The 55,243-nt window shown below is 63.0% G+C and carries 61 protein-coding genes (2 of these 61 only partly in view); 20 read left to right on the forward strand and 41 right to left on the reverse strand.

The window, feature by feature from the left end:
• The 5 genes from ATN37_RS30295 to mftA all read right to left on the reverse strand — a co-directional run.
• Positions 1–565: the 5' portion of a mycofactocin system FadH/OYE family oxidoreductase 1 gene (locus ATN37_RS30295; RefSeq protein ID WP_218696042.1), read on the reverse strand. Its footprint begins 1,367 nt before the window's first position; the window shows 565 of its 1,932 coding nt (coding positions 1–565); the start codon lies at positions 563–565; its stop codon lies off the left edge, out of view.
• Between the two features lie 26 nt (positions 566–591).
• Entirely contained in the window at positions 592–1,770 is a 1,179-nt protein-coding gene (mftD, locus tag ATN37_RS30300; RefSeq protein WP_218696043.1) for a pre-mycofactocin synthase MftD, read from the reverse strand.
• Between the two features lie 55 nt (positions 1,771–1,825).
• The gene (mftC, locus tag ATN37_RS30305; protein WP_003942089.1) at positions 1,826–3,043 is read right to left on the reverse strand and encodes a mycofactocin radical SAM maturase; all 1,218 of its coding nucleotides are present in this window, start codon (positions 3,041–3,043) and stop codon (positions 1,826–1,828) included.
• 76 nt (positions 3,044–3,119) lie between these two features.
• Complete coding sequence (mftB, locus tag ATN37_RS30310) at positions 3,120–3,407, reverse strand: mycofactocin biosynthesis chaperone MftB (RefSeq protein WP_007728309.1); 288 nt, start codon at positions 3,405–3,407, stop codon at positions 3,120–3,122.
• Positions 3,392–3,487 (reverse strand): mycofactocin precursor MftA, encoded by a 96-nt coding sequence (gene mftA / locus ATN37_RS30315; protein WP_063836238.1) that lies wholly within the window; start codon positions 3,485–3,487, stop codon positions 3,392–3,394. The genes mftB and mftA overlap by 16 nt, the downstream gene beginning before the upstream one ends.
• Before the next feature lie 150 nt (positions 3,488–3,637).
• Here mftA and mftR point away from each other — a divergent pair, with 150 nt between their 5' ends.
• Together mftR and mftM are read left to right on the forward strand one after the other, a co-directional pair.
• A complete protein-coding gene (gene mftR, locus ATN37_RS30320) occupies positions 3,638–4,237 on the forward strand; it encodes a mycofactocin system transcriptional regulator (protein ID WP_007728311.1) in 600 nt (199 codons plus the stop codon).
• Between the two features lie 29 nt (positions 4,238–4,266).
• Positions 4,267–5,100: a mycofactocin oligosaccharide methyltransferase MftM gene (gene mftM / locus ATN37_RS30325; protein WP_218696044.1), complete on the forward strand. Its 834-nt coding sequence runs from the start codon at positions 4,267–4,269 to the stop codon at positions 5,098–5,100.
• 6 nt (positions 5,101–5,106) lie between these two features.
• Here the strand turns inward: mftM and ATN37_RS30330 are convergent, their stop codons facing one another.
• The gene (locus ATN37_RS30330; protein ID WP_007728313.1) at positions 5,107–5,310 is read right to left on the reverse strand and encodes a DUF4287 domain-containing protein; all 204 of its coding nucleotides are present in this window, start codon (positions 5,308–5,310) and stop codon (positions 5,107–5,109) included.
• 141 nt (positions 5,311–5,451) lie between these two features.
• Between ATN37_RS30330 and ATN37_RS30335 the strand changes: the two genes are divergently transcribed.
• The gene (locus ATN37_RS30335; protein WP_003942061.1) at positions 5,452–5,664 is read left to right on the forward strand and encodes a molybdopterin-binding protein; all 213 of its coding nucleotides are present in this window, start codon (positions 5,452–5,454) and stop codon (positions 5,662–5,664) included.
• A 16-nt stretch (positions 5,665–5,680) separates the two neighbouring features.
• Here the strand turns inward: ATN37_RS30335 and ATN37_RS30340 are convergent, their stop codons facing one another.
• A complete protein-coding gene (locus tag ATN37_RS30340; RefSeq protein WP_042920992.1) occupies positions 5,681–6,106 on the reverse strand; it encodes a DUF6314 family protein in 426 nt (141 codons plus the stop codon).
• Between the two features lie 110 nt (positions 6,107–6,216).
• Here ATN37_RS30340 and ATN37_RS30345 point away from each other — a divergent pair, with 110 nt between their 5' ends.
• Together ATN37_RS30345 and ATN37_RS30350 are read left to right on the forward strand one after the other, a co-directional pair.
• On the forward strand, positions 6,217–6,693 hold the full coding sequence (locus ATN37_RS30345) for a MaoC/PaaZ C-terminal domain-containing protein (RefSeq protein WP_007728315.1): 477 nt from the start codon (positions 6,217–6,219) through the stop codon (positions 6,691–6,693).
• Between the two features lie 233 nt (positions 6,694–6,926).
• Positions 6,927–7,715 carry a thioesterase family protein gene (locus tag ATN37_RS30350; RefSeq protein WP_218696045.1) on the forward strand — a complete coding sequence of 263 codons (789 nt, stop codon included), beginning with the start codon at positions 6,927–6,929 and terminating at the stop codon, positions 7,713–7,715.
• 12 nt (positions 7,716–7,727) lie between these two features.
• Here the strand turns inward: ATN37_RS30350 and ATN37_RS30355 are convergent, their stop codons facing one another.
• A complete protein-coding gene (locus ATN37_RS30355; RefSeq protein WP_214927355.1) occupies positions 7,728–9,398 on the reverse strand; it encodes an ABC transporter permease in 1,671 nt (556 codons plus the stop codon).
• Positions 9,395–10,330, reverse strand: coding sequence for an ABC transporter ATP-binding protein (locus ATN37_RS30360; RefSeq protein WP_003942009.1), 936 nt, complete (start codon positions 10,328–10,330; stop codon positions 9,395–9,397). Before ATN37_RS30360 ends, ATN37_RS30355 begins: the two co-directional genes overlap by 4 nt.
• Before the next feature lie 68 nt (positions 10,331–10,398).
• Here ATN37_RS30360 and ATN37_RS30365 point away from each other — a divergent pair, with 68 nt between their 5' ends.
• Both ATN37_RS30365 and ATN37_RS30370 read left to right on the forward strand, forming a co-directional pair.
• Complete coding sequence (locus ATN37_RS30365; protein ID WP_007728322.1) at positions 10,399–10,893, forward strand: GbsR/MarR family transcriptional regulator; 495 nt, start codon at positions 10,399–10,401, stop codon at positions 10,891–10,893.
• Positions 10,894–10,976: 83 nt separating this feature from the next.
• Positions 10,977–11,516 (forward strand): hypothetical protein, encoded by a 540-nt coding sequence (locus tag ATN37_RS30370; RefSeq protein WP_007728324.1) that lies wholly within the window; start codon positions 10,977–10,979, stop codon positions 11,514–11,516.
• Here the strand turns inward: ATN37_RS30370 and ATN37_RS30375 are convergent.
• From ATN37_RS30375 to ATN37_RS30385, 3 genes are read right to left on the reverse strand one after another with little or no spacing between them, the layout of a single operon-like run.
• Positions 11,513–12,196 (reverse strand): response regulator transcription factor, encoded by a 684-nt coding sequence (locus tag ATN37_RS30375; RefSeq protein WP_003942005.1) that lies wholly within the window; start codon positions 12,194–12,196, stop codon positions 11,513–11,515. The genes ATN37_RS30370 and ATN37_RS30375 overlap by 4 nt on opposite strands.
• Positions 12,193–13,566: a GAF domain-containing sensor histidine kinase gene (locus tag ATN37_RS30380; protein WP_003941844.1), complete on the reverse strand. Its 1,374-nt coding sequence runs from the start codon at positions 13,564–13,566 to the stop codon at positions 12,193–12,195. The genes ATN37_RS30375 and ATN37_RS30380 overlap by 4 nt, the downstream gene beginning before the upstream one ends.
• Positions 13,567–13,624: 58 nt before the next feature.
• Positions 13,625–14,830, reverse strand: a complete 1,206-nt coding sequence (locus ATN37_RS30385) for an iron-containing alcohol dehydrogenase (RefSeq protein WP_218696046.1) — start codon at positions 14,828–14,830, stop codon at positions 13,625–13,627.
• A 435-nt stretch (positions 14,831–15,265) separates the two neighbouring features.
• Between ATN37_RS30385 and ATN37_RS30390 the strand changes: the two genes are divergently transcribed.
• Together ATN37_RS30390 and ATN37_RS30395 are read left to right on the forward strand one after the other, a co-directional pair.
• The gene (locus ATN37_RS30390) at positions 15,266–15,628 is read left to right on the forward strand and encodes an RNHCP domain-containing protein (RefSeq protein ID WP_003941922.1); all 363 of its coding nucleotides are present in this window, start codon (positions 15,266–15,268) and stop codon (positions 15,626–15,628) included.
• Between the two features lie 11 nt (positions 15,629–15,639).
• The gene (locus ATN37_RS30395) at positions 15,640–16,059 is read left to right on the forward strand and encodes an RNHCP domain-containing protein (RefSeq protein WP_054187804.1); all 420 of its coding nucleotides are present in this window, start codon (positions 15,640–15,642) and stop codon (positions 16,057–16,059) included.
• Here ATN37_RS30395 and ATN37_RS30400 read toward each other — a convergent pair.
• The 4 genes from ATN37_RS30400 to mdo form a co-directional block, all read right to left on the reverse strand.
• The gene (locus ATN37_RS30400; RefSeq protein WP_054827750.1) at positions 16,048–16,395 is read right to left on the reverse strand and encodes a hypothetical protein; all 348 of its coding nucleotides are present in this window, start codon (positions 16,393–16,395) and stop codon (positions 16,048–16,050) included. The genes ATN37_RS30395 and ATN37_RS30400 overlap by 12 nt on opposite strands.
• A 56-nt stretch (positions 16,396–16,451) precedes the next feature.
• Positions 16,452–17,975 carry a VWA domain-containing protein gene (locus ATN37_RS30405; protein WP_042921003.1) on the reverse strand — a complete coding sequence of 508 codons (1,524 nt, stop codon included), beginning with the start codon at positions 17,973–17,975 and terminating at the stop codon, positions 16,452–16,454.
• The gene (locus ATN37_RS30410; RefSeq protein WP_063314739.1) at positions 17,972–19,054 is read right to left on the reverse strand and encodes a MoxR family ATPase; all 1,083 of its coding nucleotides are present in this window, start codon (positions 19,052–19,054) and stop codon (positions 17,972–17,974) included. The genes ATN37_RS30405 and ATN37_RS30410 overlap by 4 nt, the downstream gene beginning before the upstream one ends.
• A gap of 85 nt (positions 19,055–19,139) precedes the next feature.
• Positions 19,140–20,414 (reverse strand): NDMA-dependent methanol dehydrogenase, encoded by a 1,275-nt coding sequence (gene mdo, locus ATN37_RS30415; RefSeq protein WP_003942095.1) that lies wholly within the window; start codon positions 20,412–20,414, stop codon positions 19,140–19,142.
• Between the two features lie 361 nt (positions 20,415–20,775).
• Between mdo and ATN37_RS30420 the strand changes: the two genes are divergently transcribed.
• Entirely contained in the window at positions 20,776–21,831 is a 1,056-nt protein-coding gene (locus ATN37_RS30420) for a ferredoxin--NADP reductase (protein ID WP_054827751.1), read from the forward strand.
• Here ATN37_RS30420 and ATN37_RS30425 read toward each other — a convergent pair.
• Both ATN37_RS30425 and ATN37_RS30430 read right to left on the reverse strand, forming a co-directional pair.
• Positions 21,803–23,119 (reverse strand): glycosyltransferase 87 family protein, encoded by a 1,317-nt coding sequence (locus ATN37_RS30425; protein ID WP_218696047.1) that lies wholly within the window; start codon positions 23,117–23,119, stop codon positions 21,803–21,805. The two genes, ATN37_RS30420 and ATN37_RS30425, sit on opposite strands and share 29 nt — an antisense overlap.
• A gap of 38 nt (positions 23,120–23,157) precedes the next feature.
• The gene (locus ATN37_RS30430; protein WP_054827752.1) at positions 23,158–23,895 is read right to left on the reverse strand and encodes a DNA alkylation repair protein; all 738 of its coding nucleotides are present in this window, start codon (positions 23,893–23,895) and stop codon (positions 23,158–23,160) included.
• Between the two features lie 361 nt (positions 23,896–24,256).
• Between ATN37_RS30430 and ATN37_RS30435 the strand changes: the two genes are divergently transcribed.
• On the forward strand, positions 24,257–24,625 hold the full coding sequence (locus ATN37_RS30435) for an SPW repeat protein (RefSeq protein WP_003941901.1): 369 nt from the start codon (positions 24,257–24,259) through the stop codon (positions 24,623–24,625).
• Positions 24,626–24,672: 47 nt separating this feature from the next.
• Here ATN37_RS30435 and ATN37_RS30440 read toward each other — a convergent pair whose 3' ends face one another.
• Both ATN37_RS30440 and ATN37_RS30445 read right to left on the reverse strand, forming a co-directional pair.
• The gene (locus tag ATN37_RS30440; protein ID WP_218696048.1) at positions 24,673–25,437 is read right to left on the reverse strand and encodes a glutamate racemase; all 765 of its coding nucleotides are present in this window, start codon (positions 25,435–25,437) and stop codon (positions 24,673–24,675) included.
• A gap of 42 nt (positions 25,438–25,479) precedes the next feature.
• Positions 25,480–26,658: an FAD/NAD(P)-binding oxidoreductase gene (locus tag ATN37_RS30445; protein ID WP_308125245.1), complete on the reverse strand. Its 1,179-nt coding sequence runs from the start codon at positions 26,656–26,658 to the stop codon at positions 25,480–25,482.
• A gap of 184 nt (positions 26,659–26,842) precedes the next feature.
• Here ATN37_RS30445 and ATN37_RS30450 point away from each other — a divergent pair, with 184 nt between their 5' ends.
• Genes ATN37_RS30450 through ATN37_RS30470 form a run of 5 tightly spaced genes read left to right on the forward strand, consistent with a single transcriptional unit; the run spans position 26,843 to position 29,386 of the window.
• Positions 26,843–27,310, forward strand: a complete 468-nt coding sequence (locus ATN37_RS30450) for an Asp23/Gls24 family envelope stress response protein (RefSeq protein ID WP_003941912.1) — start codon at positions 26,843–26,845, stop codon at positions 27,308–27,310.
• Positions 27,307–27,684 (forward strand): hypothetical protein, encoded by a 378-nt coding sequence (locus ATN37_RS30455; protein WP_218696049.1) that lies wholly within the window; start codon positions 27,307–27,309, stop codon positions 27,682–27,684. The genes ATN37_RS30450 and ATN37_RS30455 overlap by 4 nt, the downstream gene beginning before the upstream one ends.
• Position 27,685: 1 nt before the next feature.
• Positions 27,686–27,865 carry a hypothetical protein gene (locus tag ATN37_RS30460; protein ID WP_003942043.1) on the forward strand — a complete coding sequence of 60 codons (180 nt, stop codon included), beginning with the start codon at positions 27,686–27,688 and terminating at the stop codon, positions 27,863–27,865.
• Positions 27,852–28,826, forward strand: a complete 975-nt coding sequence (locus ATN37_RS30465) for a DUF6286 domain-containing Asp23/Gls24 family envelope stress response protein (RefSeq protein ID WP_218696050.1) — start codon at positions 27,852–27,854, stop codon at positions 28,824–28,826. The genes ATN37_RS30460 and ATN37_RS30465 overlap by 14 nt, the downstream gene beginning before the upstream one ends.
• Positions 28,823–29,386, forward strand: a complete 564-nt coding sequence (locus ATN37_RS30470; RefSeq protein ID WP_003942084.1) for a hypothetical protein — start codon at positions 28,823–28,825, stop codon at positions 29,384–29,386. The genes ATN37_RS30465 and ATN37_RS30470 overlap by 4 nt, the downstream gene beginning before the upstream one ends.
• 137 nt (positions 29,387–29,523) lie before the next feature.
• Here the strand turns inward: ATN37_RS30470 and tuf are convergent, their stop codons facing one another.
• The 14 genes from tuf to ATN37_RS30540 all read right to left on the reverse strand — a co-directional run bounded on the left by tuf (position 29,524) and on the right by ATN37_RS30540 (position 45,475).
• Positions 29,524–30,714 (reverse strand): elongation factor Tu, encoded by a 1,191-nt coding sequence (tuf, locus tag ATN37_RS30475; RefSeq protein WP_003941926.1) that lies wholly within the window; start codon positions 30,712–30,714, stop codon positions 29,524–29,526.
• A gap of 125 nt (positions 30,715–30,839) precedes the next feature.
• On the reverse strand, positions 30,840–32,942 hold the full coding sequence (gene fusA / locus ATN37_RS30480) for an elongation factor G (RefSeq protein WP_007728394.1): 2,103 nt from the start codon (positions 32,940–32,942) through the stop codon (positions 30,840–30,842).
• Positions 32,943–33,142: 200 nt separating this feature from the next.
• Entirely contained in the window at positions 33,143–33,613 is a 471-nt protein-coding gene (gene rpsG, locus ATN37_RS30485; RefSeq protein WP_003941856.1) for a 30S ribosomal protein S7, read from the reverse strand.
• A complete protein-coding gene (gene rpsL / locus ATN37_RS30490) occupies positions 33,613–33,987 on the reverse strand; it encodes a 30S ribosomal protein S12 (protein WP_003941908.1) in 375 nt (124 codons plus the stop codon). The genes rpsG and rpsL overlap by 1 nt, the downstream gene beginning before the upstream one ends.
• A gap of 409 nt (positions 33,988–34,396) precedes the next feature.
• Entirely contained in the window at positions 34,397–34,942 is a 546-nt protein-coding gene (locus ATN37_RS30495) for a DUF3558 domain-containing protein (RefSeq protein WP_116057011.1), read from the reverse strand.
• Complete coding sequence (locus tag ATN37_RS30500) at positions 34,939–35,487, reverse strand: DUF3558 domain-containing protein (protein WP_003941874.1); 549 nt, start codon at positions 35,485–35,487, stop codon at positions 34,939–34,941. The genes ATN37_RS30495 and ATN37_RS30500 overlap by 4 nt, the downstream gene beginning before the upstream one ends.
• Before the next feature lie 83 nt (positions 35,488–35,570).
• Positions 35,571–36,182 (reverse strand): TetR/AcrR family transcriptional regulator, encoded by a 612-nt coding sequence (locus ATN37_RS30505; RefSeq protein ID WP_003942008.1) that lies wholly within the window; start codon positions 36,180–36,182, stop codon positions 35,571–35,573.
• A 60-nt stretch (positions 36,183–36,242) separates the two neighbouring features.
• Positions 36,243–37,028, reverse strand: a complete 786-nt coding sequence (locus ATN37_RS30510) for an enoyl-CoA hydratase family protein (RefSeq protein WP_058038134.1) — start codon at positions 37,026–37,028, stop codon at positions 36,243–36,245.
• A 13-nt stretch (positions 37,029–37,041) separates the two neighbouring features.
• Positions 37,042–38,202 carry an acyl-CoA dehydrogenase family protein gene (locus tag ATN37_RS30515; RefSeq protein WP_003942033.1) on the reverse strand — a complete coding sequence of 387 codons (1,161 nt, stop codon included), beginning with the start codon at positions 38,200–38,202 and terminating at the stop codon, positions 37,042–37,044.
• The gene (locus ATN37_RS30520) at positions 38,202–40,187 is read right to left on the reverse strand and encodes a biotin carboxylase N-terminal domain-containing protein (RefSeq protein ID WP_047268947.1); all 1,986 of its coding nucleotides are present in this window, start codon (positions 40,185–40,187) and stop codon (positions 38,202–38,204) included. The genes ATN37_RS30515 and ATN37_RS30520 overlap by 1 nt, the downstream gene beginning before the upstream one ends.
• A gap of 8 nt (positions 40,188–40,195) precedes the next feature.
• Positions 40,196–41,794 (reverse strand): acyl-CoA carboxylase subunit beta, encoded by a 1,599-nt coding sequence (locus ATN37_RS30525; RefSeq protein ID WP_003941989.1) that lies wholly within the window; start codon positions 41,792–41,794, stop codon positions 40,196–40,198.
• The gene (locus ATN37_RS30530; RefSeq protein ID WP_007728404.1) at positions 41,791–42,939 is read right to left on the reverse strand and encodes an acyl-CoA dehydrogenase family protein; all 1,149 of its coding nucleotides are present in this window, start codon (positions 42,937–42,939) and stop codon (positions 41,791–41,793) included. The genes ATN37_RS30525 and ATN37_RS30530 overlap by 4 nt, the downstream gene beginning before the upstream one ends.
• Positions 42,936–44,657, reverse strand: coding sequence for an acyclic terpene utilization AtuA family protein (locus ATN37_RS30535; RefSeq protein WP_165639671.1), 1,722 nt, complete (start codon positions 44,655–44,657; stop codon positions 42,936–42,938). Before ATN37_RS30535 ends, ATN37_RS30530 begins: the two co-directional genes overlap by 4 nt.
• A complete protein-coding gene (locus ATN37_RS30540) occupies positions 44,654–45,475 on the reverse strand; it encodes a TIGR03084 family metal-binding protein (RefSeq protein ID WP_165639672.1) in 822 nt (273 codons plus the stop codon). The genes ATN37_RS30535 and ATN37_RS30540 overlap by 4 nt, the downstream gene beginning before the upstream one ends.
• A 109-nt stretch (positions 45,476–45,584) precedes the next feature.
• Here ATN37_RS30540 and ATN37_RS30545 point away from each other — a divergent pair, with 109 nt between their 5' ends.
• Genes ATN37_RS30545 through ATN37_RS30555 form a run of 3 tightly spaced genes read left to right on the forward strand, consistent with a single transcriptional unit; the run spans position 45,585 to position 47,814 of the window.
• Complete coding sequence (locus ATN37_RS30545) at positions 45,585–46,385, forward strand: crotonase/enoyl-CoA hydratase family protein (protein ID WP_047268912.1); 801 nt, start codon at positions 45,585–45,587, stop codon at positions 46,383–46,385.
• Positions 46,382–47,242, forward strand: a complete 861-nt coding sequence (locus ATN37_RS30550; protein ID WP_042453112.1) for a DMT family transporter — start codon at positions 46,382–46,384, stop codon at positions 47,240–47,242. Before ATN37_RS30545 ends, ATN37_RS30550 begins: the two co-directional genes overlap by 4 nt.
• Before the next feature lie 44 nt (positions 47,243–47,286).
• Positions 47,287–47,814 carry a gamma carbonic anhydrase family protein gene (locus ATN37_RS30555; protein ID WP_003941993.1) on the forward strand — a complete coding sequence of 176 codons (528 nt, stop codon included), beginning with the start codon at positions 47,287–47,289 and terminating at the stop codon, positions 47,812–47,814.
• A gap of 40 nt (positions 47,815–47,854) precedes the next feature.
• Here the strand turns inward: ATN37_RS30555 and ATN37_RS30560 are convergent, their stop codons facing one another.
• The 7 genes from ATN37_RS30560 to ATN37_RS30590 form a co-directional block, all read right to left on the reverse strand.
• Complete coding sequence (locus tag ATN37_RS30560; protein WP_039972959.1) at positions 47,855–48,841, reverse strand: pirin family protein; 987 nt, start codon at positions 48,839–48,841, stop codon at positions 47,855–47,857.
• A 20-nt stretch (positions 48,842–48,861) separates the two neighbouring features.
• On the reverse strand, positions 48,862–49,335 hold the full coding sequence (locus ATN37_RS30565) for a MarR family winged helix-turn-helix transcriptional regulator (RefSeq protein ID WP_007728410.1): 474 nt from the start codon (positions 49,333–49,335) through the stop codon (positions 48,862–48,864).
• Entirely contained in the window at positions 49,322–50,416 is a 1,095-nt protein-coding gene (locus ATN37_RS30570) for an LLM class flavin-dependent oxidoreductase (protein ID WP_116058189.1), read from the reverse strand. Before ATN37_RS30570 ends, ATN37_RS30565 begins: the two co-directional genes overlap by 14 nt.
• Positions 50,417–50,563: 147 nt before the next feature.
• Positions 50,564–52,096 carry a DHA2 family efflux MFS transporter permease subunit gene (locus tag ATN37_RS30575; protein ID WP_003942006.1) on the reverse strand — a complete coding sequence of 511 codons (1,533 nt, stop codon included), beginning with the start codon at positions 52,094–52,096 and terminating at the stop codon, positions 50,564–50,566.
• A complete protein-coding gene (locus ATN37_RS30580) occupies positions 52,093–52,563 on the reverse strand; it encodes a MarR family winged helix-turn-helix transcriptional regulator (RefSeq protein ID WP_003941890.1) in 471 nt (156 codons plus the stop codon). The genes ATN37_RS30575 and ATN37_RS30580 overlap by 4 nt, the downstream gene beginning before the upstream one ends.
• Positions 52,564–52,652: 89 nt before the next feature.
• A complete protein-coding gene (locus ATN37_RS30585) occupies positions 52,653–53,618 on the reverse strand; it encodes an NADPH:quinone oxidoreductase family protein (RefSeq protein ID WP_076948842.1) in 966 nt (321 codons plus the stop codon).
• A gap of 79 nt (positions 53,619–53,697) precedes the next feature.
• The gene (locus ATN37_RS30590; protein ID WP_003941871.1) at positions 53,698–54,354 is read right to left on the reverse strand and encodes a TetR/AcrR family transcriptional regulator; all 657 of its coding nucleotides are present in this window, start codon (positions 54,352–54,354) and stop codon (positions 53,698–53,700) included.
• Positions 54,355–54,419: 65 nt separating this feature from the next.
• Here ATN37_RS30590 and ATN37_RS30595 point away from each other — a divergent pair, with 65 nt between their 5' ends.
• Positions 54,420–55,243: the 5' portion of an NAD(P)-dependent alcohol dehydrogenase gene (locus tag ATN37_RS30595; protein ID WP_165639673.1), read on the forward strand. The gene runs 166 nt beyond the window's last position; only the first 824 of its 990 coding nucleotides appear in the window; it begins with the start codon at positions 54,420–54,422; the stop codon falls past the right edge of the window.

A 55,243-nucleotide genomic window follows, 5' to 3' on the forward strand; every position in this document is an offset into this window, starting at 1 on the left:
CAACGCGATCGCTACCGTATCGGTCTTGCCGAGTGTTGGTCAGACCCGAAAGGAATTGTCGCAGAATGCTTCGAGGACCGGCATCGAGTTCCACTCCGTCCATTCCCGAAGCGACGGCCAGCGCCGACGCCTCACGGAAGCCGGCTATCAACTGGTCGATTTCCGCCTGCCCCATTGCCATCGGCAACTCACGCGTCGCCGGGTCGGCCACTGTTGACGGTCCCCACAGCACCGACTGGGAGTATGCGCTCGATCCCTGCATCCCGGTATGACCGAGCCCGGCCAGAACCAGCGTTCCGTACGGAGCACATGCAGCCGCGATCGACTGCCACCCCGGGCCACATTGCGACGCCAACGGTGCCCGCTCGTACGGCCAGTCGTTCTCCGATACCGAGGCCACTTCGGTGACGACGATCCCGGTTCCGCCCTCGGCGCGGCGCTGGTAGTACGCACGGTGCCGATCGGAAAGCGAGCGTCCCACAGCAAGATTGGTCTCGTGCGGACCGAAAACAACCCTGGACCGGACGAGGCGTCCGGCCAGGGTCGTGTGTTCGTCGAGTGTCAACTCACAGCTCTATCGGAGCCGTAATCTCAGCTGGCACCCAATGTGCGTGTGAACCCTTCCGGTATCACCAGGTCCGCCGGGCTCAGTTCGGTGATGGACGAGTGGCCGAGGCCCATCAGCCCCGAGTCGATGCCCATCCGCATGAGGTCGAGCACGTTCTCGACACCGGCCTGGCCGTTGGCCGAGAGGCCCCACAGGTAGGCGCGCCCGAGCATGACGGCCCTGGCTCCGAGTGCGAGCGCCTTGACGACGTCGCCGCCGCGTCGAATGCCGCCGTCGAGAACAACTTCCACCTGATCGCCCACGGCCTCGGCAATGCCCGGGAGCACACGGATCGGCGCCGGGGTGCCGTCGAGGTTGTTACCACCGTGGTTGGAGACCGAGATAGCGGAGACACCGGCGTCGACAGCTCGCTTGGCGTCGTCGATGCGCATGATGCCCTTGAGCATGAACGGTCCACCCCACTGCTCACGAAGCCAGGCGATGTCTTCCCACGTCGGAAGCGGAGTCTGCATCCACTCGCCGTATGCGCCGAAGAACGTCGGTGCAGGCTGGCCGGGAGCCGCGAGGTTGGGGGTGGTCAGGTCCGGGATCTTGCCGGTCTTGGCGAACTCGAGCAACCACTTCGGGCGCATGATTCCCTCGGGTGCGAACTGGAACATCGCCTTGAGGTCCATCTTTTCGGGGATGGACGGGCTGCCCCAGTCGCGACCGTACGAGAAGGACCAGTCGGTGGTGATGATCAGGCCCTTGGCACCGGCAGCGCGAGCGCGCTCCATACGCTGCAGGAGCACGTCGCGGCTACCGACCCAATACATCTGGAAGAAGACCTGCGGGTTGGCCGCGGCAACTTCTTCGATGGACTTGCTGGCAAAAGAACTCAGTCCGATGGCTGTTCCCCGTGCTGCAGCCGCACGGGCTACCGCTACTTCACCGTCGGGGTGCACTGCCTGCACACCGGTCGGTGAAATCATGACGGGCAACGAAATGTCCTGGCCCATAATGGTGGTGGACATCTCGCGCTTGTCCGACAGCCCGGCAGCGTGGGGAGCGAAACCCAATTCGCTGAATGCCGCGACGTTGTCGTCGACCGTCAGCCCTTTCTCGGATCCCGCCACCAACGCCGCGTACACGGACTTGGGCAACCTCTTCTTCGCACGGCGCTGTGCTTCTGCCACCGTCTCGAAGAAAGCATTCTTAGCCATTGAACTGACCTCTCTGGGGTGCAGCTTTCGCCGCACTGTCGGTATCGCGCAGTAGTTACTGCATTCCCGCAAGCGGGTTTTCGTCACAAATCTTGGCGGGCGGACGCATCATCAGTGTCAGTGGCACCGATGCGCGTGGGGTCTTACGTTGACCGGAACGGGAGTGGTCGACACTGGACTTCGGGACCTCGCCCGCCGACGCCAGTGCCATTTCACCGTTACCGATGACGCACTCGGGGTCAGGTCCGTCCATCGGCAGTCCGGTGAAGAACTTGGCCGCCATGCAGCCGCCGCGGCAGGAGTCGTAGTGGTTGCACTTGCTGCAGGCGCCACCGGTTTGGGGCGAGCGCAGCTCCTCGAACAGGTCCGAGTGCTGCCAGACTTCCTGGAATCCACCGTCTTTCACGATGTTTCCGGCGAGGAACTGCTCGTGAATCGCGAAGGGGCATGCGTACACGTCACCGACCGGGTCGATCAGGCACACGACGCGGCCCGCGCCACAGAGATTGAGACCGGGCAGTGCATCGCCGAAGGCGGAGAGGTGGAAGAACGAGTCGCCCGTCAGGACGCCTTCGCCATTGGCGACCAGCCAGTTGTAGAGCTCACGCTGCTGCTCCGGACGCGGGTGCAGGTCGTCCCACACGTCGGCGCCGCGGCCCGAAGGACGCAGTCGAGTGATGCGCAGGGTCGCGTCGTACTTGTCCGCGAGAGCCTTGAACTCGTCGAGCTGACTGACGTTGTGCCGCGTGACGACCACCGAAATCTTGGCGTCCTTGAAGCCGGCTTCCTTCAGGTTCGCGAGAGCGCGCTCGGCCATCGCGAACGAACCAGGCCCGCGCACAGCGTCATTGACCTCAGCGGTGGCACCGTCGATGGAAATCTGCACGTCGACGTAGTCACTGGCTGCGAGGCGCGCCGCGACCTTCTTGTCGATCTTCACGCCGTTGGTGGAGAACTTCACACCAACCTGGTGGTCGGTCGCGTAGTCGACGAGCTCCCAGAAGTCGGAGCGTACCGTCGGCTCGCCGCCACCGATGTTGACGTAGAAAACCTGCATACGCTGCAGCTCGTCGATGATGGACTTGCACTGTTCGGTGCTCAGCTCGTTGGGGTCACGACGACCCGACGACGAAAGGCAGTGCACGCAGGACAGGTTGCAGGCGTAGGTGAGTTCCCACGTCAGGCAGATGGGGGCGTCGAGTCCGAGTTCGAACTGATCGACGAGGCGACCCACCTTGGCGGGCGGGGAGGGCTGTTCAAGAACTGAGGTCATGGCTGTGTCCTCGCGAAGAAATGAAGCGGGCGAACGTGCGGAAGGGCTGTTCCGCACGTGGGGGCGAGCGTCTGGCTCAGACAGGCACGATCATGTGCGAGTCGGCGAGAGTGCTCAGCGCGCGGGCATATTGGGGAGCCGCGTCATCTTCGATGCCTTGCGCACGTAGTGCGGACCGGACATCAGGATGGTCTGGCAACGCCTTGACCACCGCAACGATGGTCGTGTTCTTCAGGAACGACAGCTTGCGTGTTCCGAAGTGGTAGAGCAACGCCCCGAAAGGTTCGGGGCGAAGCGCTACCTGCGGGTGGAGTTTCCACCCCGCATCGAGATCCAAAGCAGACACGGTCAGTACACGCCGCACATGCCGTCGATGGAAACTTCCTCCACGAGGGACTCCTCGACGAGGTCGTTCTCGAGCGCCTTGTTGTCACGATCTGACATGGATTCCTCCTGCGGTCGCACTCCGTCTGGAAGTCTGTAGATCAGACTTCCAACCTGGGAGTTGGTGGTCACTAGTGGGACTTCACTGTGACTCGGTTCACCACTGTAATGGCATCGAGTGCAGAATGACACACATGGAGCGAAAAAAGTATGCGTAGCCGCAAGAAACCGTCCGCTCGGATAGGTCGTCGCCCCTCCACAACGAAGGAGGGAATCAGCACGATCGGGATCGAACTGTTCTCGACAGTCGGCTTCAACGAGGTGAGCGTCGACCAGATAGCCGATGCCGCCGGCATCGCGCGTCGGACCTTCTTTCGCTACTTCCCGTCCAAGAACGCCGTCCCCTGGGGAGACTTCGACGGACATCTCGACGAGATGCGCGAGCACCTGGATTCACTGCCCGCTGATATTCCGTTGGTCGACGCACTCGAATCCGCATTGTTGACGTTCAACACCTTCCCACCGGAAGAGACTGCGGTACATCGCAAACGGATGGAATTGATCCTCGAAGTTCCGACGCTTCAGGCATACTCTGTGGTGATGTACGAAGGTTGGCGGCAGGTGGTCGCCGACTACGTCGCACGCCGAATGAATCTCGAGCCGACCGATCACGGCCCACGCACGGTCGGCTATCTTCTGCTCGGGGTCGCGATGTCGGCGTACGAGCAGTGGCTCACCGACGATTCACTCGAGCTACCGGAACTCTTGAAAACAGGTACGCAGTCCCTGCGGACCGGTATCAGCACCTGAGAAAGCATCACCACCTGAGAAAGGCGATCATGTCCACCATCACGAACGAACCCGTCCTGGATTCCCTGGCGCCGTCGACGCCGGGCTTGTGGTCGTTCGGGCATGTCACCGTCGAACGCGTCGAGTCCGGTCCGATCTCGCTCGATCGCCGAGGCGGTCGCCTCCACGTCAGGCACTCCCTCACTCCCGCCGATCTGAGTGAGCGACTCGTCGCCGGAGTCACCTCGTCCATCCAGGACGCGGAGTTCGGTCAGGACGAATTCGAGTTGACGATGGTCGGCCTGGTTCGCTCCACCGTGGACGGCGCTCTCGAATCCTGGACCACCTACTACCGGAACTCACTTGCCGAACTACTGGACGGCACTGCAGATTTCGCGCCGATTCACGACAAAGCCGAAGAGCTGGTCCGCGGTTCCGTGCTCGATCTGGGTTCCTGCTTCGGTTTCCTGCCCCTGCGGCTCGCGCGCGCCGGAATGGACGTGACCGCCACGGACATCCTGCCCGGAACGATGATCCTGCTCGACGCGGTTGCCCCCGAACTCGGCATCACGATCGACACGGTGATCTGCGACGCGGGTGAAGTACCGGCACCGGACAACAGCGCCGACACCGTCACCGCGATTCATCTCCTCGAACACGTCGACGACGCAGTCGGCGAGGCCGTGATCGCGCAAGCACTCCGGATCGCGCGTCAACGGGTCGTCCTTGCCGTCCCCTTCGAATACGAAGCCACCGCGTGCCACGGCCACATCCGCACTTTCGATCTCGAGTCACTGCGTGCGGTCGGCCGGCAGAGCCGTGTGCCGTTCGAGGTATTCGAGCATCACGGCGGCTGGTTGGTGCTGGACGCATCGGCCGCCTGAAAAGAACTACCCTTCTTTCAGCGTATGGGCGACAAGCGCATTCGCGTGCCCATGACCCATACCGTGCTCCGACTTCAACCAGTTGACCAATTCCATGTGCTTCGTGAGGTCTGAGCTTCTGATCAGCTCTTGCCATTCACCGATCGGCCGACCGTACTTCTTCTCGATCGACGGAAAATACGACGCCGGGCCTTTCACGGGTTCAGTCATGACCGGAATCTACCTCCACCGCCCGACAATATTCGCGCACCGGCGGCGCCCGCATGTCCGCACCTGCGGAATCGCTGGGTAGATACGCGACCATCGCATTATGGTCGAAGAACACCCACCCGAGAGCACAGGAGTTCAGCGATGCGACTGTCCACACGAAATCAACTCACCGGCACCATAACCGAGGTCAACCTCGGCACCGTCATGGCGACGGTCAAGGTGAAGTTGGACGGCGGGAATCAGATTGTGACCTCGTCGATCACCCGCGATGCCGCACTGGATCTCGATCTTGAACCAGGCCAAGCCGCAACGGTATTCGTGAAGTCCACCGAGGTGACGATCGGCGTCGAGTAACTGGCGAGCGATGTGATCAGGGCCGGGTGAGATGCGTGGTCATCGTGTAGTCCTTGCTCGGCCCCGTCACGGTCCAGACGACAGTCCAGGTCGATCGATCTCCGGCAGTGACGTCGATTCGCCCGCGGTAGGTATCCGCACCGCACAGGTGCTCGACTTCCTCCCCCGGCGCCCAGTCGTGGAACTCTCTGCCGTCTTCGAATGTCACGGCCCACTCGAGGCCGCGCTCGGCAACGAACAGAGTTCGGAACACGGGTAATTCCAGGTCGCCGTCACGCAGCGTGCCGCTCTCGTACCAGCGCATCCGACCGTCACCGGCGTCGGAGATAGTGGTCTCGCCGAATACATGCTTGGTGGAACCGGAAAGGCGGTCGACGATGTCCCGCTCGAAGTGCCACTTTCCTACCAGCGCCCTCGGCTCGATTTTCGCGTCGTCGACCATGTGGCGATTCTAGTGACCCTGCATTGCCCGACGACACCGGAGACCGACTCGAACACACTGCGAGAGTATGTTCCGAGTACACCCGGAACACGCAGGAGATTTTCACAACCATGAACGATTCGGCCGCCCTTCACAAACGCGCAGTGTTCGCCGAGGATCTCGAGATCGGCCAAGTGATCCCATTGGGTTCGTATTCGGTGACCGAAGAGGAAATCGTCGAGTTCGCAACTCAGTGGGATCCCCAGTGGTTTCACGTCGACAAGGAAGCCGCCGAGTCCGGCGTCTTCGGCGGGTTGATCGCCAGCGGGCTGCACACCCTGTCGATCTGCCAGAAGTTGGTGGTCGCCAGTCTCTACGACCAGTGGAACGTGATCGCCGGGAAAACCATGCGCGACGTGAGCTTCCTCCGTCCGCTTCGCCCCGGTGACACCCTGAGCGGAAAGGTCACCGTCGACAACGTCGTGTTCGACAATCGCGCGCGAGGATTGGTGACCATCACAGCGAAATTGGTCGATGCACACGGCAATCGCGTTCTCGACGTGGTCACTGACGCCTACCTGCACTGCCGCTCGACTCGCGGACAGTGAATTATCGGTAAATTTCGCACCACACTGTTCGAATTGCCGTACTTTCAGTGACGTTGCGACGCAACAATACCCATCCCTGCAATCAGGAGTTCCTCACACATGAGCAGCCTCGGCGAGATCAATCCTCTCGGCATTCTTCAGATCCTCATCTACATGCTCTTCGGTGGGTCGTCCAGCACTCCCGAATAGACCCTAGCTTGCCATAGCCATAGTCAGCATCTAGGGTGCTGACTATGGCAATTACTAGTCAGGCATCAGTGGCGGCCGCGCCGTCGACCGACGCAGCGCGTCATCACACCGAATTCGACTCCAGTTGGCGGAGTTTCAACGGCATCCAGGGCGGACTCGCAATTGCACGGATGCTGCGGGTGGCGGCCGACGCGTCCGGAGCCGAACCGCTGGCAGTCACGGCGCATCTGGACCGCCCCGTTCCTCCTGGGCCGGCCGAGTTGACTGTCGGCGAGATGCGGGGCGGGCGGACCGTCAGTTGCCACGTCACGCTGACCGGTTCGGGATCCGCTCTCGTTCGGTTGGCCCGCGACATAGGAGCTACAACAATGTCCGCCCCTGTCGCCGAACCGGCTCCGGCCGACCCGTCAACCCTGCCGCCGCTGGAGATCCCGGTGGATTTTGTGCCGTTCGCCCAGCACCTCGACATCCGGCCGATCAATTCCGCGAGGCCGTTCGCCGGTGGCGACTCCCCTGAATTCGACGTCTGGATCCGCCTGCTCACAGACCTCGATTTCACGGCCCAAGAGCGTGCCGCGGTACTTCTCGACGCGCTTCCGCCCGGACTGTTCGCGACACTGACGATGCCCGTGGCCATACCGACCATCGAGTTCACCGCGCATTTCACCCCGGAGTACCTCACGGCAGATCCCCGAACACTGTCACCGTGGTATCGCCTACGCCACGGGACTGCCTGGGCGACGAACACTCTCTGTGTTGACGAATCCGAACTATTCGACTCGACCGGACGACTTGCTGCTCGGGCTCGCCAGCTTCGTCGAATTCTGAGTTGAGTTTCAGCTCTCCTACACCTGGAGGTCGCGAGCACGGAACGCAACAAGCGATGCTGTCGAAAGCACCACTGCCACAACGATCATTGCCAGCAGTGGCAGAACTGTCACCGGCTCGGCAGGGGCACCCGGCACGTGAGTGTAGGGCGACAGATCCAGCACTACCTGCGGAAGCTTCAGCAACGTGCCGAGTTGCCCGAGCACGATGCATGCCGCCAAGATTCCCCAGGAGAGCGCCGACGCGTACGTCGGAAACAGTCCGAAAGCCAACGACACCAACCCCACGACTACGAGCACCGCAGGCAGATAGGCCAACGCGGCGCCAGTCATGCGAAGTGTGTTGCCGCCGATGTCGTCCGTGACGAGCCCGAAGGCAAAACCGGTGAAGGCACCCATCAAGACGTGCGCGAGGATCACGCCGCCCACAACCACACCCAGGTGGGAAAGCATCCACCTCCACCGCGACAAAGACGTTGCCAGCAACGGTTCGAGCCGTCCCGAAGTTTCCTCGCCCCGCATCCGGAGAAGACTCTGGACCGAATACGCCGCGATGACTATCGACGTGAGCCCCAGAGCAGTGGCCAAGTAGGAATCCACCAGATCCGATCCGCCGCCGCCAAGTTTCTCGAACATCTCCGCGGTCTGCTGCGACGATCCCACCATCGCGTCGATCTCGTTGCCCACAGCGCCGTACGCGAACCCGAGTATGACAACGGCAAAGATCCACCAGAACATCGTCATTCGCTGCATGCGCCACGCCAGGCCCCAAGCCGACGGTAGCCACGATGCCGCGACTGGCGGGCCGGGTCGGGGCTGAACGAGTCCCGCTCCCTGATCGCGATGGCCGATGAGAACAAAAGCCACCACCACGTGCACAGCCGCGAATCCGATCAGCAACAACAGGATCCACCAGGCGTCGTCGTCGAAAGGTCTGATCTGTTGTGCCCATCCGATCGGCGAGAGCCACGACAACCAGCCACTGACCACCCGAGTTCCGTCGTCGACGACCGTACTGTTCACGTCGCCGATCGCGCGCAGCATGAAGGCAACGCCGATCGCGGCACCCGCCAGGCCGTTGGCCGTACGAGCACCGTCGGTGATCTGCGCCGTCACGGCTGCCACTCCGGCAAACGCGATTCCGGTCCCACCTATCGAGGCGCCCAACGCGAACGAACCGACGACAGGCAAACCGACGGCGATCGATCCCAGTGCAATTCCCAGTGCAAGAACGACGTTCGCACCGACCGTTACGATCAATGCGGAGGTCAGGAGCGCTCGTCGACCTACCACCGCTGCACCGATCATCTCGGCTCGGCCGGTCTCCTCGTTCTGTCGCGTATGGCGAACCACCGCTAGGGTGCTCATCAATGCGGCCACCAACGCGAACACGAGCACCGACTGACTGGCGACTATCGCGCCCTGCGAATCACCGGACACGATCCCGTTGGTCGCCAGCGCGACCGGCGATACCGCGGAACTGACTGCGATGTTTCGTAATTCCTCGGGTGTCGAGTACAGCCCGGTCACACTGGCGACAACCAGCAGCATGAACAAAACGATGGAGATAACCCACACGGAGAGCTGAATTCGGTCCCGCCGCAAAGCCAGCCGAACCAGTCGGCGTGTGCCGGTGAATTGACTTGCCGAGGCCGGTACCGGTGGAGCGGCCTCGACAACAACGGTCACGGCCGTACTCCGGTCTCGGCTCGCAGGTGTACCGAAGTCTCCCTAGCCCGTTCGTCACCGTAATGCCGCAAGAAAAGTTCTTCGAGAGTCGGCGGAGTGGAAGTGAGCGCCACGATTCCGAATCCGACCAAGTACGTCATGAGTGGTCCGAGTTGCGCGCTGTCGACTTCGCAGGTGACGTGGTTACCGTCGATCACCGCGTCGTGGACACCGCCGAGTCCGTCGAGTCCACCGATCGGACGCTGCGTCTCCGCCGCGACGGACGTGCGCGTGAGATGCCTGAGTTCGGACAGTGTTCCCTCTTCCACCGTTCGCCCGTCGCGGATGATGCTCACGCGATCGCACAGCGCTTCGACCTCGGCGAGGATATGGCTCGACAGCAGTACCGTCTTTCCGGCGTGAGCCACCTCCTCGACGCAGTCCTGGAATACCGCCTCCATCAACGGGTCGAGCCCCGATGTGGGTTCGTCGAGGACGTAAAGGTCGACGTCGGACGAGAACGCGGCCACGAGTGCAACCTTCTGCCGGTTACCTTTCGAGTACGTACGCGCCTTCTTGGTCGGGTCCAATTCGAAGCGATCGAGCAACTCGCTGCGGCGTTTTCGGTCCAAGCCACCGCGCAGGCCCGCCAACAGATCGATAGCCTCACCGCCGGTGAGGTTGGGCCACAGATTCACGTCGCCAGGCACATAGGCGAGACGTCGATGCAAAGTAACAGCGTCTCGCCACGGATCGCCGCCGAGAACGGTTGCGTCTCCGGAGTCCGAGCGGAGCAGGCCGAGGAGCACCCGAATAGTGGTGGACTTTCCGGAACCGTTCGGCCCCAGGAATCCGTGCACTTCACCCGTCGAGACGTCGAGGTCGAGGCCGTCCAGCGCGCGGGTGGTACCGAAGGTCTTGACGAGGCTTTTCACTGAAATTGCCGCACCCATGAATTTGACCGTACGCCGATTTCACAAATGTGTGAAGATAGAAAAGACGGAAAGATCGAAGGGTTCCGATGACCGACACCAGCCACACCGTTGCACCGGACGAGAGCCGACACTATGTCGAGCGACTCTCACTCGTACTGAGCGACATGGGTTTTCCGCCGATGCCCGCCCGCGTCTGGGCCGCGTTGATGACCAGCGAGACACCCTCGTCCACGCCAGGAGATCTCGGATCTCGGTTGGGAGTGAGCCCCGCCGCCATTTCCGGAGCCGTCCGATACCTCCAGCAAGTCGGATTGATCGAGCGTGTGGCCGTCCCCGGATCGCGGCGTCAGCACTACTGCGTCAGCGTCGACATGTGGGCCGACGCGTTTGTCACGAAACAGTCCTCGCTCTACCAGGTCTCGGCAGTTGCGGACGAGGGCATACGAGTCCTCGGTGAAGGAACAACAGCCGGCGATCGTATGGCCGATCTGCGCGACTTCTTCGACTTCATGGCCGCGGAAATGCCGCGAATGCTCGCGGACTGGCGCTCCCGGCGAAAAGACCGGACACCTGGCAGGTAACTTCAGGTTTACCCGCAATTTCGGCGGGGTACCTCAATTCTCGTTCCAGCATGGTCAGGTGCGGTGTAATCGAGGAGTTGCTGATGAAGCTGTCGATCAGGGGCGCGAACACTTCACCGACTCCACCCTTCGCGCGTACCGCTTCACCCGAAACCTGTGAACGATCGATTTCCCTGAATCGCACCGCCGCCGAGGCATTCGCCGGTGATCACCATGCACTGTCGAAACTACTGGCCCGGTTGCACCCTCGCGTCGTTCTCTACTATCGCGCCAGACTCCTCGGGACGCCCGTCGCGACATTCGCCGACGATCTCGCCCACCAATGCACCCTGGACGTCGTCACACGAATGTCCGACACGATCTCGGCCGACACACGCATCGAGACCTTCGCGTACGAGTTGGCCTCTCGACGAATTGCGTCAATTCCCCAGTCACGCAACATCGACGGACAATTCAAACGCCCGCGTCGCCTGACCGACGACCAACGTGAGGTTCTGGTACTACGAATCGCAGTGGGTCTGACTGCCGAGATGACCGCGTCGACTCTGCGCACAACTCGTTCGAGCGTGCTCCTCCTACAGCATCAAGCGCTGCGCGCCTGGACGGTCTCCGAGCAGAGCTAGATCAGACCTTGCTTACTCGCGGCGTAGACGGCCTCTGCTCGACGGCTCACCTCGAGTTTGCGCATGATGTTGCTGACGTGAAACTTGACGGTGGTCGGTGAGATGAACAATCTCTCACCGATCTTGATGTTGGACAAGCCGTTTGCGAGGAGTCTGAGCACTTCGAGTTCGCGATCGGTCAATCGTTCTTTCGACGACGACTGCCCGTTGAGCGATCGCACGACAGCTGACGCGCTGCGCGAATCGAACGCACTCTCACCCCGCGAGACCGCCCTGATCGCACGCACCAATTCGGTGGTGTCGACGTCTTTGACGACATAGCCGCGAGCACCCGCGTGCACCGCTCGCACCACCAGTTGATCGTCGAGAAACGTGGTGAGAACCAACAGTCCGAGGCCGGGATGCGCCGAGGACAGCTGGCCACACAGGGTCAGTCCCTCGTAGTCGGAACTGGCGGAGAGTTTGAGATCCATCAGGACGATGTCCGGGCCGACCTTGTCGACCACGGCGAGTGCCTCGGCGAGGGACGACGCCTCCCCCACGATCTCGAGATCGCTTTCGCGCTCGAGAACCGAGCGGAGCCCTTGCCGCAGAATTGCATGGTCGTCGACCAGGACGATTCGAACCAATCCCTGAACCGGCGATGCTCCGCGGGTGATGACGGGACGCGCAGTGGTCATGATTCCTCGCTCTCGATTTCAGTGGTGGAGCAAAGGTTTTCCATGCCCGAGTCGAACGGCAGTGGTAGTCGCACGAGAATCTGAATCCCACCGATCCGCGCGCGCCGTACTTCGAGCGCACCACCCAACTCGAGTGTTCGCGCCTGCATGTTCGCGAGACCGCGATGGCGGCCGTCGACGTCGTTGGTGGCTGCGAGTTTGAGGATCAGACGCATTCGCGCAGGGTCGCCGTCACCGTCGTCGGAGACCGACAGCAACACGGAGTCCGCCCGATAGGTCAGACGTAGCACCGCCCGATTCGCGTGAGCATGGACCGCTGCATTGAAGAGAGCTTCCCCCGCGATCCGGAGAAGAGCGTGTTCGGCATCGCCCGGAAGTTCGGTCGGGGTACCGCCGACGCGAACGCTCACCGCCAACTCGTCCGGCATGTGAACCACGCCGAGTTGCTCGAGCATCTCGGGCAACGACGTCCGGTCCGCGTCCGACGAATGATTGAGCGCGTAGATCGCCGAACGAAGCTGCTCGACCGCCCTCCTGGTCAAATCCTTTGCCAAGTCCAGTCTTTCACTGCGTTCAGCCTCCGGGATGTCACTCCGGCAGACCTCGATCTGCATGCCGGCCGACAACACCGCCTGTGTCACACTGTCGTGCAGTTCGCGGGCGATCCGGTGACGTTCGTCGTCGACCACTTGGTGCCGGTGCGCCACTCCGAGTTGACGCTGGGTGGACTCCAATTCGCTGTTGCGCACCGCAAGGTCGGCTGCAGTACGATTGGCCTCCGCATACGCATCTTCGGCACGCTCGAGCAGCAGTTGTCCGCGCTGATAGAGCGCCGAATTCTGCAGAGCCACAGCAGTCTGGCTGGCCAGAATGCTGAGCACGGCTCCGTCCGTCGTGTCGAGGGTTCGGTTGGCCGGCGTCCAGGCTGCAAAGGCACCTACCACGCCGCCACCGAGCACGATCGGCACAAACGCGTAGTGCGCGTCGATCACCGAGTTGGATTCGATTCTTCCGTACCGGATGTCGTCGAGGCATTCGACGACATCCTCCGGAAGTGGCGGCCCCTCCACATTGTCGACCAGAAAAGGGGTGGCGTCCGGGCCGAGAACCAGTCGCCGTGGTCCGGCGTCGGGCAAAGTTCCGTCAGCCAAGGCGAAGACAATCCAGTTGGCACTCAGATGCGCACGGGCAGCTTCCGCGACCGCGCAGACGAGGGTTTCCGGCCCCTCGACGGTGCGCACCAAAGCCCGCGAGATCAACTCCAAGGCATGCACGACGCGTTCGAGGCGCTCGGCCGCACCGCGATACTGCGGGTAGAACGAACTCTTACCCGATCGTAATCCGGTGAGCCGGGACAGGTCCGCGGTCATCGCCTGCACCAATTCACAGCGTCCCTCTTCACAGCGTCCATCTTCACAGCGTCCATCTTCACAAGGCACCTCGGAACAACGCCACCATCTGTTCCTGCGTCGCTTCCCTGGGATTGGTGGACATGCAGGCGTCGAGCAACGCGAAGCTGGCGAGCCTACTCAGGTCTTCCTCGCGAACACCCAACTCCCCCAGCCCCTTCGGCACACCGACCTCCCGGGCGAGACGTTCGACACGGTCGGCCACCGCCAGCGCTGCTTCCTCCGGGGTGCCGCGCTGCTCGGGAAGACTCAGTGCCGCAGCGATGGCGACAAAGGGGGCGGCGTCCGTGGTGGAATTGAACCGGATGACGTGGGGCAAGAGAATTCCGTTGATGACGCCGTGCGGAAGGTCGAGCATGCCGCCCACCTGATGGCTCATGGCGTGCGCGGCTCCGAGTATCGCGTTGGTGAACGCCAACCCGGCCTCGAGGCTCGCCTGCGCCATCACCGATCGAGCTTCCATCTCCATCGGGTCCTGGATCGTGTGCACCAGATTCTCGGTCACGAGGCCGACAGCGCGGAGCGCGTGATGATCGGTCAACGGATTGTGCGCCAGTGAGACGAAGGCTTCGATTCCGTGCGTCAGTGCGTCCAATCCTGTTGCTGCATTGAGCCACTCGGGCATCGTCGTGAGCAACCGCGGATCGATGACCGTCACATCTGGAACCAGCGCCCGGCCGATGATGGTGATCTTGGTGCCGCGGGTCGTGTCCGTGACGATGCAGAACTGCGACACGTCCGCGCCCGTGCCGGACGTGGTGGGAACCATCACCAACGGCGGGATCGGTTTGGTCGCCTGATCTACCCCCTCGTAGTCGAGTATGTTGCCACCGTTGGCAGCGAGGACGGCTACACTTTTAGCCGCGTCGATGACCGAACCGCCGCCGAGCGCGATGATGACGTCACACTCGCCTTCCTGGTACACCTCGAAACCGGCCGCGATCTCGAAGTCCTTGGGATTGGGCGTCAGCCCTGACCACACCGTCGCCGTCAATCCCTGCTCCGTGAGATGGTCTTCGAGTTCGCTGACCCATCCCGCGTCGATCAGACCGGGATCGGTGACCAGGAATGGTCGGAACCCGCCGAACCTCAGAGTCGCGTGTGCTGCCTCGACCAGGGAACCGATACCGAAGACGATCTCGGGGGCGTGAAATTTGACCAGTCGAGCAGCAGTGCCGCGGCGATGAACACCGTGGTTCACAGCATCCGGGTATGCCACGGACACGACCCCACTCTCCTCTCGCTGCTCTGAGATCTCCGGTCGGGATTTCGCATCCGTCGCTCTCAGCGCATCAACTCCCACGTGCACACACTGGTGTGATCCACCTTACAATCGCTGGCCCCGAGCCTACGCGGACAGCAGTCGGGGCACACCCACCGAAGGAGAGGCGCTTACCTACCCGTTCGGGCAGGTAAGGCGTCTCGGGAAAATGAATGGCGCGGCGAGAAGGTCCCGCTGTACTTTCGGTTGCGGCCAGAGTGGCCCGTAGAACCGATTCAGAAGGTGTTTATGACCCAGCCCGCGCCGAGCGCGCCTCCCGCCCCTGCACTGCCGGCAACCTCGAGGGTCACGTGCTGATCCTCGAAACGTCGGACTGACAGCCGCGAGGCCCCCTCGGCCTGCTCCTACTGCTTTGTTCACTCAGCTAGGAGTTCTCCAGTGCCTCAATCACACAATTCCATCTCGAAAACCGACACCTTCTCGTGCATTCAGTGCGGACTCACAGTCATGACGTACGGCCCCGATGGTGATCGCCGAAACCACTGCCCCAGTTGCCTGCATTCCCGACACCTGTTCGACCAGGTGGAAGGTGGACCGTCGGACTGCGGAATGCGGATGGCTCCCATTTCGATCGCAGTACTGCGCAGTGGCGATTGGATGATCATCCACCGCTGCGCACAGTGCCTCGAGCTCACCTCCAACCCCGTCAGCCGTGACGACAACCAGTTGTTGTTGATGAGAATGGCAGTGCGGCCGCTCGCGCAACCGCCCTTCCCGCTCGAAGCCTTCGGCGACTTGTGAAGGGGAATCAGATGCCACGTAGGAATCCCAGCACCCGCGCGCGGCGGGCACCGCAACGGGCCAAGCACGTACTGCACGGAATCGGCGGAGAACAAGGATCGAGCTTCCGTTGTCTCACATGCCGTTTGGACATCTCCACTGCGGCGCCGGGTACCGCTCATCGGAACCACTGCCCGAACTGTCTGGCCAGCCGCCACGTGGACGGTCGCGTTCCGGGCGACCGAGCACAACAGTGCCGAGGTGCCATGGCGGCGCTGTGCCTGTCGGTCCGTCAAGACGGTGAATGGATGCTCGTTCACCAGTGTGTCGAGTGCAATACGTTGAAAGTCAACAGGATTGCCGGCGACGACAACGTCTTGGTCCTGCTGCGCTTGGCGCTACGTCCGTTGGCAGACCCTCGCCTGCGCTCGCGCGCGTTGCTAGCGCTCTGATGATTCGTCCGGTGCAATCGTGCGGTTCTGCGCACGATTACACCGGACGAACACCACGAACACGATCCCGGCGAGCAAGCCGACCGCCGTCGGTCCGAGGACCAGTCCCGAGTACAGCCACGGGGCAGGTTCTGCCGGAAAGAGGTCCATGAATATGGGTCCGGTGTATGTCGGTTCGGAAAACGGCTCCCGATAGGATCCTCCGGTGAGAATGTGCGGTGACGCCAACGACTTCCACCACCACTGAAACACGCCGAGCGCCACAACCCCACACACGGCGCCGAGCACTGTCAGCGCCGCGATCGGTCGCCAGATCGATCCCCTGATTTCGGACATGAGATCAAACTAGTTCACGACAGATCGCGCAGTGACATCGGTGAAGTGCACTGACATCAGCGAAGTGCGTGCCCCAACTCGGCGGCCTTTGCCATCAGTTGCGCGGCATCTCGGGCAACAACAACCTCGTCGCAGATCTCCGAATACTCCGGCATCGCGCACGACGCCTGGTTCCAGTAACGTTGTGGTTCAGGCGTGATCCATGCCAGGCGGTGGACCTTTCGGCGGAGTTCCTCGAGCTTGTCCGCCTGCGGGGGCAACCCGTTGCACCGACCGTCGCCCACGATGATGACAGACGTCCGTGAGTTCAAGGTGTTTCCGTGCTCGTCCAACAATTCTGTGAGCACCCGCCCGTAATCGCTGCTGGCTTCCAGATCCAGACCCGGGTGCGCGAGTACCGCGGCCAGTGCGCCGTCACCACTACTGGCGAGAAGGGTGTCGGTCACGTCGACCGGACGATCGACGAAGGCGAGGACTTCACAACGATCTGCTCGGCGATGCATTGCCTGAGCCAAGCGCAGAGTGAACGCGGTGATGGGGCGCACGGACAGCGACACGTCGGCGATGAGAAGTAGTCGAACACGATCGGGGCGAGGAGCTTTCACGACGAGATGGAAGGGTATCCCGTCGGTGCGCAGGCTCGAACGCACCGTGCGCCGCATGTCGAGATGCCCACGAGAGCGCTCACGGGGCCGAGGTCTGGACGGTCCTCTCATCCGCCGAAGCACTTCGTGGCACGCGAGTTCGATGTCGTTGTGCGTTGCGCCCGCGGCAGATTCACTGTCGGGCGCATCGGGAGCGGTTTCGGCGAGTGCAGCTGCCGAGAGTGCTTGCACGAACGCTTCGACCGCCTCGACGAGCCGGTTCAATTGTGCTTGCGTCAACGGCCCGTCGTCGGAGACATCTGCATACGCTTTGCTCGGGTCGTAGGCATCCAACCAGGCGAGGATCGACGTCGGATCGTCCCAGGACAGCGAGCCGACCACTGCTGCAGCAACACTGGTGCTCAGGTCACCGACCACCGCCGATGCTGCACGGTCCACGTCGACCGTGTAACTGACTCCGCGTCGACCGGTCTCCGAACCGGTATCGACCGACAGTTCGGCATCGCTCGACGTCATCGACACATCGTCGTCGTCCTTGTGCGGGTTGAAGCCCTTCTCCGCTTCCGGAGTGTCGAAGTAGTCGCCGACCTCGGCTGCACGCTCGTTGTACTCGGCGTACCGACCAACTTCTTGATCCTCGTCGATCCCCAGCGCGGTGGGCAGACCGTCCGCCACCTCGGCGCGCGACCCCATCCGCTCGCCGTGCGCTTTGCCTGCGGCCGGCCGGAACAGCGCGTCGAATGCCCGATCGAAACCGGCCTGCTCGTGAGAGTACTTGGCGCACACTGCCCGAAGACATGCTCGCAACGTCTCACGATCCGAAGCGCCGACCATCGCGAGAACACGCCGAACCTCGATGACCTCGGCCGGTGACGCGGAAACTCCGGCCGCCCTCAGCAATCGGCCGAAACTCGCGGACACCACGTCGAGAACAAACGACGGTTGCCACACGGCAAGGCCACCGAGCGTCGTCATCGCGTCGAACGGATTCCGCTGCCGCCGCGGATTCCCTGTTGATGAGGGTCACGTCCACCCGTGCCCCGGAACACGGCCGTCGTCGTGTTGGCGGGTTTGCTTGCCACCGTGGACCGCTCGATCGGCTCGCCGCCGTCACGCGACGGTGATTCGAGACGCTTTCCGTCGAATCGTTCCTTGGCCAGCGTCACATCGGACGAGTACTTGAGCAACGCCGTGAGCAGGATGTCGCGCACCTTGGCGTCGGAAGCGGTGTCGAATCCGCCGGCCGCGAGCACTGTTGCCGCTCTGGCCGCGTCGATGACCTCCGAGATGGACGGACTCTTGCGCAGCGGGAGGTCACGCAAGATGCGAGCCAATTCGACGACCTCGGTGGCCGTAGCCGAATCCACCTCCGGCGCTCGGGCCGTGACGATCTCGCGTTCACGCTCCGACGTCGGATAGCCGAGATGGTAATGCAGACAACGACGCTTGAGTGCGGGTGAGAGCTCGCGGGTGTCGTTGGACGTCAGGATGACCCAGGGCTGCGAGCGGGCAACGAACGTACCGACCTCGGGAATGGTGATCTGCTGTTCGGCGAGAATTTCGAGGAGCAGTGCTTCCATCGATTCCTCGGTGCGGTCTACCTCGTCGACCAGAAGCACTACCGGATCGGGTGAGAGGATTGCTTCGAGCAGCGGTCGTACGGACAGGAAGTTCTCGGAGTACAAACCGAAATCCTGATCGGCCAGAAACTTGGACGCTTCGGCGACGCTGTCGAATTCGGAAACCTGATCGCTGATCCGGTCGCGGAGCATCTGCACGTGCAGGAGTTGCTTCGCGTAGTCCCATTCGTACAGGGCGCGATTGTCGTCCAGCCCTTCGTAGCACTGCAATCGCACCAGTTTGCGGCCCCCGATCGCAGCCAGAGACTTCGCCAGTTCCGTCTTGCCGACACCGGCCGGACCTTCGAGCAGGAGCGGACGCCCCAGCGCCGTCGCCAGATGAACGACTACCGCGAACTCGTCATCGGCAATGTAGTCCTGCTCTCGCAGAGCATCTTTCACTTCGATTCCGCTGGAGAAACTGCGACCGGACATGGAATACCTTTCATGGGGGGCAAGCCCCTGTGCGCCTTTTTGGTAGTGCGGGCTACCAAAAAGGCACACGGGGCCGAAGGCCCTGCTAGAAGTACGACTTGTTGATCGCGTGATCGACAACCGGGATCATCGACTCCACGGTCACCTCACGGGGATTGCCCGGGGTGCACCAGTCGTCCTGAATGTGCTCGGAGATGGCGCGCACAGTCTTCTCGTCACCCTTGATGACATCACCACGGCCCTCGTACTTCTTGGTGTTCATCTGGTTCTTCGCGTACGAGTCGGTGCGAACTTGACCGAAGTTGTCGGGGATACCGACGTCCTTGGCCAGACGGATGGCAGCCTCGACGGCAGCATCTGCGGCCTGAACCGTGGTGAGGTTGCGAGTGTCGACACCGAGTGCGCCGGCCAACTGGGCGTAGCGCTCGTAGCGCGAAGGCAGGTTGTACTCCCACACACGCGGCAACGCGATGGCGTTGTTCAGACCGTGGTGGCTGTCGAAGAAGGCACTGACCGCGTGCGAGATCGAGTGAACGATGCCGAGGCCACCGGAGTTGAAGGCCTGCCCGGCAATGTACTGCGCGTTCATCATTCCCTCGCGGGCCTTGAGGTTGCGAGGCTCGAAGACGGCCTCGCGCAGGTTCTTCGCGACCAACTCGACCGAGTAGATCGCGTTACCGAGCGAAGGCGCGAAATCGAGACGAGACACGAAAGGCTCACTGCCGTGCGCGAGTACGTCGAAGCCGCAGTACGCGGTGAAATGCTGAGGGCAGGTGTAGTAGAGCAGCGGATCGTCAATCGCCAGGGTGACGATGGTCGCCTCGTCGAAGCCCACCCACTTGTGCGGGTTGTTCATGTCCGACGTGTCGGTGATGACGTACGCCCACGACGTCTCGGAACCCGTTCCGGCCGTGGTGGATACGGCGATATGGGGCGGGTTCTCCTTGTTGGTGGACTTGGCGAAGCCCTCGAACTCGTTGATGTTGCGACCGTCGTGTGCGATCACGACGCGAGCGCCCTTGGCGGCGTCGTGGCTCGAACCACCGCCGATCGAGATGATCGAGTCGCACTTCTCCTTCTGGTAGAGAGCCGCGGCCTCCATGACGTTGTAGTCCTTGGGATTCGACTCGACCTTGTCGTAGAGCACGACCTCGACACCCTGGTACTCGATCTTGCCGACGAGTTCCTCGATGATGCCCGAACCGCGCAGACCGGTCGTCATCAGAAGGGTGCGCTTGAAGCCGAGGTTCTTGGCCTCCACCCCGATGATGTCGTGAGCGCCCACACCCATCAGGGCGCGAGGGAAGGGGTGGAACTCCTTGATGGGAAAGTCCCAGATCTGGTTGAGCTCGATAGCCATCGGTATCTCCTCAGGGATGTGCACGAATGTGACTGCGGGAGGGATTCGAGCCGAATCTTTGTGACCGGCGTCTCACCTGGTTCCCACTGTGTACCGACAAACAGCCCGTGCACAGACTTCGGCAGCTCAACCGCCCGGACGCCGCTCACGAACCGCCCGTTCGGGCAGGTCGACGCCACCCCGGACTGCCAGGACGGCTGGATCAGACCGCCGTGGTTCCCGCTGATCGGGAACGTGTTGCTCGGCGACTACGATCCCCAGTAGCTTTTCATCACTGCTAACATTGAACTAGAACACGTTCTAGATGTTGCACTTCACTGACCTGCGCTTTACCCAGCTTCACGAGAGGACTAGCTTCGCGATGACGACAGTCGAGGTACCGCACAGCTCGCGATCGGCGGTACTCACCGTGTCCGGAGTCATCGAAGAGACTTCCGACGCCCGGTCGCTGGTGTTCGAGATTCCCGCAGAACTGAAGGACAAGTTCGACTACAAGCCAGGTCAATTCCTGACCCTGCGCATCCCGAGTGATCAGACCGGCTCGGTCGCACGCTGCTACTCGCTGGCCAGTTCACCCTTCACCGACGACGCCCCCAAGGTGACCGTCAAGCGAACCGTCGACGGCTACGGCTCCAACTGGTTGTGCGACAAGCTCCAGGTCGGCGACACCATCGAAGTGCTGCCGCCGTCAGGTGTCTTCACGCCCAAGTCGCTCGATCACGACTTCCTGCTCTTCGGTGCAGGCAGCGGAATCACTCCGGTGATCTCGATCCTCAAGTCCGCCCTCACGCAGGGCAGCGGCAACGTCGTGCTCATCTACGCGAATCGCGACGAGAAGTCCGTCATCTTCGGCGCCGAACTTCGCGAATTGGCAGCGCAACACCCCGGCCGCCTCACCGTTGTCCACTGGATCGAAACCGTGCAGGGACTCCCCGCCGTCTCACAGTTGGCGACACTGTCCAAGCCATTTGTCGCGTACGAGGCCTTCATGTGCGGTCCGGGCCCCTTCATGGACGCCGTCCACAAGGCACTGGCAGAGGCCGGCATGCCCCGCACGCAGGTTCACGCCGAGGTCTTCAATTCACTCGCGGGTGACCCGTTCCGTGACGTCGAGGTAGCCGAGGTCTCCGACGAGGAAGCAGCCGACGCCGCAACCGTCGAGGTCGAACTGGACGGTGAAACCCACACCCTCGTCTGGCCGCGCAAGCAGACGCTCGTCGACATCATGCTCGCCAAGGGCCTCGACGTGCCGTACTCCTGCCAGGAAGGCGAGTGCGGGTCGTGTGCCTGCACCGTCACCGAAGGCGAAGTTCAGATGGACAACTCCGAGATCCTCGACGCCGAGGACGTGGCGAACGGCTACATCCTCGGTTGCCAGGCGAAGCCGATCACCGATCACCTGAAGATCGAGTTCTGAACCCTGCTTCGATGCATGACGGCCCCTGATTCCCTGCGGAATCGGGGGCTTTGTCATGTTCGGAGTCTCCCGAGTCATCTTCCGAGTCCCGCCGCGAAACCCACGCAGGCGCCGTTGTGGGCAACCGCCACAGCGCAAGAATCAGCACCAGGGTCACGATCAGGAAGCCCTCACGAAGGAGCAACCCGAACGGCAGCAGGAGCGGCGACGTCTCGATGAACTGCTGTCCCATACTCGGCCCGCAGTAGACGATGGCCAACCCCAGAGCGGCCGCACCGAACTGCAGCGGCGATCGAAGCCGAAAGAGAACCGTGACGGCAGCAGGCACGAGATACACCCAGTGGTGAATCCAGCTGATCGGCGAAAGAATCGGCGCGCTCAATCCGATCACCAACGCCGCATCGACCGCTCGCCCGACGCGATAGACATCTCGGGCGATCCATAGCGCTACCCCCGCGCACAGCACGGTCGACGGCATCGCCAGAGACGCTGTCCATGGGCCCAGCGCGGCAAGTCCGCCCTGCAGCGAACTGTTGCCGGCACTCGCGATCGCCTGCCCGCTCAAATCCACCCGGTCGGTGAGGTTCCAGACGACGTCCGACCAGAAGGTCCAGCTGACGGCCGGGTCCACCACTGCTGCGACGGCGGTCGCCGCGGCAAATCCGATCGAACTCCAGATCGCGAGTCGCCACTGCTTCGTGACGACGAAGTAGACGATGAAGAGAGCCGGAGTCAGCTTGATCGCGGCCGCGACGCCAATCAGCAGTCCTCGCGGAAACCACCGGCCGAATCTCGAATCCTCTCGGCGAGTCACGTCGAGCAGTACGAGCACCATCAGCACCAAGTTCACCTGGCCGAATGAGATGTGCGCACTGACGATGGGGGTCACCGACACGGCCAGGACCAATGCCGCCATGACGAGCGGCCGCTTGGGGACGCGAGCGGGAGTGAACCTCGCAACCGTCCACACCAACGCCGCGATGCACAATCCCGACCACAGCAGATAGGCAGTCCACCAGTCGAAGAGGACAGTCGGCCAGAGGAAGATCACCGCGAATGGGGTGTAGGTGAACGGCATACCCTCGTCGACGATCAACGGGCCGGACAAATTCCCCTCGTAGATGTTCGATCCCGCTGCGAACGCCTGGGCAGCGTAGCGGTAGACGAGAAAATCAACGGGTTCGACGGCTCGAACGGAGTACACGAGATAACACAGAGCTGCGACGCCGGCAGCGATCAGTGAACCGATCGTCACAATTCGAGACGCCTCGACACGGGTGGCGGGCATACCGAGAATCGTCCCACAACCTACCGAGCGGTACTTCGCTAGCGGGCCGCCCGGAAGTGCGCTCGCTCGTCTGCGGTCAGGTGTTCGCACGCGTAGCTCAGCGCCGTGCGTCCCATGTCTGCTGCATTCTTCGCGAGGAAACCGGTCAACAAATCCCGGTCCACCCGCTTGCCCACCTCGCGGAGCATCCAGCCCATCGCTTTCTGGGTCAGGTCTCGTCGATCACCCAGCACCTGCGCGGCAAGCTCGAGCGTGGTCGACCCGTCGCCGCGAGTGATGAATCCGTACGTCGTCAGCAGCGCCACCCGTCGTCGCCACAGGTCACCCGAATCGGAAAGCTCGAAGATCAGCCGGCGATCTCGGTCGTACAGCCAGCCGCCGAGGATCTGTCCGGCGGACGAATCCACGAGATCCCAATTGTTCACCCGCCCGTACTCGACAGCGCTGAGATAGAAGTCGGCGATGCGGGCGCGACTCTCGTCGTCGAAAAATTTTGGGCGACTGACCTTTTCGAATCGAGCAACCAGGATCAACAGACCGGCCAAGCGATGCTCGTGGACGTCGCTGTCGAGAAGGAGGCGTACCTGAGGCAACTCGAGACCGACATGCTTCTTCACCACCGAACGCGTCTTCGGTACTCGCACGCCGATGAAGACGTCACCCTCGCCGTACTCCCCCGGCGCTGTCTTGAAGAACTTTTGTAGCTGGACGGCATCCGCGGGATCCGCGAGGTCGGCCAACTGTTCGATCACGTCCTGGGCACTCGATTGCGTCACCCCAGAACCTTCTCACGGGTCGTCTGTGCGGACTCTTCGATTCTCTCAGCGTCCTCACACCGTGTGCCCTGCTCGGCCACAGGTCGGCAGACGACACTCGAGGACAGTCAGTGAAAGGACCACCCATGATCACCGCCGCTATCGCATTCACCACTCTCACCCTCATGGCACTCTCGGGACATATCGCGGCCAGCGCTCCGCGCGGGCTCGTGGCAATCCGGACGAATAGTCACAAATCTTGATATTCGAGCCGCCACATCGCCTCTAACTGCAACGCGAATGCAATTGGCGGAGAGTTGATCTCGATCTGCCGCGGGCGTGTACTACAGGTGGACACACTCTCGTCTTTGGAGGTCTCGTCATGAAGTCGTGGAATCGAATGCAAGATGCCGTCGCGGTGGTTCTCGGCGTCTTTGCGGCTCTCTCGCCGATGTGGCTCGACACCACCGATCGGGCAATGTGGTCACTCGTCGTCCTGGGTGTCCTGGTTGCACTGTCGGGTCTGGCGCACATGGCACGTCCGGACATGGCCATGGCGGATTACGCGATGGGCGTTTTCGGCGTCTTGATGTTCATTTCACCCTGGGTCATGAGCTTCGACGCTCTACGCGGTGCGTCGTGGACGGCCTGGGTGGTCGGGGTCCTGACCGTTGTGGTCGCGGTGAGTGCGATGCCGGTGATGAGTGCGCGGATGCATCACGGGGGTCACGGCGGCGTAGCCGCACATTGACGGAGCGGCGTAGCCGCCCATTGATGAATGGCTGGCTGCAGGCTGGATCAGGCTTTGATCGCGCCCAACAACCGCCCGGCGTCGAAGGCTTCGGCGCTGGGCGGTAGCGCGCCCGGACGTCCACTCACGAAAACCTCGACGGTTCCCGATCCTTCACCCGCGTCACCGAGCCCGTCGATCCGCCGCAGGGTCTGTCGTGCAACGGCTTCGGCACTGTCGAAGAGTGTGACACCGGCGGGTAGCTGCGCTGCGATTTCGTCCGCGAGCAGTGGGTAGTGCGTGCAGCCGAGGACAACGCCGTTGACGTCGTCCGGCGTCCGGGCCACTGCGGATTCGATGGCTGCAAGTGCGGCTGCACGATCACCGAGGTCTATCGAATCGGCCAGGCCGTGGCACGGCACCCCGACGACCTTGGCGCCGTTGCCGAACTGTTCGATCAGATCGGCTTGGTACCGGCTGGCAGTCGTCGCGGCGGTAGCCCAGATCGCCACTGAATCGCACGCGGCGGCCGCGGGCTTGATCGCGGGCACCGTTCCGATGACCGGCACACCCGGTCCGACCAGTTCGCGGACGTGTGGGAGAGCGGTGACGCTCGCGGTATTGCATGGAAGAACGATGACCTGAGCCCCACGATCGAGGCTCCGCCGCACCGCACCGAGTACCCGGTCGACGACCCACGGCTCGGGCTTGGGCCCCCAGGGGGCGCCGTCCGGATCGAGGGACAGCACAAGATCGAGATCCGGGCGCAGGCGTCTGAGCCACGCAGAGGTAGGGAGCAGGCCCAGTCCCGAGTCGATGAGTGCAACGATCACCGCACAAATCTATCGTCTCGGTACCGGTCCTGCCTCATCCGTTCAGGCCGGTGTGGACTCCAACACGTCCGAGATGGGCGTGCCGGCTGCGATCTTCGCGCGCATCTTCATCACAGCTCCCGCGCTACCGCCGCCGACGACAGCTGCCAGCACACCGTCGCGCTCGTAGTATGCGACGAACTTTCGGCCGTCGTCCTTCACGATGTGAACGGTGTCCGTGGGTGCGACGGTCCCCAATGCCTGGATCTTGACGTCGTACTGATCGCTCCAGAAGTACGGAACCTGCGCCGGCGCATCCGGATCACCCGTTCCGGTGATCGCTCCCGCCAGGATCTTGGCCTGGTCCCCAGCATTGGTCCAGTGTTCGACACGCTTGCGTCGATCTCCGATCTGCCAGGACGCGACGTCGCCGACCGCCCAGACGTGTTCGGTGCTGGTGCGGCCGACGCCGTCGCAGAGCACTCCGTTGTCGAGTTCGATCCCCGAACCGTCGAGCCATCCCGTGACCGGCACCGAACCGACTCCGATCGCGACCACGTCGACCGGGATTTCCGAACCGTCGCTCAAGGTCGCAGCGGCAACCGCTCCGTCGCCGGACAGCGAGGTCAAGCCCGTACCGACTCGGACGTCGATGCCCTCGTTCCGATGCAGACGTTCGACGAGGGCGCCGACGGTGGGGCCGAGCAACGACGCCAGCGGCGTCGGCTGTGGTTCGAGCAACACGACGTCGACGCCGTGAGACTTCATGCTCGCGGCCAGTTCGCAGCCGATGAAGCCGGCCCCGACGATCAGCGCACGCTTACCGGGAGCAAGGTCGGCGCGGAGGGCCAACGCTTCCTCGATGGAGCGCAGAACGTGCACTCCGGACAACTCCGGAAGGCCGGAGATGCGACGCGGAGTCAGTCCGGTCGCGATGACCAACTCGTCGTAGTCCAGGGTGGATCCGTCGGCGAACGCCACCGACTTGGCGACCGTGTCCACCGAGGTTGCCGGCGAACCGAGCTTGAGATCGACCTTGTTCTCGACGTAGAACTCGGCCGGACGCAAGGTCGTCTCGTCCTTGTCGCCGCGGATCACTTCCTTCGACAACGGAGGCCTGTCGTAGGGCAGATGCGTTTCCCCACCCGCGAGCGTCAATTCACCTTCGAAACCAGCTCGTCGCAGTTCCTCGACGGTCCGCAGTCCCGACAAACCCGCACCCACGATCACTATCCGTGCCACCACGTACCACCCTGTCCGACCCACGTCACTTGCAGCGCTCACTATGAACGCCGTCACTATTTGCCTCCGACTCTGCCATACCAAATGCCGGAGTAGGTGTGGTGCATCCCGCATGGTCACCTACCAGTCACTACAGTTGGAGGTACTTCAGACGCACGCACTGACACATGAGCAGGGAGCCCCCATGACCAGCGATTCCAGTGAAAAGAACAGCGTCCGATTCGGCGCCGACGGTGGCGCGGAACTAGTCAGCACCCAGGGTAAGACGATCATCGCCGACGCCGTGGTCGCCAAGATCGCCGGTATCGCGACCCGCGAGATCAACGGCGTGTACGACGTCGGCGGGGGCACAGCGCGTGCGGTGGGGGCACTTCGCGACCGCATACCGGGCGCCCGCGTCAACCATGCCCAGGGCGTGGCGGTGGAGGTAGGCGAGAAACAAGCCGCCATCGACATCGGCATTGTCGCCGAGTACGGCGTCGCACTCCACGAACTGGCGGTAGGTATCCGCCGCAACGTCATTGCCGCAGTGGAAAGCATGACGGGTCTCGAGGTCACCGAGGTCAACATCACCGTCTTCGACGTCATGCTCTTCGAGGATGCAGAGAGCGGCGGTAGTACCGATCCGGAAGCCAAGCCGAGGGTTCAGTGAGTACCGCCGACGCCGGCCGCGAGATCGACGCGGCCGAGGTAGTCGCCGACGCGGTTCTTGCCATCCCGGAAGTGGCAGAGCTGCACGGAGGACAGTTCGGCGAAGTGGGAACCTACCTCCCCGGACGCCGCATCACCGGCGTCGTCGTCGACGAAAACTCCTGTGCTGTACACATTTCCGTTCATTATCCGGCCGACGTTCGCAGCGTCGCCGAGCGCGTACGAGCGGTGGTGGCGAGATTGGTCGACGTACCGGTGAACGTGACCGTCGGCGACCTGTCGACAGCGGGATATCTACCCGTTGATGCCGAAAACGCAGTCACCGAGCCTGCCACCGTCACAGACATTGCACCGAACATTCGAGAAGGGAACTGACATGAACAGCACCACCGTCGGACTGCTGGTCGGTCTGCTCCTCGCACTCGCCGGAATCATGGGTGGGTTCAGCGGTTTCGTCTTCGCAGTCCTGCTCGGCGCCGCCGGTATGGCGATCGGAGCACACCGCGACGGACATCTCGACCTCGGCGCGATCCTCCGAAGCCGTGGCCGTGGCTGAGCCGTCCGATCCCAGCGCAGCGGACGATCCTGGCCTACGCGGCTCCTTGGTCATCAAGGACCGTGCGATGGCCAAGATCGCCACGGCCGCAGCGGTGAACGTCCCGGGGGTGGTCCGCCAGTCCGGTGGCTTGACTCGCCTGACCGGACGCGACCTTCCGCGAGCCGACATCTCGATGGGTAGCGACGCCGTCGCCATCAATCTCTTCCTCGCCGTGTCCTGGCCGTGTTCGGTCACCGAGTTGACCGGCCGGGTGCGAACGGAAGTCGGACGCAGCGTCGAATCGCTGACCGGGCTTCCACTCCACGACATGAACGTGATGATCGCGGCAACCGAGGGTTCTGACGACTCCTGTGTTTCCGGCGTCGAGATCGCGGAGGGCCCGGCACAGCAGGCACTCTCGGATCCGATTCCGCCGCGGGTCCCCTCTGCGAACCCGGCGGCCGCGGTTTCGGCCGTCGTCATCGCGTGTGGTCTACTCGCACTCGCCTTCGTCGTCTCGCGCGAATGGTTCATCAACCGTGGAACTTTCGAATCGGCGCCCTGGATCCGAAACTCCGTGGAGTGGACGTCTCGTCTGCACTGGCAACCGTGGCTGCTTCCGGTGGCGATCGCTGCCGTTGTCGCGGGTGTTGTCCTGATAATGTCGGCGATCAAACGCCGTGCGAAAACCCATGTCCCACTCGGGAACCCGAGCGCATCGACGGTGTGGATGCGGCCGACTGACATTGCACGTCTGTGCAGTAGCCACGCAGCGGTCGTTCCCGGCGTCGACTCGGCTCACACCAGCGTCGACCGTAAACACGTCAAGGTCCACATCGAATCGACCGGTGGCGATCGAGCTGAACTTGCCGCAGCCGTCGACGCGGCGGTTCGGCCCCACCTCGCGATACTGCAGCGGCCACTGCAACTTTCGGTTGTCGTGCGAGAAACTGTAGTACGACGAAAGGACGCCTCGTGAACCGTTGGATCTCCGCGGTCGATCGGATCATCGTCCTCATCGTCGGAATCGCACTCCTCGCGGCGGGCGCATACGCCATCGCGTGGGACGCGGGCGCGTCGCTGATTCGAACCTGGGTGTCACGCCTCGATCGGGAGGTCCTCTTCGGCCTTCCGGAGGAGCCGTGGTGGCACTGGGTACTGTCGGGCACCTTCGTCCTCTGCGTCTTCGCCGGTTTCGGGCTGTTGTACCTGAACCTTCGCCGGCGCCGTACGAGCGCAGTCACATTGCGGCACAACGAATCCGGTACCGACGTCAGCGTGGATCTCGGACCCGTCGCAGACGGCGTAGCGGCCGAACTCGCTCAGCTGACCGGCGTGCGGAGCACCAAGAGCAAAGCGACGGTCGATCGCGGACTGCCGACGCTGTCGATTGTCGTCACTGCAGATCCGTCGATCGACGTCGCCGGATTCACCGCTTCGGCCGAACGCATCGCCGGCGCAACCAGGCGCAGCCTCGACGGCTCAACCGTCGCAGTACAGGTTCTGCTGCACCTCGACCGGGTGGAAGCCAACAAGTAAGTAAGAACCACGCAGGCACCCGATCACCGAACACTCGATCACAGGCCACCCGATGGAAGACACAGAAAAGGCGCTCACTCCCCGAAGGGAATGAGCGCCTTTTTCAGTGCTGTGAATCAGCTAGCGAGACAAGAGTCTCACTTGATGATCTTGGCAACCTTGCCGGCGCCGACCGTACGGCCGCCTTCGCGAATTGCGAAGCGCAGGCCCTCGTCCATGGCGACAGGCTGGATCAGCTTGACGGACATCTCGGTGTTGTCACCGGGCATGACCATCTCGGTGCCCTCAGGCAGCGTCACGACGCCCGTAACGTCCGTGGTACGGAAGTAGAACTGCGGGCGGTAGTTGTTGAAGAACGGGGTGTGGCGGCCGCCCTCGTCCTTCGACAGGATGTATGCCTGGCCCTCGAACTCCGTGTGGGGAGTCGTGGTGCCCGGCTTGACGACAACCTGTCCACGCTCGACATCTTCGCGCTTGATGCCACGAACGAGCAGTCCGACGTTGTCGCCGGCCTGGCCCGAGTCGAGCAGCTTGCGGAACATCTCGATACCCGTGACCGTGGTCTTGGTCGAGGTTTCCTTGATGCCGACGATCTCGACCTCTTCGTTGACGTTGACAACGCCACGCTCGATACGACCGGTGACAACGGTGCCACGGCCGGTGATCGTGAAGACGTCCTCGACGGGCATGAGGAAGGGCTTCTCGGTCTCACGAATCGGGTCCGGGATGGACTCGTCGACAGCAGCCATCAGGTCGAGAATGGACTGCGTCCACTTCGGGTCACCCTCGAGTGCCTTGAGTGCCGAGATCGGAATGACGGGGGCTTCCTCGTCGAATTCCTGAGCGGCCAGCAGTTCGCGGACCTCCATCTCGACGAGCTCGAGGATCTCGTCGTCGTCAACCATGTCGGCCTTGTTCAGGGCGACGAGGATGTAAGGAACGCCAACCTGGCGAGCGAGCAGGACATGCTCGCGCGTCTGGGGCATCGGGCCGTCGGTAGCTGCGACGACGAGGATAGCGCCGTCCATCTGAGCTGCGCCGGTGATCATGTTCTTGATGTAGTCGGCGTGACCCGGTGCATCGACGTGCGCGTAGTGGCGCTTTTCCGTCTGGTACTCAACATGCGAGATGTTGATCGTGATGCCACGAGCCTTTTCCTCGGGAGCCTTGTCGATCTGATCGAAGGCCGAAGCCTCGTTCAGGTCGGGGAATGCATCCGCGAGAACCTTGGTGATGGCCGCCGTCGTCGTGGTCTTGCCGTGGTCGACGTGACCAATGGTGCCGATGTTCACGTGCGGCTTCGTCCGCTCGAACTTCGCCTTCGCCACTTTGTGTCCTCCTGGACTGTTGTTGCTTGCCGTATGCAGCAGTGCGGTTGGTTGTTACTAGGTCGTGCTTCGTGCCGGAAGAAACCGAGGTTACTTGCCGGCGCGGGCTGGGGAGCTCGCTGTGCTTACTCGCCCGTCGCCTTGGCGATGATTTCCTTCGAGACGTTCGCGGGAACCTCTGCGTAGGAATCGAACACCATGGAGAAGTTCGCTCGGCCCTGGGTCTTCGACCGCAGGTCACCGATGTAACCGAACATCTCCGAGAGCGGAACCAGCGCCTTCACGACACGGGCACCACTGCGTTCCTCCATGGCCTGGATCTGGCCACGGCGGGAGTTGAGGTCGCCGATCACGTCGCCCATGTACTCCTCGGGCGTTGTGACCTCGACAGCCATGAGCGGCTCGAGAATGACGGGGCCGGCCTTGCGGGCGGCTTCCTTCAGTGCCTGCGAACCGGCAACCTTGAACGCCATTTCCGAGGAGTCGACGTCGTGGTAAGCACCATCGAGCAGCGACAGCTTCAGGTTCACGAGCGGGTAGCCGGCGAGAACACCGTACTGCATCGCGTCCTGCGCACCGGCATCCACGGAGGGGATGTACTCGCGCGGGATACGTCCGCCGGAGACCTTGTTCTCGAACTCGTAGGTAGCACCGTCTTCGCCCACGAAAGGCTCCAGAGCGATGATGACCTTTGCGAACTGGCCCGAGCCACCCGTCTGCTTCTTGTGGGTGTAGTCGTGCTTCTCGACCTTCTTGGTGATGGTCTCGCGGTACGCAACCTGCGGCTTACCGACGTTCGCCTCGACCTTGAACTCGCGACGCATGCGGTCGACGAGGATGTCGAGGTGGAGCTCGCCCATACCGCCGATGACGGTCTGACCGGTCTCTTCGTCGAGCTCGACCGAGAAGGTCGGGTCCTCTTCGGCGAGCTTCTGGATCGCGACGCCCAGCTTTTCCTGGTCGGACTTGGTCTTGGGCTCGATGGAGACCTGGATGACCGGCGCGGGGAACGACATCGACTCGAGGACGATGGGGCTCGCCTGATCGCACAAGGTGTCACCGGTGGTGGTGTCCTTGAGGCCGATCATTGCGTAGATGTGGCCGGCTACGGCCTCGTCTACCGGGTTCTCCTTGTTGGCGTGCATCTGGAAGAGCTTTCCGATGCGCTCCTTCTTGCCCTTGGTTGCGTTGAGCACCTGAGCACCCGGATCGATACGACCCGAGTACACGCGGACGAAGGTCAGCTTGCCGAAGAACGGGTGAGCAGCGATCTTGAAGGCGAGAGCCGAGAACGGCTCGTCCTTGCTCGGCTTGCGAGTGATCTCTACTTCTTCGTCACCGAGCTTGTGGCCGATGACCTCGCCGATGTCCAGCGGGTTCGGAAGGTAGTCGATGACAGCGTCGAGCATGGGCTGAACGCCCTTGTTCTTGAACGCGGAGCCACAGAGAACCGGGTACAGCTCGGAGGCGACCGTCATCTTGCGGATGGCGCCCTTGATCTCCTCGATGGTGAGCTCTTCGCCGCCGAAGTACTTCTCCATGAGAGCTTCGTCGGACTCTGCAACCGTCTCGAGCAGCTTCTCGCGGTACTCGGCAGCCTTCTCGACGAGATCCGCGGGGATCTCCTCGATGGTCGGAGCGGTTCCCGTCGGGACCACGCCGCGCCAGGTGATGGCCTTCATTTCGACCAGGTCGACGACGCCGTCGAAGTCGTCCTCGGCGCCGATGGGCAGCTGGAGAACGAGCGGCTTCGCGCCCAAGCGGTCGATGATGGTCTGGACTGTGAAGTAGAAGTCCGCGCCCATCTTGTCCATCTTGTTGACGAAGCAGATGCGCGGAACGTCGTACTTGGCAGCCTGACGCCAAACCTGCTCGGACTGCGGCTCGACACCCTCTTTACCGTCGAAGACAGCAACTGCGCCGTCGAGCACGCGCAGCGACCGCTCCACCTCGACCGTGAAGTCGACGTGGCCGGGGGTGTCGATGATGTTGATCTGGTTGTTGTTCCAGAAGCAAGTCACGGCGGCAGACGTGATCGTGATGCCGCGTTCCTTCTCCTGCTCCATCCAGTCCGTCGTCGACGCACCGTCGTGCGTCTCACCGATCTTGTAATTGACACCGGTGTAGAACAGGATGCGCTCGGTGGTGGTGGTCTTGCCGGCATCGATGTGCGCCATGATGCCGATGTTGCGGACCTTGTTCAGGTCAGTCAGCACTTCCTGTGCCACAGGTTTCTTCCCCGCTCGTTGCTTGGTTTTCGGGTGTCGGCCTTATCGGTGTGTTCCACCGTCAGGGCCATGGTCTTTCAATTATGTCTCTGCCGAGGCGAACCTGGCCACCTGCGTCCGGAATCGGTCGCGATGATCAGGCCGCCAACGGCGACAAGCGTCGGAGCCCCACCCGATGGCAGTTGCTCCGACGCTTTACATCACCAGCGGTAGTGGGCGAATGCCTTGTTGGCTTCGGCCATCTTGTGAGTGTCTTCGCGACGCTTCACAGCTGCACCGAGGCCATTGCTGGCATCGAGGAGCTCGTTGGCGAGACGCTCGACCATGGTCTTCTCACGACGTGCACGCGAGAAGGTGACCAGCCAGCGCAGTGCCAGCGTGGTGGAACGACCGGGGCGAACCTCGACCGGCACCTGGTAGGTAGCGCCACCGACGCGGCGGCTACGAACCTCGAGTGCAGGCTTGACGTTGTCCAGGGCGCGCTTGAGGGTGACGACCGGATCGGTGCCGGTCTTCTCGCGTGCCTGCTCGAGAGCCTGGTACACGATTCGCTCTGCGGTGGACTTCTTGCCGTCCAGCAGGATCTTGTTGACGAGCTGCGTCACCAACGGGGAACCGTAAACCGGGTCGTTGATGAGCGGGCGCTTCGGAGCGGGGCCCTTACGTGGCATTAGCTCTTCTCCTTCTTGGCGCCGTAGCGGCTGCGTGCCTGCTTGCGACCCTTGACACCCTGGGTGTCGAGGGAGCCGCGGATGATCTTGTAACGGACACCCGGGAGGTCCTTCACACGACCGCCACGGACGAGCACCATGGAGTGCTCCTGAAGGTTGTGACCTTCACCGGGGATGTACGCGGTGACCTCGACCGAAGTCGTGAGGCGAACACGTGCGACCTTACGGAGCGCGGAGTTCGGCTTCTTGGGGGTGGTGGTGTACACGCGAGTGCACACGCCACGACGCTGCGGGCTGCCCTTGAGGGCTGCCGTCTTGACCTTGGCGGTCTTGTCGCGGCGACCCTTGCGGACCAGCTGGTTGATGGTTGGCATTTACCGGCTTTCTTGTGACGAACAGACTGCTCGAGCGAACTCGGGCCGTTCGAAAACGTGGCTGTTCTGAAATTAGGGATCTAGCAGTTGGAGCAAGAGAGCTGCTGCTCCTCACCCACCTCAGAGTCTGTACTCAGCACTTTCATGCCGCGCACTGCCCCCGAGGTCGGGCGTGTCGCATACCCCCACACAGGCAGCCGGATGCTCGTTCATCAGCAGTTTCTGCTCGAACGCGCGCACGGCAATACCTAGCTAGGCACACAGATCGGCCCGGGCATGCCGGACACGACCCATAACGATACCTGTCGGCGCGCCACGAGGTCAAAGCGAGGCCACGGTGATAGTGACCTCACGCTCTGACCAGACATTCTGGCTGCACACTCAGACCACGCAGCCGGACCGGTCGCGATCAGATGCTGCGGTTCAACGTCAACGCGCCGAGCTTTGCCGCAGCCTCGCACGGATCCGCGCCGCCTTGCGGCTCGGTGACCCACCAACCGAACACTCCCCCGGCCGGTGCGCTCGCGCTCACCCCGCAGCTCTGCGGATCGGCCGGCTGGCGAACCTGGTACCCGCCACTGCCGTTGATGTCGATTTTCGCCACCACGTATCCCAGGTGCTCGAATGCAGCGCGCTCGTGATCGAGGGTGCCCGTCTCGAACCAGTTGAAGGTGATCTTGATCGGACCCGCGGCCCCGATGCCGTCCCAACGGCAGATGGCGCCGAAGAACCCACGCCCGACGGCGTCGGCACCTACCGCGCCGGCGATCTGCTCGTCGGTGACGGCTTCGCATTCTTGGAGGACGTTCGCGAATTCCTGGCTGTCACTACCGCCGTAGCTGCCCTCCGCACGGGGAGTCCCGGTGACCACGGAGCCGCACCCCGTGAGCAGAACCAGCGACCCCGCCAGGGCGAGCCCGATCCATACGCGCTTCACGGCGCCCTCGAACTTCACTGTGCCCTCGAAACTGTTTTTTCCATCAGATCCCGCGCCACCGTGCATGGATCCGCGGTCGGTGGCAGCAAGCCGTAGGTGATCGACCAGTGCACGAAGTCTCCGCCGAACGCGATACCCAACTCGCACAACGAACCTGCCGTGGACGCGATGAAGCCTTGATGACCGCCGATCGTGATGTCGTCGGCAGGACGTCCGAGCAGGTCGGACCCGGCCCGTTCGCGGCCGATCGGGCTACCGCGGTACCAGGAGAAACTGACGCTCGGACCGTTCGAACCGGCGACTTCCCACTGGCAACCGACGCCGTTGCGCGTCGTCGTCGCAAAAGCGCCGAGATTGAAGGCGTTGACAACTTCCTCGTCGGTCACCGAGCCGCATTCGGCGAACATCGGGCCCGGATCCGTAGGTGCGAGTGCCTGCGAACCCGCACCGTCGCCCGGCTGATCGACGGACCCGTCGCCGGAGCTGCAGCCGACCACGGCCGAGAGCACGGCAGCCGAGACCAATACCGAAGTCCCGATCGAAGTGAGAGTGCGTGCGGCCATGGAGCCGACTGTACTTCTCGGTGGCCCCCGACACACGCCACGTGCGCGTCGAGAGCACCGGCGCCGGCCCCGCCGCTACCGATTCAGGGAGTTGCCACCGGTACCCGAACAAGTGTGGAATCCAATTGCGCCGCCCACTGTTTGACCACCTCGGTGCGTCGGCGCGAGTCGTCTGTCAAGACATCAGCCAGCCCCAGCCCGCGGGCCAGGTCCAGGGTCGCCTGTACCAAGCGGTGCGTCACCGGGTCGGAGTCGTCGACACCCAGACTCTCGACGGCCATGCGGTGCGCGATGCGCCCGAATCGTTCCTCGAGGGGCAGTACGCGGGCACGCAGGTCGGGGTCGGAGGCAGCGGCCGTCCACACCTGCAGTGCTGCTTTGAACAGAGTCCCGGTGTAGTACTCCACCAACCGCGAAATGATCGCCTCGGTTCGTCCGGCACCCACCGGAAGGTCGGTCGATTCCTTTCGTGCCTGATCCATCCGGGCGTCGAACATCACCTCGAGCGCCGCGGTGATGAGGTCCTCGCGGGTCGGGAAGTGATGCTGCATGGCGCCTCTGGACACCCCGGCACGCTGCGCGACGACGCTCATCGTCGTTGCGCTCCACCCGAGTTCGGCGAGACACTCCACAGTCACTTCGAGCAGGTGGGAGCGCGTGACTCGACTTCGGTCCTGCTTGGGCTCTCGAGTCATCGCGCCGCCATCCCTTCTACTTCTGTGTTCCAGCGCTTCTGTGTCCCAGCTGCGCAGTTTCTACTGCGCCCAGGCCGCTGGACGCTTCTGCAAGAAAGACATCATGCCCTCACGAGCCTCGTCAGAGGAAAACAGCCGAGCCGACTGCGCGATCATCTCCTCGCCGTCCCGGTCGAATCCAGCCAGGACCGAACGCGTCGTGATCCACTTCGATTCGGCAAGTCCCTGCGGTGAACATTGGCGCAAGGTGCCGAGCAGTTCGGTGATCGACTCCTCCGTGTCCTGCGACGCGGAGGTGACGAGTCCGATGGATTCGGCCTCGTGCTGGCCGAACTTCTCGCCGGTGAGCAGATAGCGGCTCGCAGATCGCTGGTCGAGCCTCGGTAGGACCGTGAGCGAAATGATGGACGCTGCCAAACCCAACCGTGATTCCGTCACCGCGAAGGTGCTCGCCGGTCCGGCGACGACGATGTCGCACGCCCCGACAAGACCCATGCCTCCGGCCCGGACGTGACCGTCGATCCGCCCGATCACCGGCTTGGGAAGCTCGAGAATGCTGCGCAAGAGTGTCAGCATCCCCCGTCCTCGCTCCTTGACGGCGTCCTCCGGTGATGCGGACGAACCGGAGGCCTCACTCAGATCGGCTCCCGCACAGAATGTTCCACCGGTGTGGGTGAGTACCACCGCTCGAACTGCCGGATCGGCGGCAGCCGCCGTCAACCCAGCCTGCAACTCCGTGACCAACCGCGTCGAAATCGCGTTGCGGTTGTGGGGTGAGTCGAGAGTGATCGTGGCAGCACCGCCCGATACTTCGTACCGTACGTATGGCTTGTCCTGATCCGTCATGAGTCGCCTCTTCCTAGTAGGACCGTGGCAGACCGAGGGAATGCTGTGAGACGAAGTTGAGGATCATCTCGCGGCTCACCGGCGCGACACGGGCGATACGAGCCGCACCGAGCATGGCGGCCAGTCCGTATTCCTTCGTCAGTCCTGCGCCGCCATGCGTCTGGATCGCCTGATCGAGCGCCTTGATGCTGGCTTCGGCGGCGGCGTACTTTGCCATGTTCGCGGCTTCGGCAGCACCGAAATCGTCACCGCTGTCGTAGAGCACCGCGGCCTTCTGCATCATCAGCTTGGCGAGCTCGAGTTCGATCTTCACCTGCGCGAGTGGATGCGAAATACCTTGGTGCGCACCGATCGGCGTCTTCCACACCGTGCGCTCGTTGGCGAACTTCACTGCGGCGTTCAGGGCGTAACGGCCCATGCCGATGGCCATCGACGCACCCAGGATGCGCTCGGGGTTGAGGCCGGCGAACAACTGCATCAAGGCGGCATCGGCTTCGCCGACCAGAGCGTCGGCCGGCAGACGGACGTCGTCGAGGAAGAGGATGAACTGGTGGTCCGGTTCGATGATGTCCATCTCCATCTGCGTCTTCACGAATCCGGGAGAATCCGTGGGGACGATGAACAGAGCGGGCTTGAGCTTGCCCGTCTTGGAGTCCTCGGTGCGCGCAACGACGAGGACCGCGTCAGCCTGATCGACACCCGAGATGTAGATCTTGTTGCCGCTCAGGATCCAGTCGTCTCCATCCCTGCGTGCCGTCGTGGTGATCTGATGAGAGTTGGAACCAGCGTCGGCCTCGGTGATTCCGAACGCCATGATCTTGGAGCCGTCGGCGAGGCTGGGTAGCCACTGCTGCTTCTGCTCCGCCGTGCCGTACTTGCCGATGATGGTGCCGCAGATGGCCGGGGATACGACAACCAGGAGCAGACCGGCACCCTGCGCCGCCAATTCCTCCTGCACCAGCGCGAGTTCGTAGATGCCTGCACCGCCGCCGCCGTATTCCTCCGGCAGGTTGACGCCCAGGAATCCGAGTTTGCCCGCCTCGTTCCACAATTCGGTGAGCGGCTCCCCCTTTCGCGCCTTGGGCAGCACGTAGTCGACGTAGTTGAAGCGCTCACCCAGTTTGGAAACGGATGCCCGCAGTTCCTTCTGCTCTTCGGTCTCGATGAAACTCATCATGCTTCCTCTTCTGTAGCGGGTTCTTCCACACGTGCGAGTACCGATCCGACCTCGACCTGCTGGCCGACGGCGACCGGAAGTTCCACCAGGACACCGGCAGTCGGCGCGGTGACGGTGTGTTCCATCTTCATGGCCTCCAGCCACAGAATCGGCTGGCCGGCGGTGACGGTGTCACCGAGTGCGGCACCGAGGCGGATGACCGATCCCGGCATCGGAGCGAGCAACGAACCGGCGGCGACTTCTGCCGACGGATCCACGAAGCGCGGTGCTGCCGTCAACGCGACGGGTCCGAGCGAGGAGTCGACAAAAATCTCACTCCCGTAGGCCGCAACGTCGAACGAGCGCTGTACTCCGCTCTGCTCGAGCACTACCCGGGTCGCAGTTGCCGACACCAGGCGCACGTCGTCGAAGCCTTCTGCACTCAGCACGCCGCTTCGGCTCAGGGAGTAGCGGACGTCGTAGTCGCCCGACGCAGTGGAATAGCTCTTGCTCTGCGGCTGCGACGGGAGGTTGCGCCACCCGCTGGGCAAGCGGCCGATGACGCGGGCCGACGCCCGGTTGTGCGCGGCATCGGCAAGTGCCGCCGCCAGCGCCGAGAGTTTTTCGGCGGCGGTATCGGCCAAGGGCGTAGACAGCTTCTCGAGGTCGTGAGTCTCGAAGAAGGCAGTGTCGGTGTCTCCGGCAATGAAGGCGGGGTGGGCCAAGACGTTGACGAGCAGGTCGCGGTTGGTGCGCAGGCCGTGAATCCTGGTGCGCGCCAGCGTCGATGCGAGCAGCCGGGCAGCTGCGGTCCGCGTCGGCGCGTACGAGATGACCTTGGCCAACATCGGGTCGTAGTGGACGCCGACAACACTGCCGTCGACGACGCCGGAGTCGAGGCGAACGCCCTGCTCACGCAGAACACTGAATTCTTGCGGGTCACCGGGCAACTCGATGTGGTGGACGGTTCCGCTCTGCGGCTGCCAGTTCTTGGCGGGGTCCTCGGCGTACAGGCGCACTTCGATCGAATGCCCCCGGATCTCCGGCTGTTCGTCCGGAAGTGCTTCACCTGAAGCGACCTGCAATTGGAGTTCCACCAGATCGAGTCCAGTGGTGCACTCGGTGACCGGATGCTCCACCTGCAAACGCGTGTTCATTTCCAGGAAGAAGAAGTCGCCTTTTTCGTCAGCCAGGAATTCAACGGTTCCTGCGCCTTCGTAACCGATGGCGTTGGCGGCGAGCCGCGAGGCGTCGAACAGCTTGTCGCGCATGGCGGGGATGCGTTGCACGAGCGGCGACGGTGCCTCTTCGACCACCTTCTGATGCCGACGCTGGATCGAGCACTCGCGCTCCCCCACCGCCCACACCGCACCGTGGCGGTCGGCCATGACCTGAACCTCGATGTGCCGACCGGTCTCGAGGTACCGCTCACAGAAGACTGTCGGGTCGCCGAAAGCGGACTGCGCCTCACGCCGCGCCGCTTCCAGTTCGCCGTCCAGCGCCGACAATTCACGAACGACACGCATTCCGCGTCCGCCGCCGCCCGCCGACGCCTTGATCAGCACCGGCAGATGAGCCTCGGTCACCGCGGCGGGATCGAGTTCGGAGAGCACCGGCACTCCGGCGGCGTCCATGATCTTCTTGGACTCGACCTTCGACCCCATGAGCTCGATGGATTCGACGGGCGGGCCGATCCACGTCAGTCCCGCGTCGATGACGCTGCGCGCGAACTCCGCGTTCTCGGAGAGGAATCCGTATCCGGGGTGAATCGCGTCGGCGCCCGAAGCCTTGGCGGCGGCGATGACGAGCTCACCCCGCAAGTAGGTCTCGGCAGGCGTGTTACCCGGCAGGCGAACCGAAGCATCGGCTTCGGCGACGTGCGGGCTGTCGGCATCTGCGTCGGAAAATACCGCGACCGTGCCGATTCCGTTCTTGCGGCAGGTTGCAAAGACACGGCGGGCGATTTCGCCACGATTGGCGACCAGTACTGAAGTGATTGTCACGGCGTGCCTCACATACGGAAGACGCCGAAGTTCTCGGTGCCTTCGATCGGGGCGGTGGCGATGGCCGACAGGCACATTCCCACCACGGTGCGGGTGTCTCGGGGATCGATGACGCCGTCGTCGTACAGACGACCCGACAGGAACATCGGAAGTGACTCGGCCTCGATCTGGTTCTCGATCATCGCGCGCATGCCGGCGTCGGCCTGCTCGTCGAAGACCTGGCCGCGCGCCTCGGCAGCAGCGCGTCCCACGATGGAGATGACGCCGGCGAGCTGCGCACCGCCCATGACGGCGGACTTGGAACTGGGCCAGGCAAAGAGGAATCGCGGATCGAACGCCCGTCCGCACATGCCGTAGTGACCGGCGCCGTACGACGCTCCGAGCAGGATCGAGATGTGCGGAACCTTGGAGTTGGCAACCGCATTGATCATCATCGATCCGTGCTTGATCATGCCGCCCTCCTCGTATTCCTTACCCACCATGTAGCCGGTGGTGTTGTGCAGGAACAGCAACGGCGTGTTGGAACGATTGGCGAGCTGGATGAACTGCGTGGCCTTCTGTGATTCCTCACTGAAGAGCACTCCACGTGCGTTCGCCAGGATGCCGATCGGGTAGCCGTTGAGCTCTGCCCACCCGGTCACGAGGGAGGAACCGTAGAGCGGCTTGAACTCGTCGAAGTCGGAACCGTCGACGATACGGGCGATGACCTCACGCGGATCGAACGGGATCTTCAGGTCGGCCGGAACGATGCCGAGCAACTCTTCCGGATCCTCGAGCGGTTCGATGATCTCCGCGCGCGGCGCCGGCCCCTTCTTGGTCCAGTTGAGCCGCTTGACGATCGAGCGCCCGATGCGGATCGCGTCCTGCTCGTCGGCGGCGAAGTAGTCGGCCAACCCGGACTTGCGAGCGTGCATTTCGGCGCCGCCGAGTGCCTCGTCGTCGGATTCCTCACCGGTGGCCATCTTGACCAGCGGCGGGCCTGCGAGGAACACCTTGGAGCGTTCCTTGATCATCACGACGTGGTCGGACATGCCCGGGATGTACGCACCGCCGGCCGTCGAGTTACCGAAGACCAGTGCAATGGTGGGGATTCCGGCTGCGGACAGCTGAGTGAGGTCACGGAACATACGCCCGCCCGGGATGAACACCTCTTTCTGCGTCGGCAAGTCTGCGCCGCCGGACTCTACGAGGGAGATCACCGGGAGTCGGTTCTGCATGGCGATATCGTTGGCGCGGAAACCCTTACGCAGCGTCCACGGGTTGCTGGTGCCGCCGCGCACGGTGGGATCGTTGGCGACGATCAGGCATTCGACACCTTCGACGACGCCGATACCGACCACGGTGCTGGCGCCGACCGGGAAGTCACTCCCCCACGCAGCGAGGGGACACAGTTCGAGGAACGGTGAATCCTGATCGAGCAGGAGTTCGATCCGCTCGCGTGCCAGGAGCTTTCCCCGCTTGTGGTGCCGCTCGGTGTACTTCTCGCCGCCACCCGCCAACGCCTTGGCGTGCTCGACCTCGATCTCGGCGAGCTTGGTGTTCATGGTCGAAGTTGCGGTCTTGTACACCTCGGAATTGGTGTCCAGTGTTGACCGGATGACACTCATGACTGATACCCCAATCGCTTGGCCGCGAGGCCGGTGAGGATTTCGGTGGTTCCGCCACCGATTCCCAGAATTCGCATGTCCCGGTACTGCCTCTCCACTTCGCTTTCCTGCATGTATCCGAGGCCGCCGAACAGCTGAACAGCTTGGTTCGCAACCCATTCGCCCGTCTCGACTGCCGTGTTCTTCGCAAAGCACACCTCGGCGATCAGATCGCCGTCACCGGCCATGTACCGCTCGATCACCGAGTGCGTGTACACCTTGGCGACGTCGATCTTGCGGGCCATCTCGGTGACGGTGTTCTGGACGGCCTGCCGACTGATCAGGGGGCGACCGAAAGTCTCACGGGCGCGGCACCATTCGAGCGTCAGCTCCAGGCAACGTTCTGCACTGGCATACGCCTGCGCGGCGAGCGCTACCCGCTCGGAGACAAATGCCTGGGCGATCTGCGCGAAGCCGCTGTTCTCTGCACCGACCAGATTCTCCACCGGAACCCGGGCGTCGACAAAGGAGAGTTCCGCGGTATCGGATGCGCGCCAGCCCATCTTCTCGAGTTTGCGCGAGACGGTGAATCCCGGTGTGCCCTTCTCGATCACGAGCAGTGATACACCACCCGCGCCGGGACCACCGGTGCGCACCGCTGTAACGACGAAGTCCGCTCGAACGCCGGAGGTGATGAACGTCTTGGCGCCGTTCACGACGTAATGATCGCCGTCGCGCTTGGCTGTAGTTGTCAGGTGCCCGACGTCGCTGCCTCCGCCGGGCTCGGTGATGGCGAGCGAGCCGATCTTGTCGCCGCGCAGGGTCGGCTTGACCCACTTCTCGATCTGCGCCTCGTCGCCGGCCGCGATCAGGTGCGGCACCGCGATGCCGCAGGTGAAGAGCGATGCGAACAGCCCGCCCGACGCACCTGCCTGATGCATCTCCTCACAGATCACGATGGAGTCGACGGCGTCGCCGCCCTCACCACCGGCCGATTCGGGTGCGCTGGCCCCGAGGAGTCCGAGAGCGCCTGCCTTGCGGTGCAATTCGCGCGGAATCTCGCCGTCTCGCTCCCACTGCGTCAGATGCGGCAAAATCTCCTGGTTCACGAATCCGCGTACGGTCTCGCGAAGCGCAAGCCTTTCCGGTGTGGTCCACACGGTCACCGTGAATCCTCTTTCTCGTCAGTTACGGGGAGTAGCGAAATCGGGATGTCGATGTGGCGCGAACGCAGCCATTCACCAATTCCCTTGGCCTGCGGATCGAACCGCGCCTGCGAGGCGACACCCTGACCGAGAATTCCCTCGATCACGAAGTTGACGGCACGAAGGTGCGGAAGCTGGTAGCGAGTGACGTTCAGGTCTGCTGCTTCCGGTAGCAGTTCCTTGAGCATCTCGACGGTCAGTGTGTGCGCCAACCACTTCCACTGATCGTCCGTGCGAACCCAGACGCCGACGTTGGCATTTCCGCCCTTGTCGCCGCTACGGGCACCGGCGATCGTGCCGAGTGGTACTGAAAGCGACGTCTGTGGCGGCAACGGCTCCGGACGCTCCGGTTCGCCGACGGGTTCGAGGTCGTGCGTCAACGTGGACGGAGCGATGTCCACGCGCGTGCCGTCCGGCAGTACGGCCACGTGCGGCACCGATCCCGCGTCGACGTAGCCGGGGGTGAACACTCCGTACGGTTGGCCGTTGCTCGGCGGAGCCGTCAGCGAGAAGCCGGGGTAGCTGGCAAGTGCCATTTCCACCGCAACCGCGGAGAAAGGGCGACCGATCACCTTGGGGTCGGAATCGCGAACCACGCAGCGCAGCAACGCACTCGCGGTTTCCTCGGTGTCGGAATCCGGATGATCCGTGCGAGCGAGAGTCCAGACCAGTTCGGCGGGCTTCTTCGTCAGCCAGGATTCGAGCTGAGTCTTCGCCAGATCGGCCTTGGCCTCGATGTCGAGACCCGTGAGGATGAAGGTGGCCTCGTTACGGAACCCGGCCAGCGTGTTCAGGGAGACCTTGTACTGCGGCGGCGGAGCCTCGCCCGTGACGCCGCTGATCAACACCCGGTCCGGGCCTTCCTGGGTGAGCACTGCGTTGTCGATGCGGGTCGTCACGTCCGGGCCTGCATAGCGTCCACCGGTGATCTCGTACAGCAGCTGCGCCGTCACCGTGCCGACGCTCACCTCGCCGTCCGTTCCGGCGTGCTTGGTGATGACCGAGGTTCCGTCCGCGTTGATCTCGGCGATCGGGAAGCCAGGCCGGCCCAGATTGGGAATCTCTGTGAAGAACGCGTAGTTGCCGCCGGTGGCCTGGGTTCCGCACTCGATGACGTGGCCCGCCGCGACAGCACCGGCAAGCTGATCGAAATCATCTCGCTTCCAACCGAAATGGTGAGCGGCCGGACCGACGATCACCGACGCATCGGTGACCCGTCCGGTGACCACGACATCGGCGTCGGCCGACAATGCTTCGACGATGCCCCAGGCGCCGAGGTACGCATTGGCCGTCAGCGGGGAGCCGAGTCCGAGTTCGTCTGCCCGAGAGACCAGATCGTCACCCTCGACGTGGGCGATCTTTGCGTTCAACCCCAGCTTGGTGTTGACCTCGCGCAACGCGTCGGCCAGTCCGGCCGGGTTGAGACCGCCTGCATTCGCGACGATCTTCACCCCCTTGTCGAGCGCAAGGCCGAGCGTGTCCTCCACCTGCCGCAGGAACGTCTTCGCGTAGCCGAGCGCCGGGTCCTTCATCCGGTCCCGCCCGAGGATCAACATCGTCAGTTCGGCCAGGTAGTCGCCGGTCAGGTAGTCGAGTTCGCCGCCCTCGAGCATCTCGCGCATCGCCGAGACGCGGTCGCCGTAGAACCCGGAGCAGTTACCGATCCGTACCGAACTCATTTGCCCACCTTCGATGCTCGTCCCTCACCGCTGGATCCGACGGCGGCTCGTCCCTCACCGCTGGGTCCGGCAAAGGCCTGCGCGAACCCGAGCCACTCGTCCGCGTCGGCACCCACGACGACCAGATCGAGATCGGCGCGATTGGCGCGCTGGGTGACCAGCAAGCAGAAGTCCAACGCCGGCCCGGTAACCTTCTGCGGCGCATCTTCCGGCCCCCAGGTCCAGAGCGACCCGTCCGGCGCGGTCAACTCAACCCGGAAATCGTCGGCGGGCGGCGTCTTCTCGTTGACCGAGTACGCGAAGTTTCGCGTCCGCACACCCAGGTGAGCGATGTTCTTGATGCGCGCCGTCGGAGCGCGTTCGACGCCGAGTGCGTCGGCAACGTCCTGCCCGTGCGCCCACGTCTCCATCAGTCGCGCGGTAGCCATGGAGACACCGCCCATGGGCGGGCCGTACCAGGGGAACTTGGTTCCGGCCGGGGCGGCGGTGAGCGCCTCGACGAGAGCGTTGCGCCCCGCTCGCCAATCGGCGAGCAACTCCGCCGGCTGGCGGGCCGCCTGTTCGGCAGCACCGTCGTCGACAAACCCTGCCGGGTTCACGAACGCCGCCTTCAACTGCTCCGCGAACCCGTCCGGGTCGGTGATCGCCAGGATCGCTGCACTGTCCGTCCAGTGCAGGTGCCCGATCTGATGTGCGATGGTCCACCCTTCCGCAGGCGTCATTGTCGCCCACTTCTCCTCGGGCAGATCCGCAACCAGGGCGTCTAGGCTCTCGCCTTCGGCCCGCAAGTCATCGATGAACGTCTGAAGTTCGGCCATGCGACCAGCATCACACCCACATCCATAAAAATCAAGCACGAATGATTGTTATTGCGAAATCCTGTGGTGAGAGACTGAGTTCAACTGCCATCGACAACCAGGAGCACCCATGAGCGACGCCGTACTGATCTCGCGAACCGGCGATGTGGTCACGTGGACCCTCAATCGCCCGGACACCCGCAATGCGATCTCCGAGATCGACATGATCGAGGCCCTCGAAGACGCAGTCACCGCGGTCAACCGAGATCAGAGTGTGCGCACGGTCATTCTGACGGGGGCCGGATCGGCCTTCTCCTCCGGCGGCAACGTCAAGCACATGCGAGACAAGGAGGGCATGTTCGGTGGCGCACCCGGCGAGATCCGCCAGGGCTACCGGCACGGCATCCAACGCATCCCGCTCGCGCTGTACACGTGTGAGGTGCCGACCATCGCGGCGGTCAACGGCCCGGCCATCGGAGCGGGCTGCGACCTCTCACTCATGTGCGACCTCCGCATCGCCTCGACCGCCGCAGTCTTCGCCGAGAGTTTCGTCAAGGTAGGACTCATTCCCGGCGACGGCGGAGCGTGGCTGCTCCCCCGCGCGATCGGCAACGCCCGCGCGGCCGAGATGGCGTTCACCGGTGAACCGATCGATGCTGCGAAGGCACTCGACTGGGGTCTGGTCTCGCAGGTGACCGAGCCCGAGGAATTGCTTTCCGCTGCGCACGCTTTGGCAGCTCGAGTAGCCGCCAATCCCCCGCAGGTACTCCGCATGACCAAAAAGCTCCTCCGCGAGGGCCAGCACCAGAGCCTCGAGAGCTTGCTCGAACTCTCGGCCGCCATGCAGTCGATCGCCCACCACACCCGAGATCACCACGAAGCCGTCGCCGCTATGCTCGAGCGTCGAAGTCCCGAGTTCACCGGAGAATGAAGGCGGGCAGTCAGCTACTGCCGGTCGGAGCAGTCCTCACCTCGATACTGTCGCTCCAGTTCGGAGCGGCATTCGCGACGACATTGTTCTCGCAGATCGGGCCGGCCGGAGCCACGACGCTGCGGCTGACGATCGCCGCGATCATCCTCGGCGTCATCGTCCGCCCGCGATGGAGCAGATGGTCGAACCGGCAGCGCAAAGGCATCTTCGCGCTGGGCATCGCCCTCGCCGTGATGAACGGCGCCTTCTACCTCGCCCTCGACACGGTGCCCATCGGAACGGCCGTCACCATCGAGTTCCTCGGACCGCTCACCCTGGCCGCAGTTCTGTCTCGTCGGTGGGCCGACGGAGCATGGGTGCTGCTCGCCTTCGGCGGAGTGTTGCTGCTCGGGTTGGGCGATCACGGCGAATCCGGCTTGGACCCGATCGGGGTGATGTTCGCGTTGATCGCCGCTACTGCGTGGGCCGGATACATCGTGGCCGGTTCCCACCTGGCCGCGACGCTCCCGAGCGCCGACGGGTTGGCAGGCGCAAGCATCGTCGCGGCCGTATTGACGCTGCCCTTCGGCGTCGTCTCGGGAGGAAGTGAACTGCTGGATCCGACGATGCTCGCCGCAGGCGCAGCCGTCGCTGTCCTCTCGTCCGTCATCCCGTACAGCTTGGAAATGTGGGCGCTGCGCTCTCTCGCCAAGAAAGTCTTTGCCGTCCTCATCGCCCTCGAACCCGCAGCGGCCGCACTGGCCGGAGTCCTCGTGATCGGGCAAACGCTCGACGCATTCACACTCGTGGCCATCGCACTGGTGGTGACCGCGGGCGTCGGCACAGTCGTCATGAATCGAAAACCCACAGCGAAGTAGTCCAGGTACCGTCAGAGCACGTCATTCCAACGCACAGGAGAACCATGACCAACCCGATCATCGCCACCGTTCTCGGTAACACCCCGCAGATCGACGAAAGTGCGTTCATCGCACCCAACGCCACCGTTGTCGGCGCGGTGACCATCGCTGCGGGAGCCAGCATCTGGTACGGCGCGGTTATCCGCGGCGACGCAGAATCGATCTCCATCGGCGCTGACACCAACATTCAGGACAACTGCACCGTGCACGCCGACCCGACGTTCCCCGCAGTGCTGGGCGAACGAATCTCGGTCGGCCACAACGCAGTGCTGCACGGGTGCACCGTCGAAGACGACGTTCTCGTCGGCATGGGTGCCGTGGTGCTCAACGGCGCACACATCGGCTCGGGGTCACTGATTGCAGCCGGTGCCGTCGTGTCTCAGGGGATGCAAATCCCGCCTGGATCACTGGTCGCCGGCGTGCCCGCCAAAGTCAAACGTGAACTCTCCGAAGGCGAAAAGGCCGGTATCACCGCCAACGGCGCCGGCTACATCATGCTCGCGAAGGCTCACCAGGACATCGAACAAGCCTGATCGAAACGACGCTCGCGGCCGGTAGCAGCAAGAGCAACGACTAGCCTCGGGGCCGCAACGTACTGTTCGGCAACTCGGGTGCCGGGAGCGCCGGACCGTCGTATCCCGGCACGACGCCGAAACGCCGGTCCGGGACGCTGCCGTCGAATCCGGAGGCAAGCTCGGCCTGCCACTTGCGTCGATACTCGACGATCTCTTCGTGTGTACGGCCCATGAAGTTCCACCACATGATGACCTGCTCGCCCAACGGTTTCCCGCCGAGAAGTAGCAGTCGAGCCGGTTCGGATCCCGGATTGCGCAAAGTCAGTTTTCCGAAACCCGGTGCTTGATAACCCAACTCGGCCCAGCCGACAGTGGTACCACGCAGAACAACCGATCCTTGATCGACGATCACGCCGTGCTCATGTGAACGATCGACATCGAGGGCGATCTCGGCCCCAGGATCGAGAATCACCTCGGCACCGAGTAATTCGGTGAAGGTAGACACCGGAGACGTTTCACCGGCGAGCGAACCGAGGAACACACTGAGCGTGACACCATCGGTGGTCACCGGCTCCGGTCGATAGTGAACGAACGCGGGTGCGGTATCGCGCGCCGCATCCGGCAGCGCCACCCACAACTGCATCCCGTGCAGAACCTTCGTATTCGGCGTCGACACCTCGGAGTGCGCGATGCCACTCCCGGCCGTCATCAGATTCAGTTCACCCGGCCGTACCATCGCATGGGAACCGATGCTGTCACGGTGCTCGATCTCTCCGGTGAACAGCCAACTCACCGTCTGCAAACCGGTATGCGGATGCGGCGGCACATGCATGCCCGGTCCTGAGCCGACGTCATCCGGACCGTAATGATCTGCAAAACACCATCCCCCGATCAGCGAACGCTCGCGTTGCGGGAGGGTGCGTCGCACTCGCATGGCCCGCGGGCCACCGAGCGGTACGTCGCGCGGGGTGAGGATCTGAATCTCGCTCTCCGCCGGATGGCCTTCGCATTCCTGCTCGACGGGCTGCGCTTCGAGGTTGCTCATATCGTCCATCCTGCCTCCAGTCATGACTGCGCGAGACGCAGACGCGTGCACAATTCGGCCAACAGTCGAAGTTCATCAGCGTCCAGGGCCGGTCCGACGTGGCGGCGGATGCTCGCGGCATGACGGCGACCCACTGATTTCTGCAGCGCTGCACCCGTTTCGGTGAGTTGCACGATCGTCCCGCGGCGATCCTGTGGATCAACACTTCTCGTTACCAGACCTTCGCCCTCCAACCGTTCCACCAGGCGACTGAGCGAAGGCTGGCTCAGCAATATCTCCCGATTCAGGTCATGCAGGCGAAGGGAACTACTCGGCGCAAGACTCAGCGTGAACAGCACGTCGTACTCGCGCATCGACACCTGATCCCAGACGTCATCGGCAGAGAGCCGCCGCATCACCGACACCTGGGCGCGAAACAAGGCTTCCCAGGCGTCGGTGGCGAGTTCGGTGGTGCTGACCGGAACCTCAGGCGGTTGCTCGTCAGGCAGTGACACTGCTTGCCTCACGAGCCGCCTTCATCGACGCGTGAGTGGGCGGGTTGTCCGGCACATGTGCTGGCCGCCTGGCCGCGAACTCACGGCGCAGAACCGGAACAACTTCCTCACCGAGCAGATCGAGCTGCTCGAGCACCGTCTTCAGCGGCAGTCCGGCGTGATCCATCAGGAACAGCTGGCGCTGGTAGTCACCGAAGAAATCGGCAAACGCCAACGTCTTCTCGATGACCTGCTCGGGGGAACCGACGGTCAGCGGCGTCTGCTCGGTGAACTCTTCGAGTGAGGGCCCGTGGCCGTACACCGGGGCATTGTCGAAATACGGACGGAATTCCTTGACCGCGTCCTGACTGTTCTTGCGCATGAAGACCTGACCGCCGAGGCCGACGATCGCCTGATCCGCGGACCCGTGGCCGTAGTGCTCGTAACGCCGGCGGTAAAGATTGATCAGCTCGATGTAGTGCTCTTTCGGCCAGAAGATGTTGTTCGCGAAGAATCCGTCGCCGTGATACGCCGCGATCTCCGCGATCTCGGGGCTGCGGATCGAGCCGTGCCACACGAACGGAGCGATACCGTCCAGCGGGCGCGGTGTGGACGTGAATCCCTGCAGCGGTGTGCGGTACTCCCCTTGCCAGTTCACGACCTCCTCGTCCCAGAGCCGGCGAAGAAGTTGATAGTTCTCGAGCGCCAACGGGATTCCGGCGCGAATGTCCTTGCCGAACCACGGGTACACAGGCGCGGTGTTTCCGCGACCCATCATCAGGTCGACGCGCCCCTCGGCGAGGTGCTGGAGCATCGCGTAGTCCTCGGCGATCTTCACCGGGTCGTTGGTGGTGATCAGCGTCGTGGACGTGGAGAGCGTGATCTTCTCGGTCTGGGCCGCGATGTATCCGAGCATCGTGGTCGGAGATGACGGCACGAACGGCTTGTTGTGATGCTCGCCGGTCGCGAAGACGTCGAGACCGACTTCCTCGGCGTGCTTGGCGATGGTCGTCATGGCCTTGATGCGCTCGTGCTCTGTCGGGGTCGCCCCCGTCGTGGGATCAGTGGTGACGTCACCGACCGTGAAGATTCCGAACTGCATGGTTGCTCCTCCGCGAACTAGATCCATGCGTTTGCATGTAACTGATCAAACATTCAACCATCCAGCTGTATTCCACGGCAAAAAGGTGAGGGCGGCACACAAGATGTGTGCCGCCCTCACCTGGACGAACGATCTACCGAAAAGCGGTCAGTGCATAACGATCGGCGTTGCCGTCTCGCCCTCGGCCACCGGCCTGGTGGTCTTGCTCCGCGGCAGGAAGAACGCCGGGATGAGGGTCAGGACGATCAGCACAGTGGCAACGAGGAAGGTGTTACCGAAGGCATCCGACGCCGCACTGAGAATCGAATTCGCAGCAGACTCCTGCGGACTTCCCGGTTCGGTCGGAATGTGCGAGGCCGCACCGACCATCGTCGTGTCGAGGCCACGATCGAGAAGCTGGTTGGTCAAGACCACCGACATCACGGCGGTACCGATCGAACCTGCGGTCTGCTGAACGATGTTCATCAGGGTGGAGCCGCGAGCAATCTGCTCGTTGGAGAGCGTCACGATAGCTGCGGTCATCAGCGGCATCATGGTGCAACCCATACCGAGGCCCATGACGAACAAGGCACCCATCAGCAGCCACGTCGGGGAATCCGAGGCAACCTGTGTGAACACACCCAAGCCGATCAGAATCAACGGCAAACCGGTCAGGACGATCTTGCCCGGGCCGATCTTGTCGACCAGTCGACCAGCGATCGGCATAGTGACCATAGCGCCGAGACCCTGCGGAGCCATCAACAATCCGGCAGCGAGCGTGGTGTGACCGCCGACCTGGATGAAGTAGCTCGGGAACAGCAACCCGGCGCCCATGAAGGCGACGATGAACAGCGACGTCGTGATGACGGCGGTGGTCAACTGACGGTTCTTGAACAGGTGCAGGTCGATCAGCGGGTGATCCTTGTTGAGCGCGTGGAACACGAAGGCGATGATCAGCGCCAGACCGATACCGGCCGACACCAGAACCCGAGCGGACGCGACGGTTCCCACCTCAGGGATGGACGACACACCGAACAGGAACAGCGCCAGGCCGGGCGACAGCAGGATCATGCCGAGGAAGTCGAACGACTCCGAAGGCTTCGCCTTGTCGGACGGCAAAATGATGAATGCTGCTGCCAACGCGATGATGCCGATCGGCAGGTTGATCAGGAAGATCCAGTGCCAGCTCGCGGCCTCGATCAGCCAACCACCGAGGATCGGGCCACCGATGGGGCCGAGCAGCATCGGGATACCGAGAACTGCCATGACGCGACCGACGCGGTCCGGACCGGCGGCCCGGGTCATGATCGTCATACCGAGCGGCATCAACATGCCGCCGCCGAGACCCTGGAGCACGCGGAAGCCGATGAGCGAGGTGATGTCCCACGCCATCGCACAAGCGACCGAACCGAGTACGAACAGCACCAGGGCCGTCATGTACAGGCGCTTGGTGCCGAAACGGTCGGCAGCCCAACCGGTAACCGGAATGACCGTCGCCAAAGCGAGGGTGTAGGCCGTCATCGTCCACGCGACGGTGGCGTACGAAGTTTCGAAGTCCTCGGCAAAGGTGGTGAGCGCGACGCTCACCACGGTTACGTCGAGAATCGACATGATGGCGCCGAGCACCACCACGGAAGCGATCTTGAGGACCGCCCCGTCAAGTTTGTCGGACGCCGGTGCCGGCGCGTTCGGCGATGTCATCGCGAAGTCTCCTGGTTAAGTGCTCGCAGATAGTCACCCGCGAGAATGGGCTTGAGAGCCTCGAACAAACGAATCCGCTCTGGCTCAGGAACACGCGACGCGAATTCGCGAAGCTGGCCGCGCTTGCACTCGATGTGGTTGGTCGTCACCTTACGACCGGCCTCCGACAAGGAAACCCGCTTGACGCGTCGGTCCCGCTCGTCTTCACGGCGATCGACCAGACCCATATTCACGAGCTGATCGATGTTCCGCCCCGTAGCTGCCACCGAGAGCCGAAGCTCGTCGGCAACCTCGTTGATCGGGATCGCCGCATCACGTTGTGCAAGTACGAACAGCACACGCACCTGAGAGAACGAGAGATCCAGTTCGATCAACGCATCGATCGACTCCGAATCACCGGCGCTCATCAGGCGAGTGAACAACTCGTCGAGTGCTCCATACAGGTCATCAGAATCGGAAGCGATCACCTGGCAAATGGTAGTGCGGTTGCAACTATTGCCCAAATGAAAACATGTTGCAACTTATTATTTGGTGACCACCATCACGTTGCGAAGAATCATTCCTGCAGCAAGATGGCCTTTCCGAGAACTTTGCCGCTTTCGAGATCAGCCAGGGCAACTGCTGCGTCGGCAAGCGGATACCGTGCCTTGACCAGCGGACGCAAGCCGTTTAGGACGTGTTCTACCAGCGATGCGTGTACCTCGGCTACCGCCTCGGGATTGGTACGCGTGAACTCACCCCATGCCGCGCCGACAATGCTGATATTGCGAAACAGCACCCGGTTCACCTTTACCTCGGGAATACCGCCGCCGGCGAATCCGATCACCACGAGTCGTCCTTCTGGTGCCAGAACCCGGACCGCGTCGTCGAACGCATCGCCGCCCACCGGATCCACCACGATCTGAGCGCCGACGCCGTCGGTCAGTTCCCGAATCCGCTCTCCCCATCCCGGAGCCAGCGCGACCACCTCGTCGGCACCGAGCTCACGCAAGAAGTCATCGACGCCCTCGCGTCGTACCACGGCGATCACCCGGGCACCGTGCGCCTTGGCCAGCTGGATGGTTGCCGTTCCGACTCCGCCTGCAGCGCCCAGCACGACGACAGTCTCCCCCGCGACGATCTTCGCGCGACGAGCGAGCGCGAACTCCATCGTCTGATAGTTGATGATCAGCGAGGCCGCCTCGTCGAAGGCGAGTCCGTCCGGAATTCGGAGTACCTGCGCCGGGTTGACGGCAATCCGCTCTGCATACCCACCCAGATACGCGGCCGCGAGAACACGATCGCCCGGAGCGAAACCCGACCCTTCCGGCGCGGAGACCACGACGCCCGAGATCTCCGCGCCGGGAATGAACGGCGGTTCCGGGCGGATCTGATACTTGCCGTAGGTGATGAGCAGGTCCGGAAAGCAGACGCCACTTGCCTTCACATCGATGAGAACAAGACCTTCGGCTGCGGGCTCGGGAACCTCCTGCGCGACAATTCCTTCGGGACCGGACAGTTCCGTAACCACCATGGCGCGCACAGAAAGCTCCTCTTCGGGACATCTGAAGTCTGGACCGGTAACCCGGTTTTCTCGACTTTAACCCGGTACTCACGTCAGATCATCGTTCGCTCCCGATGTGCAGACGTTCGAGTCCGTCGAGAATCAGATCGAGACCGAAAGCGAATTCGGCGGCGTAGCTGTATCCCGGAGCAAGGACGTGCTCGGTGGTCAACTCGGCCAGGTGCGGATACTGACCGCTCTCGAACGAGCCCATGATCGCCTTCGCCAGTTCCGTCGTTTCCTGCGCTGTTTCGAACGGCAAGCTCACTTCTTGCAGCACGAAGCCGTAGATGTACGCATCCATGATCGAAAAGGCATGCGCAGCAAGGGCGACGGGAAAGTCGGCGGCGCGTAGCGTTCCGATGACGGCATCGTGGTGGCGCAGGGTCGCGGGACCAGGCGTCGTTCGGGACTCCATCAACGGAGTTGCCCACGGGTGCCTCCCCAACACTTCCCTTGTCGATACCGCTCGCACGTGAAGTTCCGTGCGCCACGGGCGTCCCGGCGTCGGCAGATCGATCTCCGCGAAGACCGCATCGACCATTCCGTCGAGCAGATCCCCCTTGTCCGAAACATGGTTGTACAGAGACATCGCTTCGACGCCCAGTTCGGTGCCCAACTTCCGCATGGTCATCGAATCGATTCCGACGGAATCGGCAAGCGCGACAGCAGCGTGTACGACGTCGTCTCGGGTCAATCTTGCGCGCTTCTCCACGTTGACAGAACTTACACCGTAAGTGCAATACTTACGCTGTAAGTATTCGACGAACGGAGACTCGCATGCCGAAGGAACTGATGACCGCCGTCGTACAGGATCGCTACGGCGAGGCCGACGTTCTCTACGTCGACCACATTCCGCGCCCCACTGTCGCCGACAACGAAGTGCTGATACGCGTCGAGGCCGCGTCCGTCGACCGCGGGGCATGGCATCTCATGGCCGGACTGCCATATCCGTTGCGCCTCGCGGGTTTCGGGCTGCGCAGACCTAGGAACCGAGTCCGCGGACTGGACGTGTCCGGCCGAGTCGAGGCCGTCGGCAGTTCGGTGACCCGCGTGGCAGTCGGCCAGGAGGTATACGGGATCGCGGTCGGTTCGTTCGCGGAGTACGCACGCGCACTCGAGACGAAGATTGCCGCAAAACCTGCCCGATTGTCGTTCGCACAAGCAGCAGCGGTACCGGTCTCCGCCCTCACAGCGTTGCAAGCCGTGCGCGACCACGGCCGCGTGCAGGCGGGCCAATCCGCCCTCGTACTCGGCGCATCCGGTGGCGTCGGGATCTACGCGGTGCAGGTGGCAAAAGCCATGGGCGCTCACGTCACCGGCGTGTGCAGCACCTCGAAAACCGATACCGTCCGCTCCATCGGTGCCGACGAGGTTCTCGACTACCGCGTCGACGACGCCACCGACGGATCGCATCGGTACGACGTCATCATCGACACCGGCGGCAACCGCCGACTGCGAGATCTTCGACGGGCGCTCACACGCACCGGAACGCTGGTGATCGTCGGCGGCGAGAACGGCGGACGGTGGCTCGGCGGAACCGATCGCCAAATACGCGCACAGTGCTTGTCTCCGTTCATATCTCAGAAAATGGGCACCTTCAT

The organism is Rhodococcus sp. MH15 (assembly GCF_019266045.1).
GTDB classification, from domain to species: Bacteria; Actinomycetota; Actinomycetes; order Mycobacteriales; family Mycobacteriaceae; genus Rhodococcus_F; species Rhodococcus_F qingshengii.

Excerpts from the sequence above, each read along its gene's own strand:
- mftD (WP_218696043.1), bottom strand. The coding sequence starts at position 1,770 with ATGGCTAAGAATGCTTTCTTCGAGACGGTGGCAGAAGCACAGCGCCGT.
- mftC (WP_003942089.1), bottom strand. The coding sequence starts at position 3,043 with ATGACCTCAGTTCTTGAACAGCCCTCCCCGCCCGCCAAGGTGGGTCGC.
- mftA (WP_063836238.1), bottom strand. The coding sequence starts at position 3,487 with ATGTCAGATCGTGACAACAAGGCGCTCGAGAACGACCTCGTCGAGGAG.
- mftR (WP_007728311.1), top strand. The coding sequence starts at position 3,638 with ATGCGTAGCCGCAAGAAACCGTCCGCTCGGATAGGTCGTCGCCCCTCC.
- mftM (WP_218696044.1), top strand. The coding sequence starts at position 4,267 with ATGTCCACCATCACGAACGAACCCGTCCTGGATTCCCTGGCGCCGTCG.
- ATN37_RS30330 (WP_007728313.1), bottom strand. The coding sequence starts at position 5,310 with ATGACTGAACCCGTGAAAGGCCCGGCGTCGTATTTTCCGTCGATCGAG.
- ATN37_RS30335 (WP_003942061.1), top strand. The coding sequence starts at position 5,452 with ATGCGACTGTCCACACGAAATCAACTCACCGGCACCATAACCGAGGTC.
- ATN37_RS30340 (WP_042920992.1), bottom strand. The coding sequence starts at position 6,106 with ATGGTCGACGACGCGAAAATCGAGCCGAGGGCGCTGGTAGGAAAGTGG.
- ATN37_RS30345 (WP_007728315.1), top strand. The coding sequence starts at position 6,217 with ATGAACGATTCGGCCGCCCTTCACAAACGCGCAGTGTTCGCCGAGGAT.
- ATN37_RS30350 (WP_218696045.1), top strand. The coding sequence starts at position 6,927 with ATGGCAATTACTAGTCAGGCATCAGTGGCGGCCGCGCCGTCGACCGAC.
- ATN37_RS30360 (WP_003942009.1), bottom strand. The coding sequence starts at position 10,330 with ATGGGTGCGGCAATTTCAGTGAAAAGCCTCGTCAAGACCTTCGGTACC.
- ATN37_RS30365 (WP_007728322.1), top strand. The coding sequence starts at position 10,399 with ATGACCGACACCAGCCACACCGTTGCACCGGACGAGAGCCGACACTAT.
- ATN37_RS30370 (WP_007728324.1), top strand. The coding sequence starts at position 10,977 with ATGAAGCTGTCGATCAGGGGCGCGAACACTTCACCGACTCCACCCTTC.
- ATN37_RS30375 (WP_003942005.1), bottom strand. The coding sequence starts at position 12,196 with ATGACCACTGCGCGTCCCGTCATCACCCGCGGAGCATCGCCGGTTCAG.
- ATN37_RS30380 (WP_003941844.1), bottom strand. The coding sequence starts at position 13,566 with ATGACCGCGGACCTGTCCCGGCTCACCGGATTACGATCGGGTAAGAGT.
- ATN37_RS30395 (WP_054187804.1), top strand. The coding sequence starts at position 15,640 with ATGCCACGTAGGAATCCCAGCACCCGCGCGCGGCGGGCACCGCAACGG.
- ATN37_RS30400 (WP_054827750.1), bottom strand. The coding sequence starts at position 16,395 with ATGTCCGAAATCAGGGGATCGATCTGGCGACCGATCGCGGCGCTGACA.
- ATN37_RS30405 (WP_042921003.1), bottom strand. The coding sequence starts at position 17,975 with ATGACGACGCTCGGTGGCCTTGCCGTGTGGCAACCGTCGTTTGTTCTC.
- ATN37_RS30410 (WP_063314739.1), bottom strand. The coding sequence starts at position 19,054 with ATGTCCGGTCGCAGTTTCTCCAGCGGAATCGAAGTGAAAGATGCTCTG.
- mdo (WP_003942095.1), bottom strand. The coding sequence starts at position 20,414 with ATGGCTATCGAGCTCAACCAGATCTGGGACTTTCCCATCAAGGAGTTC.
- ATN37_RS30420 (WP_054827751.1), top strand. The coding sequence starts at position 20,776 with ATGACGACAGTCGAGGTACCGCACAGCTCGCGATCGGCGGTACTCACC.
- ATN37_RS30425 (WP_218696047.1), bottom strand. The coding sequence starts at position 23,119 with ATGCCCGCCACCCGTGTCGAGGCGTCTCGAATTGTGACGATCGGTTCA.
- ATN37_RS30435 (WP_003941901.1), top strand. The coding sequence starts at position 24,257 with ATGAAGTCGTGGAATCGAATGCAAGATGCCGTCGCGGTGGTTCTCGGC.
- ATN37_RS30450 (WP_003941912.1), top strand. The coding sequence starts at position 26,843 with ATGACCAGCGATTCCAGTGAAAAGAACAGCGTCCGATTCGGCGCCGAC.
- ATN37_RS30460 (WP_003942043.1), top strand. The coding sequence starts at position 27,686 with ATGAACAGCACCACCGTCGGACTGCTGGTCGGTCTGCTCCTCGCACTC.
- rpsG (WP_003941856.1), bottom strand. The coding sequence starts at position 33,613 with ATGCCACGTAAGGGCCCCGCTCCGAAGCGCCCGCTCATCAACGACCCG.
- rpsL (WP_003941908.1), bottom strand. The coding sequence starts at position 33,987 with ATGCCAACCATCAACCAGCTGGTCCGCAAGGGTCGCCGCGACAAGACC.
- ATN37_RS30500 (WP_003941874.1), bottom strand. The coding sequence starts at position 35,487 with ATGGCCGCACGCACTCTCACTTCGATCGGGACTTCGGTATTGGTCTCG.
- ATN37_RS30505 (WP_003942008.1), bottom strand. The coding sequence starts at position 36,182 with ATGACTCGAGAGCCCAAGCAGGACCGAAGTCGAGTCACGCGCTCCCAC.
- ATN37_RS30510 (WP_058038134.1), bottom strand. The coding sequence starts at position 37,028 with ATGACGGATCAGGACAAGCCATACGTACGGTACGAAGTATCGGGCGGT.
- ATN37_RS30515 (WP_003942033.1), bottom strand. The coding sequence starts at position 38,202 with ATGAGTTTCATCGAGACCGAAGAGCAGAAGGAACTGCGGGCATCCGTT.
- ATN37_RS30525 (WP_003941989.1), bottom strand. The coding sequence starts at position 41,794 with ATGAGTGTCATCCGGTCAACACTGGACACCAATTCCGAGGTGTACAAG.
- ATN37_RS30535 (WP_165639671.1), bottom strand. The coding sequence starts at position 44,657 with ATGAGTTCGGTACGGATCGGTAACTGCTCCGGGTTCTACGGCGACCGC.
- ATN37_RS30540 (WP_165639672.1), bottom strand. The coding sequence starts at position 45,475 with ATGGCCGAACTTCAGACGTTCATCGATGACTTGCGGGCCGAAGGCGAG.
- ATN37_RS30545 (WP_047268912.1), top strand. The coding sequence starts at position 45,585 with ATGAGCGACGCCGTACTGATCTCGCGAACCGGCGATGTGGTCACGTGG.
- ATN37_RS30550 (WP_042453112.1), top strand. The coding sequence starts at position 46,382 with ATGAAGGCGGGCAGTCAGCTACTGCCGGTCGGAGCAGTCCTCACCTCG.
- ATN37_RS30555 (WP_003941993.1), top strand. The coding sequence starts at position 47,287 with ATGACCAACCCGATCATCGCCACCGTTCTCGGTAACACCCCGCAGATC.
- ATN37_RS30560 (WP_039972959.1), bottom strand. The coding sequence starts at position 48,841 with ATGAGCAACCTCGAAGCGCAGCCCGTCGAGCAGGAATGCGAAGGCCAT.
- ATN37_RS30570 (WP_116058189.1), bottom strand. The coding sequence starts at position 50,416 with ATGCAGTTCGGAATCTTCACGGTCGGTGACGTCACCACTGATCCCACG.
- ATN37_RS30575 (WP_003942006.1), bottom strand. The coding sequence starts at position 52,096 with ATGACATCGCCGAACGCGCCGGCACCGGCGTCCGACAAACTTGACGGG.